At 57.3% G+C, this 55,479-nt stretch carries 54 protein-coding genes and 6 pseudogenes (2 of these 60 running past the window's edge); 32 read left to right on the top strand and 28 right to left on the bottom strand.

Annotation, left to right across the window (positions count from 1 at the left end; translation table 11 throughout):
- Nucleotides 1–223, bottom strand: the 5' portion of a protein-coding gene (locus tag AC3ITA_RS14880) for a nucleotidyltransferase family protein (RefSeq protein WP_489277630.1). The gene continues 344 nt to the left of window position 1, outside the view; only the first 223 of its 567 coding nucleotides appear in the window; it begins with the start codon at nucleotides 221–223; the stop codon falls past the left edge of the window.
- Between the two features lie 229 nt (nucleotides 224–452).
- Between AC3ITA_RS14880 and AC3ITA_RS14885 the strand changes: the two genes are divergently transcribed.
- From AC3ITA_RS14885 to AC3ITA_RS14925, 9 genes and pseudogenes are all read left to right on the top strand, one after another.
- On the top strand, nucleotides 453–1,790 hold the full coding sequence (locus AC3ITA_RS14885; protein WP_095942126.1) for an MFS transporter: 1,338 nt from the start codon (nucleotides 453–455) through the stop codon (nucleotides 1,788–1,790).
- Between the two features lie 334 nt (nucleotides 1,791–2,124).
- Nucleotides 2,125–2,433, top strand: a pseudogene (locus AC3ITA_RS14890) (PAS domain-containing protein); the annotation flags it as partial.
- 282 nt (nucleotides 2,434–2,715) lie between these two features.
- Nucleotides 2,716–3,690, top strand: a pseudogene (locus AC3ITA_RS14895) (methyl-accepting chemotaxis protein); the annotation flags it as partial.
- Between the two features lie 256 nt (nucleotides 3,691–3,946).
- Nucleotides 3,947–4,297: a BON domain-containing protein gene (locus AC3ITA_RS14900; protein WP_095942124.1), complete on the top strand. Its 351-nt coding sequence runs from the start codon at nucleotides 3,947–3,949 to the stop codon at nucleotides 4,295–4,297.
- 259 nt (nucleotides 4,298–4,556) lie between these two features.
- Nucleotides 4,557–5,090, top strand: coding sequence for a P-loop NTPase family protein (locus tag AC3ITA_RS14905; RefSeq protein ID WP_489277632.1), 534 nt, complete (start codon nucleotides 4,557–4,559; stop codon nucleotides 5,088–5,090).
- Between the two features lie 48 nt (nucleotides 5,091–5,138).
- Nucleotides 5,139–5,381, top strand: a pseudogene (locus AC3ITA_RS14910) (DUF6632 domain-containing protein); the annotation flags it as partial.
- A 1-nt stretch (nucleotide 5,382) separates the two neighbouring features.
- Nucleotides 5,383–5,532, top strand: a pseudogene (locus AC3ITA_RS14915) (cysteine hydrolase); the annotation flags it as partial.
- 129 nt (nucleotides 5,533–5,661) lie between these two features.
- Nucleotides 5,662–6,039: a c-type cytochrome gene (locus AC3ITA_RS14920; RefSeq protein ID WP_095942121.1), complete on the top strand. Its 378-nt coding sequence runs from the start codon at nucleotides 5,662–5,664 to the stop codon at nucleotides 6,037–6,039.
- 107 nt (nucleotides 6,040–6,146) lie between these two features.
- Nucleotides 6,147–6,656 (top strand): annotated as a pseudogene (locus tag AC3ITA_RS14925) (NAD-dependent epimerase/dehydratase family protein); the annotation flags it as partial.
- 118 nt (nucleotides 6,657–6,774) lie between these two features.
- Here AC3ITA_RS14925 and AC3ITA_RS14930 read toward each other — a convergent pair.
- A complete protein-coding gene (locus AC3ITA_RS14930; RefSeq protein ID WP_489277634.1) occupies nucleotides 6,775–7,491 on the bottom strand; it encodes a class I SAM-dependent methyltransferase in 717 nt (238 codons plus the stop codon).
- Between the two features lie 223 nt (nucleotides 7,492–7,714).
- Here AC3ITA_RS14930 and AC3ITA_RS14935 point away from each other — a divergent pair, with 223 nt between their 5' ends.
- The 5 genes from AC3ITA_RS14935 to AC3ITA_RS14955 all read left to right on the top strand — a co-directional run bounded on the left by AC3ITA_RS14935 (nucleotide 7,715) and on the right by AC3ITA_RS14955 (nucleotide 11,695).
- Complete coding sequence (locus AC3ITA_RS14935) at nucleotides 7,715–9,151, top strand: IS1182 family transposase (RefSeq protein WP_489277636.1); 1,437 nt, start codon at nucleotides 7,715–7,717, stop codon at nucleotides 9,149–9,151.
- A 534-nt stretch (nucleotides 9,152–9,685) separates the two neighbouring features.
- The gene (locus AC3ITA_RS14940) at nucleotides 9,686–9,964 is read left to right on the top strand and encodes a DUF2790 domain-containing protein (protein WP_095942119.1); all 279 of its coding nucleotides are present in this window, start codon (nucleotides 9,686–9,688) and stop codon (nucleotides 9,962–9,964) included.
- Between the two features lie 276 nt (nucleotides 9,965–10,240).
- Nucleotides 10,241–10,894: a hypothetical protein gene (locus AC3ITA_RS14945; RefSeq protein ID WP_095942118.1), complete on the top strand. Its 654-nt coding sequence runs from the start codon at nucleotides 10,241–10,243 to the stop codon at nucleotides 10,892–10,894.
- Between the two features lie 82 nt (nucleotides 10,895–10,976).
- On the top strand, nucleotides 10,977–11,183 hold the full coding sequence (locus AC3ITA_RS14950) for a co-regulatory protein PtrA N-terminal domain-containing protein (RefSeq protein ID WP_095942117.1): 207 nt from the start codon (nucleotides 10,977–10,979) through the stop codon (nucleotides 11,181–11,183).
- 50 nt (nucleotides 11,184–11,233) lie between these two features.
- The gene (locus AC3ITA_RS14955; protein ID WP_095942228.1) at nucleotides 11,234–11,695 is read left to right on the top strand and encodes a thiol-disulfide oxidoreductase DCC family protein; all 462 of its coding nucleotides are present in this window, start codon (nucleotides 11,234–11,236) and stop codon (nucleotides 11,693–11,695) included.
- 71 nt (nucleotides 11,696–11,766) lie between these two features.
- On the opposite strand, the gene AC3ITA_RS14960 is transcribed toward AC3ITA_RS14955, so the two are convergent.
- On the bottom strand, nucleotides 11,767–13,890 hold the full coding sequence (locus tag AC3ITA_RS14960) for a TonB-dependent receptor (RefSeq protein WP_095942116.1): 2,124 nt from the start codon (nucleotides 13,888–13,890) through the stop codon (nucleotides 11,767–11,769).
- Nucleotides 13,891–14,030: 140 nt separating this feature from the next.
- Complete coding sequence (locus tag AC3ITA_RS14965; protein ID WP_150672523.1) at nucleotides 14,031–14,903, bottom strand: DNA/RNA non-specific endonuclease; 873 nt, start codon at nucleotides 14,901–14,903, stop codon at nucleotides 14,031–14,033.
- 328 nt (nucleotides 14,904–15,231) lie between these two features.
- Here AC3ITA_RS14965 and pdxR point away from each other — a divergent pair.
- The 3 genes and pseudogenes from pdxR to AC3ITA_RS14980 all read left to right on the top strand — a co-directional run bounded on the left by pdxR (nucleotide 15,232) and on the right by AC3ITA_RS14980 (nucleotide 19,241).
- Nucleotides 15,232–16,741, top strand: a pseudogene (pdxR, locus tag AC3ITA_RS14970) (MocR-like pyridoxine biosynthesis transcription factor PdxR).
- A 112-nt stretch (nucleotides 16,742–16,853) separates the two neighbouring features.
- Complete coding sequence (locus tag AC3ITA_RS14975) at nucleotides 16,854–17,924, top strand: sugar phosphate isomerase/epimerase family protein (RefSeq protein ID WP_095942113.1); 1,071 nt, start codon at nucleotides 16,854–16,856, stop codon at nucleotides 17,922–17,924.
- 51 nt (nucleotides 17,925–17,975) lie between these two features.
- The gene (locus tag AC3ITA_RS14980; protein WP_150672526.1) at nucleotides 17,976–19,241 is read left to right on the top strand and encodes an MFS transporter; all 1,266 of its coding nucleotides are present in this window, start codon (nucleotides 17,976–17,978) and stop codon (nucleotides 19,239–19,241) included.
- A gap of 122 nt (nucleotides 19,242–19,363) precedes the next feature.
- Here AC3ITA_RS14980 and AC3ITA_RS14985 read toward each other — a convergent pair whose 3' ends face one another.
- The 8 genes from AC3ITA_RS14985 to AC3ITA_RS15020 form a co-directional block, all read right to left on the bottom strand.
- Entirely contained in the window at nucleotides 19,364–20,731 is a 1,368-nt protein-coding gene (locus tag AC3ITA_RS14985) for a sensor histidine kinase (protein WP_150672527.1), read from the bottom strand.
- Entirely contained in the window at nucleotides 20,728–21,390 is a 663-nt protein-coding gene (locus tag AC3ITA_RS14990) for a response regulator (RefSeq protein ID WP_095942110.1), read from the bottom strand. Before AC3ITA_RS14990 ends, AC3ITA_RS14985 begins: the two co-directional genes overlap by 4 nt.
- A gap of 168 nt (nucleotides 21,391–21,558) precedes the next feature.
- On the bottom strand, nucleotides 21,559–22,203 hold the full coding sequence (locus AC3ITA_RS14995; protein WP_095942109.1) for a tetratricopeptide repeat protein: 645 nt from the start codon (nucleotides 22,201–22,203) through the stop codon (nucleotides 21,559–21,561).
- On the bottom strand, nucleotides 22,200–23,009 hold the full coding sequence (locus tag AC3ITA_RS15000; RefSeq protein ID WP_489277641.1) for an SDR family oxidoreductase: 810 nt from the start codon (nucleotides 23,007–23,009) through the stop codon (nucleotides 22,200–22,202). The genes AC3ITA_RS14995 and AC3ITA_RS15000 overlap by 4 nt, the downstream gene beginning before the upstream one ends.
- Nucleotides 22,996–23,670 carry an iron-containing redox enzyme family protein gene (locus AC3ITA_RS15005; RefSeq protein WP_095942107.1) on the bottom strand — a complete coding sequence of 225 codons (675 nt, stop codon included), beginning with the start codon at nucleotides 23,668–23,670 and terminating at the stop codon, nucleotides 22,996–22,998. The genes AC3ITA_RS15000 and AC3ITA_RS15005 overlap by 14 nt, the downstream gene beginning before the upstream one ends.
- Entirely contained in the window at nucleotides 23,667–25,148 is a 1,482-nt protein-coding gene (locus AC3ITA_RS15010; protein ID WP_489277643.1) for an AMP-binding protein, read from the bottom strand. The genes AC3ITA_RS15005 and AC3ITA_RS15010 overlap by 4 nt, the downstream gene beginning before the upstream one ends.
- Nucleotides 25,138–25,815: a thermostable hemolysin gene (locus tag AC3ITA_RS15015; RefSeq protein ID WP_489277645.1), complete on the bottom strand. Its 678-nt coding sequence runs from the start codon at nucleotides 25,813–25,815 to the stop codon at nucleotides 25,138–25,140. Before AC3ITA_RS15015 ends, AC3ITA_RS15010 begins: the two co-directional genes overlap by 11 nt.
- Before the next feature lie 142 nt (nucleotides 25,816–25,957).
- Entirely contained in the window at nucleotides 25,958–28,084 is a 2,127-nt protein-coding gene (locus AC3ITA_RS15020) for a TonB-dependent siderophore receptor (protein WP_489277647.1), read from the bottom strand.
- A 419-nt stretch (nucleotides 28,085–28,503) separates the two neighbouring features.
- Between AC3ITA_RS15020 and AC3ITA_RS15025 the strand changes: the two genes are divergently transcribed.
- Nucleotides 28,504–31,326, top strand: a complete 2,823-nt coding sequence (locus AC3ITA_RS15025) for a multicopper oxidase domain-containing protein (RefSeq protein WP_489277648.1) — start codon at nucleotides 28,504–28,506, stop codon at nucleotides 31,324–31,326.
- Nucleotides 31,327–31,606: 280 nt separating this feature from the next.
- On the opposite strand, the gene AC3ITA_RS15030 is transcribed toward AC3ITA_RS15025, so the two are convergent.
- Together AC3ITA_RS15030 and AC3ITA_RS15035 are read right to left on the bottom strand one after the other, a co-directional pair.
- Complete coding sequence (locus AC3ITA_RS15030; RefSeq protein ID WP_008023518.1) at nucleotides 31,607–32,506, bottom strand: DMT family transporter; 900 nt, start codon at nucleotides 32,504–32,506, stop codon at nucleotides 31,607–31,609.
- A gap of 169 nt (nucleotides 32,507–32,675) precedes the next feature.
- Nucleotides 32,676–33,755: an SDR family oxidoreductase gene (locus AC3ITA_RS15035; RefSeq protein ID WP_489277650.1), complete on the bottom strand. Its 1,080-nt coding sequence runs from the start codon at nucleotides 33,753–33,755 to the stop codon at nucleotides 32,676–32,678.
- A 74-nt stretch (nucleotides 33,756–33,829) separates the two neighbouring features.
- Here AC3ITA_RS15035 and AC3ITA_RS15040 point away from each other — a divergent pair, with 74 nt between their 5' ends.
- Together AC3ITA_RS15040 and AC3ITA_RS15045 are read left to right on the top strand one after the other, a co-directional pair.
- On the top strand, nucleotides 33,830–34,219 hold the full coding sequence (locus tag AC3ITA_RS15040) for a MerR family transcriptional regulator (protein ID WP_489277651.1): 390 nt from the start codon (nucleotides 33,830–33,832) through the stop codon (nucleotides 34,217–34,219).
- A gap of 280 nt (nucleotides 34,220–34,499) precedes the next feature.
- Entirely contained in the window at nucleotides 34,500–34,988 is a 489-nt protein-coding gene (locus AC3ITA_RS15045) for a hypothetical protein (RefSeq protein WP_150672537.1), read from the top strand.
- A gap of 312 nt (nucleotides 34,989–35,300) precedes the next feature.
- On the opposite strand, the gene AC3ITA_RS15050 is transcribed toward AC3ITA_RS15045, so the two are convergent.
- From AC3ITA_RS15050 to AC3ITA_RS15075, 6 genes are all read right to left on the bottom strand, one after another.
- Nucleotides 35,301–35,780, bottom strand: coding sequence for a hypothetical protein (locus AC3ITA_RS15050; RefSeq protein WP_489277653.1), 480 nt, complete (start codon nucleotides 35,778–35,780; stop codon nucleotides 35,301–35,303).
- Between the two features lie 172 nt (nucleotides 35,781–35,952).
- Entirely contained in the window at nucleotides 35,953–37,458 is a 1,506-nt protein-coding gene (locus tag AC3ITA_RS15055; protein ID WP_489277655.1) for a multiheme c-type cytochrome, read from the bottom strand.
- 405 nt (nucleotides 37,459–37,863) lie between these two features.
- Nucleotides 37,864–38,322 carry a MarR family winged helix-turn-helix transcriptional regulator gene (locus AC3ITA_RS15060; protein WP_414928751.1) on the bottom strand — a complete coding sequence of 153 codons (459 nt, stop codon included), beginning with the start codon at nucleotides 38,320–38,322 and terminating at the stop codon, nucleotides 37,864–37,866.
- A 127-nt stretch (nucleotides 38,323–38,449) separates the two neighbouring features.
- Nucleotides 38,450–38,890, bottom strand: coding sequence for an Ohr family peroxiredoxin (locus tag AC3ITA_RS15065; RefSeq protein WP_414928752.1), 441 nt, complete (start codon nucleotides 38,888–38,890; stop codon nucleotides 38,450–38,452).
- A 284-nt stretch (nucleotides 38,891–39,174) separates the two neighbouring features.
- On the bottom strand, nucleotides 39,175–39,348 hold the full coding sequence (locus AC3ITA_RS15070) for a hypothetical protein (protein WP_414928753.1): 174 nt from the start codon (nucleotides 39,346–39,348) through the stop codon (nucleotides 39,175–39,177).
- Nucleotides 39,349–39,466: 118 nt separating this feature from the next.
- The gene (locus tag AC3ITA_RS15075) at nucleotides 39,467–40,117 is read right to left on the bottom strand and encodes a hypothetical protein (protein WP_095942082.1); all 651 of its coding nucleotides are present in this window, start codon (nucleotides 40,115–40,117) and stop codon (nucleotides 39,467–39,469) included.
- 167 nt (nucleotides 40,118–40,284) lie between these two features.
- Here AC3ITA_RS15075 and AC3ITA_RS15080 point away from each other — a divergent pair, with 167 nt between their 5' ends.
- The gene (locus tag AC3ITA_RS15080) at nucleotides 40,285–40,827 is read left to right on the top strand and encodes a hypothetical protein (RefSeq protein WP_489277657.1); all 543 of its coding nucleotides are present in this window, start codon (nucleotides 40,285–40,287) and stop codon (nucleotides 40,825–40,827) included.
- Here AC3ITA_RS15080 and AC3ITA_RS15085 read toward each other — a convergent pair.
- Complete coding sequence (locus tag AC3ITA_RS15085; RefSeq protein WP_489277659.1) at nucleotides 40,767–41,558, bottom strand: cysteine hydrolase family protein; 792 nt, start codon at nucleotides 41,556–41,558, stop codon at nucleotides 40,767–40,769. The two genes, AC3ITA_RS15080 and AC3ITA_RS15085, sit on opposite strands and share 61 nt — an antisense overlap.
- Before the next feature lie 161 nt (nucleotides 41,559–41,719).
- Here AC3ITA_RS15085 and AC3ITA_RS15090 point away from each other — a divergent pair, with 161 nt between their 5' ends.
- Complete coding sequence (locus AC3ITA_RS15090; RefSeq protein WP_489277661.1) at nucleotides 41,720–42,709, top strand: GlxA family transcriptional regulator; 990 nt, start codon at nucleotides 41,720–41,722, stop codon at nucleotides 42,707–42,709.
- Between the two features lie 30 nt (nucleotides 42,710–42,739).
- Here AC3ITA_RS15090 and AC3ITA_RS15095 read toward each other — a convergent pair whose 3' ends face one another.
- On the bottom strand, nucleotides 42,740–43,435 hold the full coding sequence (locus AC3ITA_RS15095; RefSeq protein ID WP_489277663.1) for a tRNA (adenine(22)-N(1))-methyltransferase: 696 nt from the start codon (nucleotides 43,433–43,435) through the stop codon (nucleotides 42,740–42,742).
- Nucleotides 43,436–43,544: 109 nt separating this feature from the next.
- Entirely contained in the window at nucleotides 43,545–44,501 is a 957-nt protein-coding gene (locus AC3ITA_RS15100; RefSeq protein ID WP_489277664.1) for a threonine dehydratase, read from the bottom strand.
- Between the two features lie 96 nt (nucleotides 44,502–44,597).
- Between AC3ITA_RS15100 and AC3ITA_RS15105 the strand changes: the two genes are divergently transcribed.
- A complete protein-coding gene (locus tag AC3ITA_RS15105; RefSeq protein WP_489280791.1) occupies nucleotides 44,598–45,419 on the top strand; it encodes an AraC family transcriptional regulator in 822 nt (273 codons plus the stop codon).
- A 43-nt stretch (nucleotides 45,420–45,462) separates the two neighbouring features.
- On the opposite strand, the gene AC3ITA_RS15110 is transcribed toward AC3ITA_RS15105, so the two are convergent.
- Nucleotides 45,463–45,798, bottom strand: a complete 336-nt coding sequence (locus AC3ITA_RS15110) for a hypothetical protein (protein ID WP_141249985.1) — start codon at nucleotides 45,796–45,798, stop codon at nucleotides 45,463–45,465.
- 122 nt (nucleotides 45,799–45,920) lie between these two features.
- On the bottom strand, nucleotides 45,921–46,346 hold the full coding sequence (locus AC3ITA_RS15115; protein ID WP_095942076.1) for a DUF2628 domain-containing protein: 426 nt from the start codon (nucleotides 46,344–46,346) through the stop codon (nucleotides 45,921–45,923).
- Between the two features lie 293 nt (nucleotides 46,347–46,639).
- Between AC3ITA_RS15115 and AC3ITA_RS15120 the strand changes: the two genes are divergently transcribed.
- Entirely contained in the window at nucleotides 46,640–47,311 is a 672-nt protein-coding gene (locus tag AC3ITA_RS15120) for an eCIS core domain-containing protein (protein ID WP_371918211.1), read from the top strand.
- A 30-nt stretch (nucleotides 47,312–47,341) separates the two neighbouring features.
- Here the strand turns inward: AC3ITA_RS15120 and AC3ITA_RS15125 are convergent, their stop codons facing one another.
- Nucleotides 47,342–47,734 carry a GFA family protein gene (locus tag AC3ITA_RS15125; RefSeq protein WP_150672555.1) on the bottom strand — a complete coding sequence of 131 codons (393 nt, stop codon included), beginning with the start codon at nucleotides 47,732–47,734 and terminating at the stop codon, nucleotides 47,342–47,344.
- Between the two features lie 34 nt (nucleotides 47,735–47,768).
- The gene (locus AC3ITA_RS15130; protein WP_371918210.1) at nucleotides 47,769–48,569 is read right to left on the bottom strand and encodes a transporter; all 801 of its coding nucleotides are present in this window, start codon (nucleotides 48,567–48,569) and stop codon (nucleotides 47,769–47,771) included.
- A 306-nt stretch (nucleotides 48,570–48,875) separates the two neighbouring features.
- Here AC3ITA_RS15130 and AC3ITA_RS15135 point away from each other — a divergent pair, with 306 nt between their 5' ends.
- A complete protein-coding gene (locus tag AC3ITA_RS15135; RefSeq protein WP_095942073.1) occupies nucleotides 48,876–49,556 on the top strand; it encodes a DUF3313 domain-containing protein in 681 nt (226 codons plus the stop codon).
- A gap of 115 nt (nucleotides 49,557–49,671) precedes the next feature.
- Nucleotides 49,672–50,133: a hypothetical protein gene (locus AC3ITA_RS15140; protein WP_489280793.1), complete on the top strand. Its 462-nt coding sequence runs from the start codon at nucleotides 49,672–49,674 to the stop codon at nucleotides 50,131–50,133.
- A 285-nt stretch (nucleotides 50,134–50,418) separates the two neighbouring features.
- Here the strand turns inward: AC3ITA_RS15140 and AC3ITA_RS15145 are convergent, their stop codons facing one another.
- On the bottom strand, nucleotides 50,419–50,589 hold the full coding sequence (locus AC3ITA_RS15145; RefSeq protein ID WP_414928759.1) for a hypothetical protein: 171 nt from the start codon (nucleotides 50,587–50,589) through the stop codon (nucleotides 50,419–50,421).
- 228 nt (nucleotides 50,590–50,817) lie between these two features.
- On the opposite strand from AC3ITA_RS15145, the gene AC3ITA_RS15150 reads away from it, so the two are divergent.
- The 6 genes from AC3ITA_RS15150 to AC3ITA_RS15175 all read left to right on the top strand — a co-directional run.
- Nucleotides 50,818–51,639 carry a transcriptional regulator gene (locus AC3ITA_RS15150; RefSeq protein WP_095943528.1) on the top strand — a complete coding sequence of 274 codons (822 nt, stop codon included), beginning with the start codon at nucleotides 50,818–50,820 and terminating at the stop codon, nucleotides 51,637–51,639.
- Nucleotides 51,636–52,118, top strand: coding sequence for a hypothetical protein (locus AC3ITA_RS15155; protein WP_095943529.1), 483 nt, complete (start codon nucleotides 51,636–51,638; stop codon nucleotides 52,116–52,118). The genes AC3ITA_RS15150 and AC3ITA_RS15155 overlap by 4 nt, the downstream gene beginning before the upstream one ends.
- 192 nt (nucleotides 52,119–52,310) lie before the next feature.
- Complete coding sequence (locus AC3ITA_RS15160) at nucleotides 52,311–52,601, top strand: hypothetical protein (protein ID WP_489280795.1); 291 nt, start codon at nucleotides 52,311–52,313, stop codon at nucleotides 52,599–52,601.
- 177 nt (nucleotides 52,602–52,778) lie between these two features.
- Nucleotides 52,779–53,111 carry a hypothetical protein gene (locus AC3ITA_RS15165; protein WP_095943530.1) on the top strand — a complete coding sequence of 111 codons (333 nt, stop codon included), beginning with the start codon at nucleotides 52,779–52,781 and terminating at the stop codon, nucleotides 53,109–53,111.
- Between the two features lie 116 nt (nucleotides 53,112–53,227).
- The gene (locus tag AC3ITA_RS15170) at nucleotides 53,228–54,235 is read left to right on the top strand and encodes an AraC family transcriptional regulator (protein ID WP_095943531.1); all 1,008 of its coding nucleotides are present in this window, start codon (nucleotides 53,228–53,230) and stop codon (nucleotides 54,233–54,235) included.
- Between the two features lie 263 nt (nucleotides 54,236–54,498).
- Nucleotides 54,499–55,479, top strand: partial view of an EAL domain-containing protein gene (locus tag AC3ITA_RS15175; protein ID WP_489277667.1) — the 5' portion only. 615 nt of this gene lie beyond the right edge of the window; 981 of the gene's 1,596 nt are visible here — the first part of the coding sequence; the start codon lies at nucleotides 54,499–54,501; its stop codon lies off the right edge, out of view.

A 55,479-nucleotide genomic window follows, 5' to 3' on the forward strand; every position in this document is an offset into this window, starting at 1 on the left:
TCTCGGCTTCCCACGACAGGTCATCATCGAAGTAAAAGACGTCGTAATCCTTCACGCCCCACTCCGGCGGGCGCTGTGCCTGATGATTCCAGACGGCCTGGAACAGGCAACCGGCCGTGAGCATGCACTGGTTCAAACCGAGCTCAGGCAAGCGAGCGGAAATTTCTGCGTTTACCGGATTGGCCATTGCGATCCTGAGCAGGCTTTCGGCAGTCAATGTCATCTTCATCCCTTCTGATTGATCTGATCCCTGCGACCGACAATACCCTCAACGCTTTTCAAATTTACTAAAAAAATTGCCCTTTTCTCTCCCTCGGCCAATCTGGCGCGAATCCTGCCTGACTCAACGGCATGAAGTCGGTACTGACTATGTGGATGACACTTTTGAAGTGAGCCACCTCAGGGCCAGCCCCGATAATCGATAGCTTACTGACGAACTGTCGAGGTCAAGCATGACGAGCGCAACTATGGAACAAGTCAGCCCACAAACGCTGAGAAGAGTGATTGTGGCCGCCGGGATCGGCAATTTCGTCGAGTGGTTCGACTTTGCCGTCTACGGCTTTTTGGCCACGACCATCGCCCAACAATTCTTCCCCAGCGGCGATGCCAGTGCCGCGCTGCTCAAGACCTTTGCGGTGTTCGCCGTGGCCTTTGCGTTTCGGCCCCTTGGCGGGATTTTCTTCGGCATGCTGGGCGACCGGATCGGCCGCAAGCGCACCCTCGCGATGACCATCCTGCTGATGGCCGGTGCCACGACCTTGATCGGTCTGCTGCCCACGTATGCGGCGATCGGGGTCATGGCGCCGATTCTTCTGTCCCTGATCCGTTGCGCCCAGGGCTTTTCCGCCGGGGGGGAATACGCAGGTGCCTGTGCCTACCTGATGGAGCATGCACCGAGTGATAAACGCGCCTGGTATGGCAGCTTCATTCCGGTGTCGACATTTTCCGCCTTCGCCGCGGCCGCCGTGGTGGCCTACGCGCTCGAGGCCTCATTGTCGGCCGAAGCAATGGGGAGCTGGGGTTGGCGCCTGCCGTTCCTGATTGCCGCGCCCCTGGGCCTGGTGGGGCTTTACCTGCGCTGGAAGCTCGATGAGACACCGGCATTCCAGGCGGTGACTCAGGAACACGCTGTCGCACACTCTCCTCTCAAGGAAACTTTGCGCAACCATGGTGCGGCGATCTGTTGCCTGGGCGCTTTTGTGTCACTCACGGCACTCTCGTTTTATATGTTCACCACCTACTTCGCGACCTACCTGCAAGTCGCCGGTGGCCTGAGTCGCGCCACAGCCTTGCTGGTGTCACTGATTGCATTGCTGTTCGCCGCGGCGATCTGCCCGCTGGCCGGGCTGTATTCGGACCGGGTCGGACGTCGGATCACGGTAATGACCGCTTGCGCGCTGTTGATCGTGGTCGTGTATCCATCGTTCCTGATGGCCAGCTCCGGTTCGTTCGCCGCGTCCATCGTCGGCGTCATGCTCCTGGCGATTGGCGCGGTGTTGTGTGGCGTGGTCACCGCGGCCTTGCTCTCGGAAACCTTCCCTACCCGTACTCGGTACACCGCCTCGGCGATTACCTACAACATGGCGTACACCCTGTTCGGCGGCACCGCGCCGCTGGTAGCGACGTGGCTGATCAGCACCACCGGCAGCAACCTGTCGCCGGCGTTCTATCTGATCGCGATTGCATTGCTCGCATTGGCGGGCGGGTTGGCATTACCGGAGACTTCAAGGATTTCCCTGCATGACGTTGCGTCGCAGGAGAAAGCCGAAGGCGTAGGCGCATCCGCCTGAAACACGAACGAGCCGGTCCGGCGAACCTTCGACCTCGGGCCGGCCTCATCATATAGCTCGATACACAGCCACTCGTCTGCTGGACCCGGTGATCATGCGCAGCGCGACTCAAAGCTGGCTACAGTCATGATTCCACTTTGATATCGCCGACTTGTCATGAAATGAAAAGAAATTGTCGTCGAATGAAGGGTCCACCGCCTCCCCCGTCCATAAATTCCTCTTCGGGCCCACGCGTTGAATCCCGCGATTTGATGCCAGGCCCAGTTGGCGCTACAACTGGGCGCCTTTGCGATTTATATGCTCAGCAAAATAATAATTCGAGGGGTCGCAGTGTATGCGTGTGAATTTACCCGTAACCGAGCATGAAAGAGTTTTCTCCACCGAACAGCGATTGATCTCCACGACCGATCTGGATAGCCGAATCACTTACTGCAATGACGCCTTTGTTGCCATCAGCGGTTTCACCTACGACGAACTGGTTGGTCAGACCCACAACCTGGTTCGACACCCCGACATGCCACCCGGGGTATTCGTGCATATGTGGCACACCATCAAGCAAGGCAAACCCTGGATGGGGATTGTTAAAAACCGCTCGAAAAATGGTGACTTCTATTGGGTCAGTGCCTACGTCACGCCCATCTATGAAAACGGACGCATGAGTGGTTACGAGTCGGTCCGCTCGGTGCCCAGCCGCGACCAGGTCCGCCGGGCATCAGCGCTCTATTCAAGGATGCGGGCCGGCAAGCCGATCGTTTCGCTGAACGCACGGATTTTCCGGCCACTGCAACAGAGCTGGCCAATATTGATGGCTGGCGGGGTTTCACTGCTGGGGAGTCAGTGGCTACCTCAAACAGCGGCACAAGGGCTCCTGGTCGCGAGCCTTGGTGTTGCCTGGTACCTGATCGAGTCCCGAAATCGCAGGGCCATCGAGCGCACCCTGGCCGAGCATCCGAAAGCCTTTTCCGATCCGTTGGTCGCACTCACCTATAGCGATAATCACGGCCCCCAGGGGCAACTGGACATGGCCATGGTCAGTGAGGAAGCGCGCCTGCAGACAGCCCTGAGCCGGCTCGTCGATGCCGGGGTCAACGTCAAGGCCAAAGCGGCGCAGTCATCCGAGCTTTCAGGTTCCCAGGCGCAGTCGCTGGATCGCCAGCGCAGTGAAACCGATCAGTCTGCCGCCGCCATTTCACAGATGGCCGCCACCATTCAGGAGGTCACGCAAAACGTCATCAGCACCGCACATGCCGCCTCGGAGGCTGACCAGTTGACCCGTGACGGCAGTGAACTGGCCCGGCAAAGCCTGAGCGCCATGAAAACCATGCACGAGGCAGTCAACGAGATTGGCCAGGCGGTCAATGCATTGGCGAGCGAAACGCAATCGATCGGCAGTGTCGTGGACGTCATCACCTCCATTGCCGAACAGACCAACCTGCTGGCGCTCAATGCCGCCATCGAGGCGGCCCGGGCCGGCGAGCAAGGACGCGGTTTTGCCGTGGTTGCCGACGAGGTGCGTTCCCTTGCACAACGCACCCGCACCTCCACCGAACAGATCCACGGCATCATCGCTTCACTGTATGTCGGTGCCGATCGCGCTGTATCTACGGCCAATCGTGGCGAGCAGATTTCCCGCGAAAGCATGCAAAGTGTCGAGGCGGTGCAGTCGGCGTTGGTCGGCATCAGCCAGGCCGTCACCCGGATAACCGGCATGAGCCAGCAGATGGCCTCGGCGTCTGAAGAACAAAGTCACGTGGCTGAAGACATCAATCAACAGATCACCCGCATTGCCCAACTGTGCGATCACAGTGCCGGGCAGGCCAAGCAAGGTGCCGCCATCAGCCAGGATCTGGAAGTCATGGCCGATTACCTGCACAGCCTGGCCGAACGTTTCAGCCGATAGCCATTGGCGCCTGTTGACCCTATTGCATTCGGGCAACAGGCCCTTTGTAGGTGTTGCGCCTGGCGCAAAGGCGAACGTTCACGGGGACAGCGCTCTGACCGCAGGCAACGGCCGTACTATAATTAATGTCTGTCAATGTTTGCATGGCGAGCGCTCCAAAACCAACCAGGTATCCATAGCGTTCACCTGACAGGCACTGGGCAGCACAGCAAATGGGATGGACAGTACGTCTGATTACGCGAGAGAGGGTTCAGCCATGAAAATTCACTCCTTCCAGCATTACTCTCATGGTCTGGAAATGGCCGTTCACGATGCATGGATTACCGCCAAGGTGAAGTCGGCCCTGGCATTTTCCGATCCGACCCTTAGCCTGCATATCAATGTCAAAACCCATGCGGGCAAAGTGGAGTTAAGCGGTCGCGTCAACACTCATAGACAGTGTGAACAGGCCATTGGTCTGGCCCGTTCGGTTCATGGTGTCGCCGACGTCGATGCCAGCGACCTGCAGACCCATGTGTTCACGCCAGGGAGTTTTCCAGAAGCGCCCAATGCCGAAGAGAGCACTGACCGCCGACCACAATCGTCGACAAGGAAGGACGACAAATGATAATGGCAACTTTGTAGGCGCCGCGCCCCCGGTCGGGAACCGAGGGCGGAGGGAAGCTGAATGCCTGTGTACCCCAGAGTTAATCGCCCATGGTTTCGTGGACATTTGCGACTGGCTGCCTATGGCCGATTCTGTTGAGAAAGTCGACCATGGTTTGCGCAGCAAAACGTATGCGTCCGAGATTGATATCTTTAGCCTTTAACTAATGCCCTCGAAACCTGCACAATTGCCGGCTATTTTCGCGACAGGAAGTCCGACCATGCAACGGATTGTAATTCTGGGCAATGCTGGTAGCGGCAAATCTACCCTCGCCCGCGCCCTCGGTAAGCGCCTTGGCCTGCCCGTAGTGCACTTGGACACACTGTTCTGGGAGCCCGACTGGGTCGAGCCCGACGCCGAGCAGTTCCACGCACGGGTCAGCGAAGCGATCGCACCGACTGCCTGGATTTGCGAAGGCAATTATGCCCGGCGTACCTTCGATCTTCGCCTGCCCCGTGCCGACCTGATCATCTGGCTCGATACACCGCGACTCACCTGTTTCACCCGGGTGATCATGCGCGGCATATTGAATCGCCCTCGGTCCGACCTTGCAGCAGGTTGTAAAGAGAAGCTCGACCGAGCGTTCTTTACCTTTCTGAGCTTCGTATGGAATTTCGATCGAGGCTACCGCCCAGGTATCGAGGCGGTGCGTCTGGCCTTGGGCCTTCAGATTCCTACGGTGCACTTGCGGCATCGCCGGCAGATTGCCGTATTTCTTTATAACTTGCCCCCAATGCCCTCAAACCTGTCTTGAATAGGTGGACAGCGGCACTCGACACCTAAGATTCTATAGAGGCACCGGCTCGCGTGCCTTGCTCTCTACCCTCTTATGTTGTTCTGGCCGTCCGGCTGGGCCTGGCACGTCGGTCACTCGGACTACCCGATGATGATCGTTGGCATCTACGCCACACTTGGCGTGTTCTTGATCCTGGCCGCACGTGATCCATTAGCCAATCTGAGCCTGATCTGGTTCATCGTGTGGCCCAGCGCCATACACGGAGCAATCATGGCCGTCCAGACGGTCACCCAGCCGGGGCAAATGGGGCGATTTGGGCTTCGATGCTGTACTCATCGCCGATGGGCATACCTGCTCTGATACTCCAACGCTTAAAGCAGAGGCCATCACTGCCCACCACAATGCAACTTTGGCGGGGCCATTCTGCCGAGTCGTCCAGGCTAAGGAATGGAGTTTTTAGGACACTCCCCTGATCGACCCAAGCCAAGGGTCGATCAGACCGCTTGGGGGCCGACGCGACGGCTGATATCTTTCCCGCGCACCAGATCGCGTCCGATCGACGCTGAGCCCATCAAGGAAGATAAAAACAATGAAAATACTATTCATCGCTTCGCTAGGAATTTTATCGCTGACTCAAACTTCACTGGCCTTCGCGGATAATGCCAATGGAAAAAATCTCTATCTACAGCGATGCAGCATGTGCCACGGAACAGGTCTCAAGGCAACAGGACCACTGGCCAAAAAAAGCAATCCGCCTACGCCTGATCTGACAACGTCCGCTTTCAAAAAGCGATTGAATGATTATCCGGGCGTGATTGTCTCTTCGATAATACTTCGCCCAAATGGCGACTTGATTCCAAGAACCTTGCGTGAGAATGGAGTAAAGCTATCGCCGCACTCATGGAGCGTTAAGGATCTGCGCGATTTGAATCAATACATGAGTGGTGTGATTTCACAAAAACGATGATCTTCAAAGTGCCTGGTCCTGACGCCAGCGCTTGACTCTGCCCCTTGGGGCAACCCCTACCCTGCCTTGTCCATTTCAGGTTCCGCCGTCAGCGGATAAGGCAATCCATGAATACGTTATCGCTGGTCACCGGTGCCAATGGGCATCTGGGCAACACCCTGATCCGGGCACTGCTCGCCCGGGAGCAACAGGTGCGCGCCGGGGTCCGTGACCCGCAGCGAAGCGCAGCCCTGAACGGGCTCGACTGCCAGGTGGTACGCGCCGAACTGCAGGACCCTGACTCCCTGCGCCAAGCCCTGCAAGGGGTGGACGTGCTGTATCAAGTAGCGGCAGTGTTCAAGCACTGGGCGAGGAACCCGCAGGCCGAGATCGTCGACGTCAACGTACAAGGCACGCGCAATGTACTACGGGCCGCGGCAGAGGCCGGGGTCCGGCGCGTGGTCTATGTGAGCTCCGTGGCAGCGGTGGGACACAACGGCCAGCACCTGGATGAAAGCAGCTGGAACAACGACCAGGACAACCCGTACTACCGCTCGAAAATCCTCTCTGAACGCGCGGCCTGGGAAACCGCCCAGGCCTGTGACCTGCCGATGGTCGCAGTGTTGCCCTCGGCAATCTCGGATTTCTCGTAGCAGCGTGCAAAAAAAAACGTTTTAACCAGTCAATGATCAGGCAGTTTGGGCAGAGCGACTGTTTTCAACAGAATCGGCCAGAAGCAGTCATTCGAAGCCAAGTTCAGACCACTTTGCACGTCAACCAAGCCCCCCAGAAAAGGCTGCTGAAGAAACGGGTAGCGTCTCCAAATCCGGCGTCATGCAAGAGTTTTTGAACCGCCGCCTCGGAATGTGGAGGGTCAGCACCTTGAAGGATTTTCCCAAGCTTGACCTTCACTTCATCCGCGCTGGCTCCATGCTGCCGCCACCGCTGCCCCCAAGCCGCAAGCAGTAACGGCTGGCTGGCATATGCGTATTGATTCCCCGCGACAATCAGCGGCGCACCCGGTTTTAGATGAGCTCGAATGGATCGTAAAATTTGTCGCTTGGTTTCATCTCCATCGAGATGATGGAGTACACCCATCAAGGTCGCTGCGTCGTATGACTCGTCTGCTGCCAGGTCTTCAACTTGCCCAGGATGCATGGTCGTTCTTTCAAGCAGTTTGTTTGCCTCTAATTGCTGCTTCGCAGCCTCCAACATCGGCTCGGATGGATCAACCGCCGTGAAGCGCCAACCCGGCTCAAGCTTGGCCATAGCAACAATTTCCTGCGCCGTACCGCCAGCGCCAACTACAAGTATTTTTGCCGAACTTGTATTGCCCAGGCTTGCCGCCAACATGCACGCAGCCAAGTCTTGGCAGGCGTCATATCCAGCTAGTGCAATACGGCTCTGTCGTCCGTACTCATTGGCTCGTGAGGTATCAAATTTTTCAGCTGAGTTTAGAGGGGATGATTTCAAGGCGGTTCTCCATGTCCTGAAATCAAGCTACGCCAGACACAGCAATAATAAAAATTCATTAATTTTATGTGGCGTATTCCTGCAAGGAATGCATGGAGCAAAAAATTGCTGTTTGCTTGAGCGGATTCAGCTGTTTGTCGACAGTCAACTTTGGGTCCAGGCTGTGTGAAAACGCCTGCGATTGTCTAATCTTCTGATCGTCTAGATCGTGGCGGGGACGATCATGAAGCGTTTCATTGAAGGTGAGGCTCGGACGCAAGTCACGTTGCTGCCGGAGTGCCTGGACGATTACGTTGCCGAAGAAAATCCAGTGCGAGTGGTCGACGTTTTCGTTGATGAACTCGACCTGGGTGCACTTGGTTTTGAGGGCGTCGATCCTGCTGCAACGGGGCGTCCGGCCTACCATCCAGCGATCTTGCTGAAGATCTATATCTACGGCTATCTCAATCGGATTCAGTCCAGCCGCCGGCTGGAGCGTGAGGCCGAGCGCAACGTCGAGTTGATGTGGCTGACGGGTCGACTGGCTCCAGATTTCAAAACCATCGCCGACTTTCGCAAAGACAACGGCAAAGCCATTCGCAGCGTCTGCCGACAATTCGTAGTGCTTTGCCGCAACCTCAATCTCTTCTCCCAGTCGATCATCGCCATCGACGGCAGCAAATTCAAAGCTGTGAACAACCGCGACCGTAACTTCACTCAGGGAAAAGTGAAGGCACGCATGCAGCAGATCGAGCAGAGCATCGATCGATATCTGGCGGCAATGGATTCGGCGGATCGGGCAACGCCCGAAGTGGCCGAGGCCAAAGCAGAACGGCTGAAAGAAAAGATAGAAACGCTGAAAAAGCAGATGCAAAAACTCAAGGACATCGAGGCGCAGCTTCACGAAAGCCCAGACCAGCAGATCTCCCTTACCGATCCAGATGCACGCTCAATGGCCACGAGCGGACGAGGCACCGGAACGGTTGGCTACAACGTACAAACAGCCGTCGACGACAAGCACCATTTGATCATTGCCCATGAGGTGACCAACGTTGGTAATGATCGTGGTCAACTCAGCAATATGGCGAACCAGGCGCGTGAAGAGATCGGCGCTGAGTCGCTGACGGTGGTCGCCGACCGAGGCTATTACAAAGGGCTGGAAATCCTTGCCTGCGAACAGGCGGACATCACCACCTTCGTACCGAAACCCCTGACATCTGGCAGCAAAGCCGAAGGCCGATTTGGTAAGCAGGACTTCATCTACGTTGCTGCATCGGACGAGTATCGATGCCCTGCGGGGCAGTTACTGACCAGGCGGCATTCGTCGATGGAAGACGGCATGTTATTGCATTGTTATTACTTCTCGGGCTGCCAGTCCTGCGCAATGCACAAGCAGTGCACTACGGGCAAGGAACGCCGTGTGAAACGCTGGGAACATGAAGCTGTAGTCGACGCGATGCAGGCTCGGCTAGAACATGATCCGGCGATGATGAGGGTTCGGCGACAGACCGTTGAACATCCGTTTGGAACGCTCAAGTACTGGATGGGAAGTACCCACTTCCTGACCAAGACCCTGCCGAGGGTGAGCACTGAGATGAGTCTTCATGTGCTCGCCTACAACCTCAAGCGAATGATGAGCATCTTCGGCATCGCAGGACTGCTTGAGGCGATCAGGGCGTGAATCCAACCGTTTGCTCGCCCGTTAGTGGCCGTTTGGGCCGCTGACGCGGCACAAACGGCATTACGAACATCTATGTAGCTGACTAAGGTAATTCGCGCTTCCGCCGGCTGATTCCAAAGGCAACCCTCGCGACTCTCAGTTTCCGACGTATTTAGCGCGTTTTCACACAGCCTGGGTCGTTTTCTGCCTCTCGCCAAAGGGCAGTATCCGTCCAATATCCGACATTTCTCCCGTGGCAAGATAGCAGGCGTTCGCATCGCGAGGACTCAGCCGACTGAGTTGAAACACGGATTCACCTTGCGTGAAAATCCATCATGACATGTCATGACCTCCCTCAAAAAATGGACTTTGACCAACAAATACGGGGTTTAAAGGACGAATGGTCGAGAGGCGTCAAGCGCGGGGAATTGCCGGGAGTTTGCAGCCACTACAGGCTTTTCAGGCGGGCGCGTTCGTCGCGGTAAAGTGAACTTCACCTTCTCGACGTGTCACATTAGGTCCCCGTCAAGCGAACTTCAGCAGAGGTACAGCCTAATGAGCATGGCCACAATTGTCAGTGCCGTGATTTCCAGTCTCGCACCAAGCGTCTTCGACCAGAACGGCCTGCAAGAGCCCGGCGCGCATGTTTCGGCCGTCGATTACCACTACGGAATGGACATCGATGTGAAGCAGGTACTGCAGCGCACCGATACATCCGACAAGACCGGCATAGTGCCGGTGACCCTGGTCTACGAAGACAGCGAGGGCGAGGTTCACAAGATTCGTTTCCTCGAATGGGGCGCAAGCCCGGCCAACCCCGCCAGCATTGTCTGATCAACTCGTCGATAGCGTTCCGGGCCTCGTCTGCCCCCCAGAAGCGGAAGTTAAACCTCATATGCACTCAGTGCGGATGATGTTTTTTGTTACCTGAAAATGGACATCATCGAATGACTAAAAGTTCATTCGAGAAACTCACCGTTATCTTGGCGGCGTCATGTCGCAAGATTAATTAATAGTAATTGCTGGATATTAATTGAAATCAGCAGCGGCAAACTCCAATCAAGCCGTGCTGAGAGTCAATTGATTCACCATTACAATCAAGAGGCAACCATGGAACTTAGTATGTTCTCTTCGTCCACCGTGGAATATGTGCGTTTGGGCGTTGTATATTTTCATCTTATCGCCTGCTGTGTGGCAATCGGACTGGTTTTGACCAGTGACATTGCAATGGTCAAGCAACTCCTGAAGGGGGATGCGTCAGGTCACCACGATGACGCGCACATGGAAAGCCTTCAAAAAACCGTATCACTTGCACTTGTAGCGCTTTGGATTACGGGCATTGGCATTGTCGGGATCGATTATGCCGGCAAAGGGATGGAGTATTTCCTCAATCCAAAATTGCAAGCCAAAATCGGCATCGTTGTGCTGTTGACCTTTAACGGTTTCCTGTTGCATAGCGCTGTATTGCCGGCGCTGAAAAAAGCCGGTTCGTTGCTCAAACTTTCCTTCAGCCTGCGCATGCTGGCGCTGTTCTCCGGCGCCCTCTCGGCCGTGTCGTGGTTCTATGCCGCCATGCTCGGTGTGGGTCGTCCGCTGGCCTGGAAGTACTCGCTGGTGGAGTTGCTGGCCGCCTATCCGGTGCTCATCGTCGGTGGATTCGGGGCGATGGTACTGCTCACTGCCTGGGCAAAAAGCAGAGACGCTCAAGCGCGCATGGAACAAGGCACCTGGTCACCAGGAAACGCTGCCCTGGCTGGATGGTGAAGCCAGGTTGAACAAGGACGTTCAGCGTCAGTAAATGAATCACGTTTTAGCTGTTATCAACATCTCATCTGAGGATACCCAAATGAAATCCATGAAAACTCTCTTCGTTATTGCCGCTCTGACCGCTTCTTCTCTGGCCATGGCCACAGGCGGCGGTGACAAGACCTTCGCACGCATGGAAGCGGCCCGGAAAGTCTCGATGGAAACCTACCAGGTCGCGCAGAAACAGAAGACTGAAGGCGCTGTCGCTGAAAGCAAGGCCAAGGCAACCGACCGCGTCAAAGGCTGACCTGTGTAGCGTCCCCTCGGCTAACTGAAATGTGCGGCCTCAAGGCTCAAATGGACGCCTCGCAAATCCTCCCCTCCCCCGCGCCACTGCTCAAGCCAGGAGAGACCGTGGTCTTGTTCGACGGTGTCTGCAAGCTATGCAATGGCTGGGTGAGGTTCTTGATTCGCCATGACCGCCAGCGGCGCTTGCGGTTGGCGACGGTTCAGTCACCCGAGGGGCAGGCTTTGCTTGCGTGGGCAGGTTTGCCCGTGGATCAATTCCACACCATGCTGGTGATCCGCGATCGACGCTACTGGGAGCGTTCGCAAGCTTTTTTCGAAATCATCGCCCTGCTTCCCGCACTCTGGCGCCCTGTGAACCTGTTGCGCATCGTCCCTCGCAAGCTTCGAGATTGGGCATACGACCGCATTGCGCTTAATCGTTATCGGCTCTTCGGGAAATACGACTCCTGCCTGTTGCCGGACCCTGATCATGAACAGCGTTTTTTGAAAGCGCCCCCCCTGAGAAACTGACTATCCCTTCAGGGGCAATCCCCCCAAACAAACGCCCGACAATGCCGGGCGCCTGTACTTCAGGTCTGCACTCAGAAGCGATAGTTGGTGCTCAGCTCCAGCGTCCGTGGAGCACCGGGTGTGATCAGATCCACTGAACCATGCGCCGAAGCGTAATAGTCCTTGTCGAAAACGTTGCGCAGCCGCAGGGCCATGTCCCATTTCGGCTCGTTGTACAGCAGCGCGGCATCCACGGTTGTGTAAGCCGGCATGACCACATTGTTGTCCAGCGCGGTATAGCGATCATCGACATAGTTGGCCCCCATGCCCACACGCCAGGTTTGGGTCAGCGAACGCACCAGCCACAGGTTGGCGCTGTGGCGCGGCGTCAAGGTGGGTACCTGGCCTTCGTTGGCGACACCATTGGTAAAGCTGTTGGACTTGGTGATCTCGGCATCCAGAAAGGCGTAACCGGCATAGACCTGCCATTTGTCACTCAACTGACCGCTGGCGGTCAGCTCAAGGCCATCGGTGCGTTGCTCACCCGCAAGCACCAGCTTGGTCGGGTTCGCCGGATCGCTGGTTTTCATATTGGTGCGTTCCAGGCGGAACAGCGCCGCCGTCAACGCCAGGCGATTATCGAGCAGGTCCCACTTGCCGCCGATCTCGAAGTTGGTGGTCTCCTCTGGTTCAAGGTCCTGGTTCGTCGTACTCAGGGCGAACATCTCGGCGGAGGGTTGATAGGAACGGCTCACCGACACGTAATAGGACTGCACTTGATCAGGCTGGTAGACCAGGCCGACTCGCGGGCTCCAGGTCGTATCGGTGCGGGACAGTTCGCTGTGCGTCAGGTCATCGGCGTACTCCTGGTTGAATACGTCATAACGCACACCCAACAGAGCCTTCCACTGTGGTGCCAGTTCGATCATGTCCTGCACGTAAAAGCCGGCGGTGTCCTGGGTGTTGGTGCCCTTGGCGGTTTGCCGATTGGCCTGGAACGGCACGTCGACCAGGCCATCGCGGTACACCGGCACCCTGGCCACATTGGATTGGTTGAATACGGACTGATCCTTTACCTGGCGCCCCAGTTCCACACCATAGAGCAGGTTATGATTCATCCCGGCGAGCACGGCGCGCTGCTTGAGCTCGGTCTGGTTGAACCAGCCGTCTTCCTTGCGCTGTACGTTGCCGCGGTTCAGTTTCACCAGCAGCTCACCATTGGGCGCAGTGACGAAACGTGTCGGGCTGGAGTCAGCCAGTGTGTTGTTGCGATCCAGGTCGTAGTGGTAGTAGCGGCTGGTATTGCTCAGGGTGAAGTCGTCATTGATGCGGTAATCGACACCCGCCGTGAACGAGAACACTTCGCTGCGGGTGTAGTCATCATCCGGGTCGGCGGCACCGAAGCGCTTGTCGCGGTCCACATCGACCGGACGGTCGCCGAATGCCGGGATGCCGAAGTCGATCAGACGCTTGTCATACAGATAGGTAGCGCCCAGGTTCAGTTCCAGATCATCCGAAAGCTTGAAGTAGGCCGAAGGCGCGATGGCCTTGCGGTCGGTGTAGCCGTCATCCCGGTAGGTGTCACTGTTCTCCAGTGCGCCTGTCACACGAAAGGCCTTATCGCCGTGCTGCTGATCGGCCCAACCGGCATCGAACTGAGTGCGTTTTTCGCCCTCGCTGTCGACACTGACGCCGACCTCCTGCCTGGGTGCGAAGTTGGGTGCCTTGCTGATGCTGTTGATCAGGCCCCCCGAAGAGCCGCGGCCATAGAGCACCGCAGCCGGCCCCTTGATCACTTCCACCCGCTCGACATTGGAAAGATCCCGGAAATACAGCGCATCGTCACGAATGCCGTCGACATACATGTCGCCAATGGCACTGAATCCACGGATGGTGACCTGGTCGCGCTGTCCGTCACCATTGGACAGTCCGATACCAGGGACATTCTTCAGCACGTCCTCCATCGACCGTGCCCCCTGATCCTTGATGACGCTCTGGGGAACCACGTTGACGGTTTGCGGGATATCACGTAGCGGAGCATCGATCTTCAGTGCGCTCCTGCTCTCGGTCGGCATGTAACTCAGCTCGTTGTACTCACTGTTCACAGCGGTTGCCGGTAGGGTTAGAGCAGACTCCGTTTCTGCCTGTAGATCAGGTACAACCAGAACACCCAGCAAAGACAGAGAGGCTGGGTAAATGCGCGATCGAGCCACCATGGACACCTTTGTATGAATTATCGCGCGAATAATAACGATTATCTTTTGTAAGTAAATAAAAATCATTCCTATGCGTAAATAAGAACGATTGTTCCATTTGGTCGAGGGTGCAGGTTTTGGGGGCGCTGCTCATCCAGCCATCAGGTACGCCCGGCCGAACCGGTGACGGGCAGGTTCCCGAGCAGCTTGAGCCCGGTACTCTTCACGAACGTTTCATAGTCCATGGGTTTCTGAATACGGGTTTCTGCGTTAGGCAGCACGTAGGCCCAGGCACGTTTGGACGATGCGTCGTATACCAACTTGAACAGGCGGCTCGGCACCCAGACCTGGTTGTCTCCGATGGTCGAGTAGCCGGGATCAAAGAGCGGGCCGGTGAAGACAAACACATTGCCATCGGCGCGCTTGGCAAACTTGCGCACATCAGACTCGACCTTGCTCCAGATCTTGCGGTTGTTGGTCGGGTCTTGCGGCACCATGTTCGACAGCGCAAAGGATTGGGCCATGGCCTTGGGGCTCGGGGCATCGGCTGCCGGGGATTGATGGCCACGGTCCACGGCCGGATGCTGGCTGCGGTAGTCACTCAACTCGGCGCGCCCTCCCTTGGGAATGCGTGGGTCCGGGTAGAATTGATTGGTGCGCTCCTCCCCTTTGGCATCCTGCAACTGGGCGGCATTCAGGCGCTCGACCACCACCAGCGGGGTCTTGCTGGTTTGCGAGTACAGCACCGCGAAGTTGTCGGAACACAGCGCCAGGGGTTTCATCGATGCAGGCACTGTGGCCGTGTTGATCGGTTTCGCTGCCGGGAACAGATCGGCGCAGCCATCAAACGAGGCCTGTTTCTGTTTGCTTGAATAGAGGTCCAGTGCCGCGTTCCGGCTGATCGAGCCGGAGCGGGACGTTTGCTCATGTTGCGCGGTGGGTGGCTTGAGGATGTCCAGCAGACTGCGGGCTTGTGCCCCGGACGAGAGCAAAACAAGGGCCGACAGCCCAACTGCAATTTTGCGTAGGTACATGGGTTAAATCTTCGAAAGGAATTGAGGGGTAAACGTACGGCGGGCCCGATTCACGGAACCGGGTGGAGGGCGTTACTGACTATGTAGCGGCGTTCATGCTTTCGCTGTCCTTGATCAAGTTATCGATGCGGGCCGGTGGGTACGACGGCCGAGGGTCGAGCGAGGTGTATGGACCATGACAAGATCGGTTAGTGCAATGCCGTACTCAGCAGCCCTATCATTGTGACGCTGTGGTGGATGACTTATCCAGCACCCCTCGATACCCTTTCGCACCCGGGTGCCTGACGGCAATTCAGGCCAAACCACACTTCATCCAGACGAACCAAAAATGAAATCCTCCGCAGGTTTGTTGTTGTCAGGTATCGAGCTGGACCGTGCCAGTTCCATCCCCTTGTACCGCCAACTCTACTTGCAGATTCGCAAACAGATCCTCGGTGGCAGGATTCAGGGAGGCGTGCGCCTGCCGTCCACCCGGACCCTGAGCAAGGAGCTGCAGCTGTCGCGAATCAGCATTCTCAATGCGTTCGATCAACTGATTGCCGAAGGTTTTCTGACGTCGCGGACCGGGGCCGGGACCTATGTCGGCCATGAGTGGGAAAACCGCGGTATCGATGACGATGAGCACAAGCGCCAGCCCCCTCGCCTGTCCGACTTGAGCCAGTCCATGCTGTCGTTGCGCAGCGATCATTTCCGCGGTGTTTCCTATGCCGGCTGGGCGACCGGGAGCCCTACCTCGTTCCTGCCCAGCCACTGCGCCTACGATGCGTTCCCGCAATCGGTCTGGAAGCGCCTGTTGAACCGCCACCTGCACAAACCCACCAAGGCCATGCTCGGCTATGGCGAACTACAGGGATTGCTGGCCCTGCGCGAGGCGATTGCCGAGTACGTCTTCGATGCCCGGGGCATTGATTGCAGTGCCGATCAGGTGGTCATCGTGTCCGGTGCCCAGCAAGCCTTCAACCTGCTGGGCATGCTGTTGCTCAATCCGCAGGACAGCTTCTGGATGGAAGATCCGGGGCACATCGCGGCGCGCATTGCGCTCCAGGCCCAGGGTGGCCGGGTCGTGCCGCTGCGTATCGACGAACAGGGGATCGATGTCCGGCAAGCGCCTGGCCCTGTGTCCTGACGCCCGTCTGGTGTTTACCACCCCCTCTCGTCAGCATCCCCTGGGCGTCACCATGAGTTATGGGCGGCGCCAGGAACTCATCGACTGGGCCGCGCAGAATCAAAGCTGGATCATCGAGGACGACTGCGACAGTGAGTTTCGCTACAACGGCCGCCCCCTGCCGGCACTCTATGCCATGGACCAATGGGCCCGGGTCATCTATGCCGGAACCTTCAGCAAGGTGCTCTTCCCCTCGCTACGACTGGGTTACGTGATACTGCCGAACGCCTTGATCGAGCCCTTCTGCACCCTGCGGGCGGTCATGGATCGCAGCCCGCCCACACTGCTCCAGGCCGTCACGGCGGACTTCATGCGCGAAGGCCACTTTCTCGGCCATATTCGTCGAATGCGCGCCCTGTACCAGGCTCGCCAGCAGGCACTGGTCGAACAGCTGCAGAAACGGCTGGGGACTTTCTTCAGGATCACGCCGGTGGAAGCCGGCATGCACCTGATCGCCTGGTTACCCGCGCATCTCGATGACGACGCCCTTGCCAGGGAACTCGGCCGGCATGACATTCATACCTATCCCCTGAGCGACTACTGCGTCGAACATGTCTTGCCGCCGGCGCTGCTGATCGGCTTTGCCAGCACCCCGGAGGACCAGGCCGAAGCGCGTGTCGAAGCGCTGGCCCAGGCCCTGGACGAAATGGGCTACCTGCAACCGGCCACTTGATCCAAGGCAAGTGGTCTTATGAATTAACTGATAATGGATCTATCGAGAGTTCCTGACTGGCGCGATAAAGGCTGCGCCGGTAGACCCGGTGTCTGAACCAGGAACGACTCGAATGAACAATAAGATCCAGGAACGATTCAACGCCTTGCTCAGCCATAAGGCTGTCGAGGCCGAGGCTCCCCCCCTACTGACCGAGGCACTGGCCCGCCAGTTGCTCGACCGACTGGCGCAACTGCGCCTGTTTGCCCATGCCTACCCCTTGCTGACCAATCTGACCCACGGTCGTGTCACCCCTGGCGACCTGCTGGACTTCGCCTATCGCCATGAACTGCAGGGCTTGAGCCTGCACCTGCTCGACGGCGAGGAAAACAGCCTGAGCCAAATGACCGTCGCGCAGCTTCAGGCGTTCGCGGCCAAGGCCAATGCCCTCGGGCTGGACGTGCATCTGGAAATCAGCAGCACCCTGAAAAAAGATGTCGACCAAGTGATCGCCATCGCCAAGGCGCTGGGTACCCGCAACATCCGTGTCTACTCACGCTACGAAGGGGCGCTGTCCCGGGTCATGGACGTGATCGAGTCAGACCTGCACTACCTCGCGCAACAGGCAGACGAGCACGACCTGTTCTTCGACTTCGAGCAGCATGAAGAACTCAAGAGCGGCGAGATCGCGCAACTGCTGAGCCGGCTGAACCACCCTCGCCTGCACGCCCTGTTCGACTTCGGCAACATGATCAATGCCTGCGAACAGCCCCTGGCGGCACTGCGCGCCCTGGCCCCGCACATACGCCAGACCCACCTCAAGGGTGTGCGCATCGTGCCTGAGCAAAACGGCTTCGGGCATTACGGCGTGCTGCAAGGCAGTAACGAAGACGACCTGCCCAGCGCACGCATGTTGTTCGAACTGCTGATGCTCGGCGAATCAACCCCGCAAGTGATCGCTTTCATTCTCGAGCAGGAAAACCACTACGTGGCCCCGGCGTTCCGCCAGCTCGACGAAGCCGCCGACCCGTTCATTGCGTACCGGGAAATGAGTGAAACAGCGCTGCCGGAAGGCTTCTCGCTGGAACGAATGCTGGCCGATGAACACCGCTGGGCCAACAACCAGGTCGCCTACATACGCGGTCTGCTGGCCGAGTTCCGCACCCTGGCCGAGTTGACCCTGGCCCATTGCGCTAACGACTGAACCTGGCGTGCCGACCAGCACTGCCTACCCAATTACGCCTGGAGAACAATAATGACATCCCAAGACAAGGCCAAATGGCTCAGATTCCTGATTCTCATCCTCGGTGGCGGCACCATCTACAAACTGGCGAATCTCAAAGACGCCTTCTACATCCCCATGCAAGAATTCATGGGGCTGTCCCACACTGAAATCGGCGTGCTGCTGAGCGCCAACGCCATCATCGCCACCGCGTTGTTCGTGGTGGGCGGCATGCTCGCCGACCGGTATGACACGCGCAAGCTGATCCCCCTCGGCCTGATCGGTACCGGCGGCCTCGGGCTCTACCTGGCGACCTTTCCGCCCTTCAGCAATCTGCTGGTGGTGTTCTGCCTGCTGGCCGTGTGTGCCGACTGCCTCTTTTGGCCTTCGCTGCTCAAAGCCATCCGCAACCTGGGCGACGATAAGGAACAGGGTCGCCTGTTCGGCCTGCTCGAAGGCGGACGTGGCGTCATCGATACCCTGGTCGCCTTCTCTGCACTGGGTGTCTTCGTCGCCATGGGCTCCGGTGAAAACGGCCTGAAGTCGGCGATCCTGTTCTACTCGGTCATCGACATTCTTGCCGGTACCCTGACCTGGCTGCTGCTCAAGAGCGGCAAAACCCAGTCGACCGTCAAGCCGAAGAACGGGTTGTCGAACCTGTTCGAAGCCATCAAGGTGCCGGGCATCTGGCTGGTCAGCCTCAACGTGTTCATGGTCTACATCGTGTACTGCGGCCTGACCTATTTCATTCCCTACCTCAAGGAAATGTACGAACTGCCCGTGGCCCTGGTAGGCGCCTACGGCATCATCAACCAGTACTTCCTCAAGATCCTGGGCGGCCCTGCCGGTGGCTTCATCGCCGACAAACAGTTCAAGAGTTCCAGCCGCTATCTGAAGTGGGCATTCCTGGCGTTGTTGCCGCTGATGGGCGTCATCATGCTCATCCCGAAAAGCCCGGATTACATCTACGCCGGCATGGCGGCCACCCTCTCCTTCGCGCTGATTGTCTTTTCCATGCGCGGCGTGTTCTGGGCCCCCATGGGTGAAGTCGGCATTCCCCAGCACATCACCGGTTCAGCCTTCGGGATCGGTTGTCTGATCGGTTATGCGCCTGGCATGTTTGCCTACGTCATCTATGGCGCCATCCTTGACCACTTCCCGGGTCAACAAGGCTACAACTACGTGTTCTCGTTGATGAGCGTATTGGCCATTGTCGGGTTCATGGTGTCCAGCCTGCTGTATCAAGCGGTCCGCAAAAACGCCACGATCACTGGCAAGGTCAGCGCCGCGCAAGCCTGAAAACAGGTGGGTGTATGCGCTGCGGCGGTAACCGAAGCTTCTCGGTGACCGCCGCACTGGCACCGCCATCAAAATGCGAAACCCGCCTCCTCCAGGGCCATCAGGCAATACCAGGTGCAACGTCAGGAACGACGAATTTCCAATGTGGCGCGTAACCCTCCAGGGCTGCGGTTCTCCAGCTTGATCTGCCCACCCAAGTGATCGGCAATGGCTTTGACGATGGTCAGCCCCAACCCTGCACCCTGAGCATTTCCTCGGCTGTAGAAACGCTCGAAAAGCCGATCGCGATCCTGCTCGTTGATGCCCGGCCCTTCATCCTCGACAGACAGTTCGTAGCTATTTTCCTTTTCGACCAGCCTGACAGTGATGACTCCATGCCGGGGGGAGAAATTCGCCGCATTGGTCACCAGATTGTTCAAGGCAATATCGATCGCGGCCGGGTCGACTCGCGCAAGGCTGATGTCGTCGCTGACATCAAAAACCAATTCAAGCCCCTTGCTCAGCAACCAGGGCGTCAACTGAATCAGACTGTCGCGAACGGTGCTGGCCAGATCAATGGACGCAGGCGGTTCAGTCCCTGTTCCAGGCTCTATACGAGCCATCGTCAGCAATTGATTGACCAGTCGACTGGTACGGTCCACGCCGGCAATCAAGAATTCGAGCGATGCGCGACGATCCTCTTCACTCCCCGCCTCCATCAGGTTTTGCGCGTGGATCCTGAGCACCGCCAGTGGTGTACGCATTTCGTGGGCGGCGTCAGCGATAAAGCGTCGCTCGCGCCCCATGACTTCCTGAATTTGCGCGAGCATGCGATTGAGGGCGGCCTGCATGGGCTCGAGTTCAGTGGGCAGTGGTGTCAATTGCAAGGGTTCGAGCGAGCCGGGCTTACGGGCTCGTAGCGTTGCAGCCATATTGACCAGCGGTTTCAATCCCCAGCCGATGGCCAGCCAGATCATGGCGGCCAGCAACAGACTCCCCAGGATATTGGGCCACAGCGTGTGGCGTACGATCCGGTCCACCAGGTCCATTCGCACGTCGTCCCGTTCACCCACCCAGATGCGCAGGTTGTTCTGCTTGTCTTCAAGCAGGAAGGCGCGCCAATGCCGGTCGTTCAGGTCGACTACATCGCTGAAGCCTGGTGTGACCGCCGGTGTGCTGAAGGACGGAGAACTGGCCGTATGCACCAGCACTTCGTTCCTGGCGTTCCACACCTGAAACGCAATCTTCGTTTCATACGGATGCCCCCCGCCCCCGGGCGTCGCCTCGTTCAGGGCCTGGTTGAAAGCCTTGTACAGATCCGCATGGTCCTTGCTCACCATGGGCATACGCATGACGCCTTGCAGCAGGCGAGCATTCTGGGCCAGCTGGGCATCATAGACTTCGGCGATTTCATGGTTGCTGTCGTGCAGATTGAACACACTGATCACGGCCACGCCGGCGAGCATCAGGCCGATGATCAGGGTCAGGGTGCGACGCCGGATCGAGGTCATCGACGCTCCTCCACCAGATAACCGATACCACGGACGGTGCGGATCAGATCGGTGGAGAACTTCTTGCGCAGGTGATGGATGTGCACTTCCAGGGTGTTGCTTTCGGCCTCCTCGTTCCAGCCGTACAGCAACTGCATCAGATGATCGCGAGTCATTACCCGGCCAGGTGGCGAGAGCAGTTCGTGGAGCAACTGGTATTCCTTGGGTGTCAGGGCCACCGGCTCGCCTTTGTAGCTGACTTGCTGTGTACCGGGGTTCAGGCTGATACCGGCGTGCTCGATCAGCGATTGTCCACGCCCGGCGCTACGCCGAAGCAACGCACGTATGCGCGCCTTCAACTCTGCCAGGTCGAAAGGCTTGATCAGGTAGTCGTCGGCGCCGGCATCCAGGCCGGCGATGCGGTCTTCGGTGGCATCGCGTGCGGTCAGGATCAACACCGGCAGATTGGAACCGCTGTCACGCAAGCGCCTCAGCACTTCAAGACCGTCCATGCGTGGCAGGCCAAGGTCGAGCACCGCCAGATCGAAGATTTCACTGAGCAACGCGTGCAAAGCGCTGTTGCCGTCCTGCAACCAGTCGACGGTATAACCTTCACGGCCGAGGGCCTGATGAATGCCCTCGCCGAGCGCCACGTCGTCCTCTATGAGTAATAAGCGCACAGGGTCTCCTGTTAGCCGTAATGCTGTTCAGTTAAGCGAATGTGGTCCTCTGTAGGAGCGAGCTCGCTCGCGATGGTCGTTAACGATAACGCGTATTAACTGGCTAAACGCGGCGCTCATGAGTCCATCGCGAGCAAGCTCGCTCCTGCATTTTCCAGCATTATCCCGTCAACCGAGTTTCTTGTTCACATCCACCAACAGTGTCTCGATCTCCTTGCGGCGCCCGGTGTCGGCGCTCTCGCGGCCAGGTCGAGGCGCAGCCAGCAAGGCTTTTTGCAGCGCTGCCCTGGCTTCGACATAACGCTTCTGACGGTAGAGGTGATCGCCCCAGAAGTACAGGCTGTCGATACCATTGGGGTTCATTTGCAATGCCAGCTTGAGTAACTGTTCGGCTTTGTCCGAATCGCCGAAACCGATGGGCCAACCCGGTACGCGGTCATAGAGTGCCCCCAGACTGGTATAGGCTGAACCTTGCAATGCCTTGGGGTCCAGTGTCAGGGCTTTTTCAAGGTCTGCCTTGGCATCCTTGACCTTGCTCAGCGCCCCAAGCCCTCCCTGGGCGCCCGCCCAGCTACTGGTGACAATGCCAGACCAGATCCAGGCCTCAGCCAGCGTTTGGCGTTCCAGCTTGAAGCTCGAAGCCTGGGCGGCCAGTTTTTCAAAAGCCGCGGTTCGTTGCCCTTCGGGCAACTCGTATTGAATATGCGCCCAGCTTTGCTGGATACCGTTGAGACGCTGCTGGTCGGCAGCATCCAGCGCCCAGACACTCTGGCTCAATGCGCCAAGCAACAGGCAAGCGATGATCGTTTTCATGGTTCGAGATTCTCCTGGTCGGGTTTCTGGCTCAGGCGGCGGATCAGTGGCAATTGTTTGCGCAAACCACGGTCCACCAGATGGGGCAGGAGGCTGTTCAGCCGTACAAAAAAACGCTCGGGCCAGCCCAGGTACAAGTCGCGACGTTCACCGGCAATGGCGTGAATCACTGCGGCCGCCACGGTTTGCGGATCATCGACATTGGTCTTGAGCGCATCGTTCAGTGCCTGGGCCGCCGGGCTGTTCATGCTGGTACGGGTTGCTCGCGGGGCAACGTAAAGCACACTGACCCGGGTGTCTGCCAGTTCCCGGCGCAAGGCTTCGGAGAACCCGCGCAGGGCGAACTTGGTGGCGCAGTAACTGGCGTAACCGGGGTAGCCAATGGAGCCATAGGTCGAACCGACGTTCACCACCATGGCACTGTCGGCTTGCTTGAGCAGTGGCAACATCAGTTTTGTCAGGCACATCGGCGCGCTGATGTTCACCGCGAGCATCGAATTGATCTCGCTGTCGTCCAGCTGTTCGAGCATGGCGAAATGATTGACCCCGGCGGCATTGATCAGCAGGTTGATACCGCCGATGCTCTGGGTCCGCGCCAGCACCTCGCGGCGGTCGGTGAGCAGCGTCAGGTCCGCACGGACCCAGCACAGGTTCCGGGGATAGAGCTCAAGCAGCGGCACCAAGGGTTCCCGATGTCGAGCCACGGCCAGCACCTGGGCACCACGGGCGCACAGTGCGGTGGCGATGGCCAGGCCGATGCCGCCGCTGGCACCGGTCAATACGACGCGAGCTTCAGACAGGCGCATGCAGGTTCTCCCCGTTACGCGGCAAGCCACGAAACATATCGGTGTAGAGCCGGTACACCACTTTGGAGGCATGAATGACGGCGGCCTGGTCGGCCGGGTCTTCAAGGCTGTTCATCAGTCGACGGTAGGTCTGCATATGTTCGATATCCAGCGAGCCGTGAGAGCTGAGGTAGCTGAAGGCGCTTTCCGGCAAGTCCAGGCGCTGGCGAATACTGCCGGCGGCGTGGGTGGCCAAGGCGATGCTCGTGCCTTCGAGCACATTGACCATGCCGAACAATCCCACCGGATTGTCCCTGGCGATCAGGTCGTAGAGGAAGCTGACCATCAACTCGATCGGCAATGACGGGCGCCCGTCGCGTACAGCGTCCCTGTCACCGCCGCAGGCTTGAATGTCATCGAGTACCCATTGTTCGTGGCCGTATTCGTCCTCGATGTATTCACATACCGCTTTGCGCAGCCATTCCAGACGCAATGGCAGGCGCGCACCGCAAGCCATCATCAACGGCACGGTATGGCGCACGTGGTAATAGGCCTGTGCCAGAAACGCCCGGTAACTTTCCAGGCTGACGTCGCCCAGCAGCGCATCACGAATGATCGGCAGGTTGAACAGTTCAATACGTTCTTGCTCAGTGGCTTGTTGCAGCCTGTCAAAAAAACTCATGGTGCGGATTCCTCGGAAAATGCAGATTCGCTCAGTTGCCCCCGGTAGCGCTCGACGATGGCATCACGGCGGGGCCGGCCATTGGCGGTGAGCATGCCGTTGGTGGCAGTGAAGGGTTGGTCGAGCCGGCTCCAGTGATGGACCTGGGCGTATTCGGGCAACGCCTCATTGGCCTGAGCCACGGCGGCGGCCAGTTGTTCGTCAGTGCAGTCCGGGCGATGGGGCCAGAGCAGCGCATGGTTGCGGGGCATGGCCTCGCCATGGACGAAGGCCTGGGCGACAGGCCCGCGCTGGGTCAATTCGGCTTCCACCCATTCGGGGTTTACGTTGCGACCGAAACTGGTGACGAACTGATGTTTCTTGCGTCCCTTGAGGTAGAGAAAACCTTCGGCGTCGAACTCGCCGAGATCGCCGCTGGGCCACCATTGGGCGGTGTGCGGCGCCTCTCCCAGATAGCCCAGCAAGGTTGAACCCTTGATCAGCACTTCGCCGTCGTCCGCCAGGCGAATCTCCACATGGGGCAATGGCCGTCCGACACTGCCGGGACGCCGTGCTTGCGGGCGATTGAGGCACACCACCGACGCGCACTCGGACAGCCCGTAACCTTCATAGACGGGGATGCGCAGCCGTTGAGCGCGATTCAGTAGATCTTCGCTGACCCGGGCACCGCCCACGGCGGCAAAGCGCAGGTGCTGTGGATCGAAGGCCTGCAGCTCGGCAGCATTGACCAGCATCAGCAATAACTGCGGTACCAACACCAGACTCTGGGGCGATCGGCTGGCCAGGCAACCCAACAATGTCGGCACATTCACACCACTGGCGCCCTCAATCCCCAGGGTTTTCTGGCCCGGCAGGCTCAAGATGGCGCCGGCATACAACGCGGCGTAACAACCGATGTTCTCCAGCAAAATGGCCAGCGGGAGCAGCGCCAGGTGATGTTGCGGATCGGTGGGCTGGCTGGCCAGGTGGAGCTCGCGAGCGACCCGCAGAATGCTGTCGCCACTCAAGCACACGCCCTTGGGTGTGCCTGTGGTGCCCGATGTGAAGGTCAACTTGGCGGTGCCTTCAGGCATCCGGTTCGGGCCACTGAAGGTGCGGTGCCAGAACTCGCCGCGCTTCTCATACCCGGTCGCTAGCAGTTCGTCGTCCAGTTGCGGCTCGGCAATGACGAGTTCGGCCTGGCTCTGCTCCAGGCAATGCTTGCGTTGCGCCGGACTGAAAAAAGGCGGCAAGGCCACGCAGGTCAAACCCTCGAACAACGCGGCCAGGTCCCAGAGCATGGCTTCGACGCCATTGTCCAGGGCCAGGCCGACCACCCTGACCTGTTCATCGCGCAGGCGCTGCTGGCGATAAATGACCTCGGCATACAGCGTGGCGTAGTCCAGCTTCAGATGATCGCCCCACAAGGCAATGGCATTGGTTTTTTGCTCGGCATGATGACGCAGGGTCTGTTTGAAACGCTCCATTTCAGGCGACATGGCAAGACCCTTCAATAGAGGTTGGCAAGCCCAGGCGACTGAACAGGCCGATGTTGCGCAAATGGATGAAACCGGAGCGGATATTGCCGAAATGAACCCACGGCTTGCTTTCGTAGTAACTGCCCCAGGCGTGGCGGTTCTCGCCCAGACGCGCCGGGTCGGCAGCACACAGCGTCACGGGCTTCAAGCCAAGGCGATGAAAGCTGTTGACCAGCCCCAGGTTCCCGGTGAAGGCGACCCATTCCAGCCCCCCCATGGCGAGCAGGTAGGTCATCGCGATGATGCTCATCCGTGCGCTGCCGGTGTCGCTGGCAGCCAGGTTGCCTACCTCGACAATGGTTGAGCGACTTACGGTATGGTCGGCCGCGGCACTGATCAGCGGATCGATCGCCTCGTCCAGGTAACCTTCCAGAAACAGCGGCCCGGCGCTCGCCAGACGTACCCCGACCACCGCACAAAGCGCGCCGGACGCATCGCTCATGCCAAACAGCTGCGGCATGAAATGGCGAATATCGGCACCGTGGGCCTTACGAAAACGTTGCTGGATAAAGGCTTCGAATGCGCTCCGTTGCGGGGCGTCCGGCAAGGCCTTGACGAGATACATCTGCTGCGCTTCGGCCAGGCCAAAGTGCAGCGGCAACTGAACGTTCCAGTTGAAATCGGACATTGAAAATCATCTCCCCCGGATCAATTGGGGGAGAAGTATCAAAGGCATTTCTTAACGAAGTCTGAAGCTGACAAAACAATAGTCGCCGCAGGCACCCGTACAAGGAATGTCGAACGACGCTGGAGTGCTACATTCCGCCGGGCTACAACGTGTAGGAAACACCAACCTGCACGGTTCTCGGCGCCCCTGGATAGGCGTACACGTTGCCGAATGCGCCCTCTTCATAATCTTCGTCCGTCAGGTTTTTCACATCCAGGTTGAGTCTGATCCTGTCGTTCACCTTGTAGTAGCTCAGCAGGTCGACCACGGTGTAGCTGCCCATCGAAAACGCCGTGTTGGCCGTTTGCCCTGCACGCTCATCGACGTACTTGAGCCCGGTGCCAAGCCCCAGTCCCTTGAGCGCGCCATCCTGGAATTCGTAGACATTGAGCAGGCTGAAGCTGTGCTGCGGGATGTTCATCAGCCGGGTCCCGGACTGAATGACATTGTCCTTGGTCACTTCGGCATCGACATAGGCGTAACCGCCGATCACCCGCCATTGCGGGGTCAGGTTGCCGGCAATATTCAGGTCCAAACCACGGCTGCGCACCTCGCCTGCCGCCACGCTGAAGGTCGAGTCCACAGGATCGGTGGTGAGTACGTTACGCTTTTCGATCTGGTAGATCGCCGCGTCGACACTCAACTGACTGTCCAGCGCTTCCCACTTGATACCCAGCTCATAGGACTTGCCCTTTTCCGGTTCGAACCCACCGCCCTGGCGACTGGCGCCGGTATTGGGCTTGAACGAGCGCGCCGTGTCGGCATAGATCGCCACGGTGTCGGTGAGGTCATAGGTCACCCTGACACGCGGGGTGACCGCATTGTCGCTGGCCTCCCAGCTTCTGCCGCCGGGCACAAATGTTTGGTAGTCATGCTCGAAGCGCTCGAAACGGGCCCCGGCCAGGACTCGCAAACGCTCGGTCAAGGCGACCTGATCCTGGACGAATGCCGCGTAGGTCTTGAGGTTTTCCTTGTCGTTGGTCGGGGTGCGGGTCAAGGCTGGACGCGGCTGGCCGTATACCGGGTTGAAGATATCGATCGGGTAGGCACTCACCGCGCCGCTGGAACGCTGGATGATCGACTGGTAGTCGTAATCCTCGTACTCGACGCCGGTCAGCAGGGTGTGATCGAAACCGCCCGCGGTGAAATGGCCGGTGAGGTTGAGCTGGGTGTCTTTGTCCGTCCACTCCAGCTTGCGGTAATTGAAGTTGCGGCCCAGGGTGCGTCCGTCCGCGGCCACACCGTTGGCTTCGACCGCATTACCCTCGAGGGTCCCGTCGAGCCATTGGAATCCGCCGCCCAACGTCCAGTTATCGCTCAGCAGATGCTCGAACCGCAGTTGCGCCATGTTGTTGTCGTTGTGCAATTTGCCAGCGTCTTTTTCGCCGAAGAAGGTATCGCGCGAGGCCGTGCCGATCTGGTTTGGAAAGCGCGTCAGGCCGCGATCGAGCGGGTGATTGTTGCGCATGAAGTCGCCTTCGAAAATCACCTTGGTGTCATCGGTGGCCTGCCAGGACAGCACCGGTGTCACGCCGTAACGTTCTGTTTGGACATGATCGCGGAAGGTATCTCCGCCCTCGCCCACCACATTCAGGCGATAGGCCAGGCGCCCCTCTTCGTCCAACGGGCCGGAGGCATCCAGCGTGCCGCGCTTCATGCCCTGGTCATCGAGTTGGCTGCCCAGGGTCACCGTGGGCACGGCCAGGGGTTGTTTGGAAATGACGTTGAAGGTACCGCCCGGATCGCCTCGGCCATAGAGCATGGTCGCCGGCCCTCGCAGCACTTCCAGTCGCTCGATGGTGTTGGCATCGGGCATGTTCGGATAGCCACGGTTGATCGGAAACCCGTTGCGATAGAACTCCCCGGTGGTAAAGCCGCGCACGGTAAAGGTCGTCAGGCCCTGGCCGCCGAAATTGTTGGCCCGCCCCACCCCGCCGGCGTAATCGAGGGCGTCCTGCAACCTTGTGGCACTGATGTCCTCCACAACATCCCGGGTCACCACACTGATGGACTGTGGCGTTTCGTGGATCGACGTGTCGGTGCGCGTGGCGCTGGCCGAACGCGTCGCGCGATAGCCGTCCACGGGTCCCATGGCGGTTTCAAAGTCTGCTGTGCCAACGATGTCGGTCGCTTGCAGCTCCAGACTGGATTTATCGGGAGTTGCTTGCTCCGCCCAAGAGGCAGCGGAGAATGCCTGAAGCACGCAAATAGACACCAGAGTACGACGCATCTAGGAAACCTTGTGAAAATAGCCAAATGGGACGGCATACATGCCAACAAATTGCGGCGCATGGTATACCACGTCATCACGGTTTGATACGTATTCTCATTTGTATTTTCTGAAGGTGACCTGCGTCATTTCAAATCGCCGCAGCCTCAAGCCCCGCCGCCCCCGCACACTTGCACCCGGTATTGGGGGATATACCCCGTCATTGGGGCATTCATCCTGGCTGACCCTGCGCAGCGTAAAGCCAGCGGATAATGGGGGCGTGGCGTAGAGCCACTAGTCGCTTCCTGTCAATTTTGGTGGGAAATTTGCATCGTTTTCATCCCGGCTCGGAGTCAAATGTTTTACCAGCCGGGACTGGAAGCAGTGGCTCGTAACCCAGGTACTGCCACGCTCCGAGGAACACGTCAGAGGTGTTTGCGATGAAACTAGATGCCGGAAGGCTCAAACCTAGTCCATTGTCCAAAACCAGGCTGGCGCTGAGTATCTCTGCTGCCGTGATCGTGTTTGGGCTGGGTTTGTCCCAGACCCGGGCAGCCCCCCTCGACAACACCGATCCACCGCCGCCCACCGACCCATCGGCGTTCACCAACCCGCCCGCCGACACCGATGCCGCATTGCGGGACTTGCTCAAGCCGCCTCTCGCAAACGTCGGGGCCTTCGACCTGCCTAATGGTGTGGTCGGTAACCGCCGGACCCCCTTGGTCGACAATGTGCTGCCACCCGATCTGCAGCCCAGCTTCAATATCCCCACCAACGGGAACGCCAGCCCGGTGTTCGGGGTTCAACCGTTCACCCAGAAGCTTGAACTGTTCGAGGAGTTCGGCTCGAACAAACTGGATGCGACCGACCCGCCATCACCCGTTCCGTTTCCGGTTCCGACGCTGGGACCCGCACCGGCGCAAGACCCGTTGAACGTGGCGCGAAGCGGCCCGTCGCCGGCGGAGCTGGATGCCTTTCTCAGGCAGCCGGCCTTGACGCCTTTCCCGACAGAGTTCTCCAATGTGTTGGACCGCAACCCCTGGAAGGCGCAGATCGAGCTTTTCCTCAATCGCCGGGTCGATTCGCCCGCAGAAGGCCGGCCACCGGGAAAAGGCTGGTCGCACCAGCGTTTCAATGAGTTTTTCCCGCGCGACGCCTTCAAGACTGTGCAAGCCGGCGCGCACGTCAACAGCGGCCTGCGTGATCGCATGCAACGGCATAACTACGCCGTGGGGGAATTTGCGCCAGGCGGGCTCTACCACAACACCAACGGCAACCCGAACAACGAGGGCACCACCAAGGGTATTCAAGTGCAGTTTCACGCCAACTTCCCTGTCCAGGACCATAATGCGTTGTGGACCTTCGACGGCACCTTTCCGCCCAAACTGCTTTTGGTACGCTATGGCCAGGCGATGCTGATGCGTCATTACGATGCCTTGCCCATTGACCCGTCCGCCAACCGGGGCTTTGGCCTGCACACCCTCACCACCCATGAACACAACGGCCACACGCCCGCGGAAAGCGACGGTTTTACCAACGCGTTCTTCTTCCCGGGCCAGTACTACGACTATCGCTGGCCGATCCAGTTGGCCGGTTACGACACCATCAACACCACCGCCGAGGACCCACGGGCAGCATTCCCGTGCGACCCCGGTGAAACCCTGTTCGTCAACGATGCAACGCCAGGCCTCAAGACGTGTAACAACGGCACCATCAAGATCCGTGGCGACTGGCGCGAAACCATGAGCAGCCACTGGTTCCACGACCACATGCTCGATTTCACCGCGCAGAATGTCTACAAGGGCAATGCGACGATGATGAACTACTACAGCGCCGTGGACCGTGGCAACGAGGCGGTTGACGACGGGGTCAATCTGCGCTTACCCAGCGGCTCTGGGCTGGGCTGGGGTAACCGCGACTATGACGTCAACCTGATGATCACCGACAAGGCCTGGGACCAGGCCGGTCAGTTGTGGTTCAACCCCTTCAACACCGACGGTTTTCTCGGTGACCAGGTGCTGACCAACTGGGAGTACAAGCCCTTCCTGGACGTACGCGCCCGCCGCTACCGTTTCCGCATTCTCAACGGATCGGTTTCTCGCTACTTCAAGCTGGCGGTGGTGCGTCAGGTCAATGGCAATGGTGGCGAGTTTCCAGGCCTGAACGGCTCCGGAGTTTCCTATGACCGGGTGCCGTTCCACATGATTGCCAACGACGGCAATATCATGGAGCACGCGGTGCCGTTCGATGGCAGCCTGGACCTCGATGGCGACGGTGACACACAGAACCATAACGCCATCCTGCCGATACAGGGCATTTCCGAACGCTATGACATCGTCATCGACTTCGCGAAAAATGGCATCAGCCCGGGCGACAGGATTTTCTTCGTCAACATCGAAGAACATCAAAATGGCAAGCGTCCTGAACGCGACATTCCATTGGCCGATGTCCTCTCCGGGAACTACCTGCCCGTTGTCAGGCAAACCAGCCAGGGGCCACAGTGGGTCAACGGTGATCCGGGCGTGGGCCTGTTCCTGCAACTGAACGTCCAGCCTTACACCGGCCAGGATGTCAGCATGAACCCGGTCGACTTCGAGCCCGCCAAGCCCGGCAAGCCCGAGGGCAAGGTCATGATCCCCCTGCCCTTGCACCGTGATGACCCCGCCGATATCGCCCGGCTTGCCCAGGCGCGGCACCGCACCTTTATCTTTGGCCGCTCCAACGGCACGGATTTTACACCCTGGACGATCAAGACCGATGGCGGCCAAGGCTTCAACATGGACCCGCGGCGGATTTCAGCCGCGCCGCAATTGGCCACTGGCCCGACACCGGCGGGGTTCAAGGGCGAAGGCACGCTGGAAGTCTGGAAGATCCAGAACGGCGGCAATGGCTGGAGTCACCCGGTGCATGTGCATTTCGAGGAAGGGATCATTCTCACTCGAGGTGGCAAACCACCAAGCGAATGGGAAAAAGGCGCGCGCAAGGATATCTACAATATAGGCCGCCATCCCGAGAGTCTCGACAATGTGGAAATAGCCTTACACATCCGTGAGTTTGCCGGTACCTACATGGAACACTGCCACAACACTCAGCATGAGGACACGGCGATGCTGCTGCGCTGGGACTCCGAGCACCCGGGCCAGATCCAATTGATGCCCACACCCTTGCCCAGCTGGGACGGCGTGAAATTCGTGAACTCGGTTGCGCTACCGACATTCCGTACGGGAGATGGTGTCGGGCCACAGGTCGGGGGTCAACGATAACCAGGAAGATAGCAGCGGCAGTGGAGACAGTGGAGACAGCGGAGACAGCGGAGACAGCGGAGACAAAGGCTAGCGTCGTCTGTCGAACGGCTGGTCATGTCGTCAGCAAACGCAAAGAACCGGCTGCATGATCGTTTCAATCCCATAGCCGACTGTCATCACGGTCGGTTATGGGGCGGTAGCTGCCCCTCGTCAGAGGCAGAAACCGGTCAGTAGCGGTCAGTCGCTCAAAACACTTAAAAACCACTGATTGCTAAAGTAATCAGGATCCGAAAATAGCTCACTCGGTCGAAGGGACGGATGCTTTGCTGCCCAAGCGGATCAGTTCATTGGAGAAACACAGGCCGACGATGATCAGTGCCGCTCCCGCGTACAGGCTTTCGCGCGGTACTTCATTGAGCGCCACAAACGCCAGCAGCGCGGCGAACAGTGGCTCGGTCAGCTCCAGCGCCTGCACTTGGGATGGCTTGAGATACTCGATGGCCTTGGTGGTGCAGAAAAAGCCCAGGATTGTCGGCAGCGTGGCCAGCGCCAGCAGCGCGGCGATCGCCAGCGGCGATAGCTCGCCCATCGCGAAACCATCGGCCGCAGCCGGCATCAGCAGGTACAGGCTGCCAAAGAACAACAATTGTCGGGTGAAGTGCAGCCCCCCCGACACCCCCATACGCTTCATGGCAACCGAAAAGGCCCCATAGCCGCAGCCGGCCATGGAGGCGAGCGCAGCACCTTGCAGGGTAAAGCCCTGCTGCAGGTCGCCGCCGAAGATCACCGAGATCCCGGCGATAGCCAGTGCGGCGCCCACGGTAGCGTTCGCTGTGATGGCATCCTTGAGGAAAATGCGCCCCAGAATGATCGAGGAAATTGAGGCACTGGCCATCAGCACCACCACCACACCTGCTGCAGCGTAGTGTCGATAGGCGGACGTTTCGAAATGGAACAGCACAAAGATGCCAAGGAATGCGCAGATAGCCGCCTGAGTCCACTTGGTCGACGCCGCCGGGCGCTTGAGGAAAAACAGTAAGATCGAGAGAAGCACGCAACCCAGTACGGTCTTGATGACGGCGACACTGCTAGCGGTGAAACCATTACTCATGAGTACTTTGCTGAGTACACCGATCGTTGCGTTCAATGCCGCAGCGGAGAGTGCAAATATGACGCCTTTGCTGAAAGTAGATTGCATGGATGACGATCCCTGTCGCTGATTTGTCGTTCGATGGAATGCCGCCCCACATCGACGGCGCAAAGTTTGAGGATACGAAGATCCCACCAACCCCGGTATTTATTCTGGCATAAGCGCTGGATCGCCCAGTAGTCCGCTATTCGCTTTCTTGTCGCCGCCAAGGGAGAAGTCAGCGGGCCTCGCCCTTGGCTATGCAATATGAGTTGACGAACGCTGCAGTGTGCTGCAAAGACTGGCGTATATCCGGTTTGGCTATTCCATGCCTGTTGGCAAATTGCTCGACCGCTGCTGTATCAAAACGAGTGGTCTGGATAAAGTCCAAGGCTTCGGGTTTTGTATTCAAAAACCACGCGACGGGAGGAATACTCAGTAGTAATTTCAGCAATCGGAGTGAAATGTGATGCTTGGGAGATTTTAAGCCCAAAGGTTGTGCCACCTGTATCAGGAGTTCTCGCAAGTTGGGAGTCTGGTCATCAAGCGCCAGCAGTTCCTGGCCCGCCATGGCAGGATCAAAAGCACAAACTGCCACCAGCTCAACCAGATAATCCACGGTGACCAATGGCAGCCAGTGCTCGGCGGTACCGGGCACCGCAGTCAGCTTTCCCTGTACAAGGTTGCGTATCAGCTCCACCAGTGGCTGACCATCAAGGATATGCCCCGTGCGGCTGTGGCCGCAAACCGTCGCGGGGTGGACAACGGTAATCTCCCCGCCCTTGGCGGACATGACCTCCAGGGTCGCAAAATGCGCCTCCAGCTTGCTCCCCTCGTAACCACCGACATGCCGGTAGACGGCAGGCCAATTCGTCAGCTCCGGATAACGAGGATCAATCCCGATGCGTTGCAGATGTTCATGATTTTTCAGCATGTACCCGCCGATCATCACCAAACGGCTTTTTTGCTCAGCCGCCAACAGCGCCACGCGCTTTGCCCCTTCTACATTCACCGCCCGAGAATGCTCCACTGAAAGCCCCCATGCGAAGTGGGCGCCCAGGTGGAATATGACTCTGGCGCGCCTTAGCACTTCTCGGTCAGCAAGACTCAGCCCCAGGTTGTCCCGTTCCAGATCGCCAGCTACGGCAAATACCCGGGTTGCGCATCCTCCCAAATTATCGACTTGCTCCCGCAGCGCAGCCAGTCGCTCCGGGCGACGCATCAACACCCGAATGGTGTGACCTTTTGCACTCAGGTTCGCCACCAAATGTTGACCGACGAAGCCGGTACCCCCCGTGACAAAGCACTCCACGCTCATTTCCCTGTTCCTTGTTTAAGGTGAGAAATCAAGCGTAAACTATCGACCCAACTCTACAGTCAAGCGGTGTTTTCATGAAAATCGGCGAACTCGAGGCCCGAAGCGGCGCCAGCCGCCATACGTTGCGTTACTACGAGCAAATCGGCCTGATCTCACCGCTGCGGCAAAATAACAACTATCGCGTTTACACAGTGCAAACTCTGCAGGATCTGGACTTTATCCAGCGCGCGCAAAGCATGGGATTTTCCCTGGGGGAAATAGGCGAGATTCTGGGTGCGCAGCGGAACAAGCTGATCGATTGTGCTGACGGCGCTAAGCTAATTGAAAAGAAGATGGCAGAAATCAAACAGAAAATCGCCAACCTCCAAAGCATTTATCAGTATCTGGATGAAGAGCGTACAAACCTCGAAGCCAGTGCTGCCAAGCAACTTGAGCTTCAGCGGCTGAACAACTCTTCCAACTGAACTGTCAGCATCCGGGAAACGGAAGCTGCAGCCTGCTTCCAGTTTCAAGCCAATCGCAGGTCCTAGCCGAGCCGATCCCGTTAATATGGGCAAACTGGTCACCTATACAGACATCGAGCCCTGACGCTCTATTTTCGACGTCGATGCCGCTGACCGTATCGTGCCTTACCAAGGTAACTGCCATACGGCCAGATAGCCTGGATATCAGGGTGGTGGAAAACCGCCATGAGGAGACATTGGTTCGGTACGCAACAGCAGTGTGATCGATAGGGCTAAAATCATGACTTTCATCAGATTTGTATGTGCTCGCCCCCTGACCTTCCTGGTCTTGTTGTTCGGGCTTGGATTGGGATGTGTGCCATTCTCTCAGACTTCGGCGTACGAAAACTGCCCTCCCGAGATGAATAGCCGAGCAGGGGCTTTGTTAGTTGATGTACGCGGAGATTGGTCTTCTCTTTTTAAGCATCAGAGCGTCTTCGCTTCTTGTGATGATGGTGAGCTTGGCGAGGGCTACTCTGAAGCCGTGGCGAACCTCTTCGCCCAAAAATGGGATCAGTTTAGTACATTTGTCGCACTTGCAAAAACACACCCCGACTTTAAAAGTTGGGCAATACGACATATCGACGCGACTGTCTCAGATGATGATCTGAATAGGATTATATTAAATTCCAATACATGCATTAATAATACAGCCATGGAAAAACTTTGCAGGGTTATTCGGCAGCGTGCTGCAAATGCCTTGATGGAATCCGAACGGATGCGACGATAACATTTGCGGGATAGTTTCTATGTCAAAGACACTCCATTAAATTATGTTGACCCACTTGGTCGCTATCTGCCAATTTTGAGTCCAGTGCTACCCCTCACAACAGGCGACAATTGGCCAAAAAGAGATGTTCTTGAAAACCGTCGACTGTAATAGATCCATGAGTCTCAAAATCAGAACAACTAACTTCCTGGCTATTCATTTTCTCTCCCCACAGAAAAAACTCTTGAAAAGTTAGCCAAGCACCAATAAAACAGCGCAAACCCATACCCCAAAAGCATAGAGGCCGCGATGCCGGCCGCCCTGTTTTACAATCTATTTCGGGACGTATTTGGACAGGGTCGCCTTAAGTGCCTCGGTAACAAGAGCAATCAGAATTGGCTCGGAGCTCGACTGCATATCTCTACCAATTTCGGATTGCTGTTCTATCACTTTTACCGCGTATTTTGATGCACGGCCTTCAGATACGAGTGATGACAACTCTTCTTGAGAGAATGACTTCTCATAGGCTGCTGCAAGGTTCTCATCCCACTCAGGCTGATACTGCGGCAGCAATGCTTTGATTTCACTAGACACGGCACGGTTTGCATCTGCACTTCCCAGCTTCGTGGCGATCATCACGTAGGTATTCGTTCTTTTCGCTGCCAAAAGTGCAAGGATAGAGAGGTTTCTGCCTATCTGTGCCTGGGCAACGAATGTGCGAGCATCCTTATGAGAGGGTGTTTCAGCAGACACTGTATTTGAAAGCGCGACGAGCACTGTGAGCATGATAGTGGCAGCAGAAATCCTTTTCATTTTCCAGCTCCACAGGGGGGAAATAAGTGTTTCATCAGCGTAGTTTCATCCCGAAGGTTGTGCCACTTAATGACCACTGCTGTGGCAGGCGGATTGAACACGGCGAGACTGTGAATACCCTGGTTGAGGAAACTTGAATCACGCCGGATTTTTAGGCATTACGACGACATGTTCATTCCCTGTAGTAAGCGCTGGCGTCGTCGAGTTTCAACTTCGAGGGTACCGCCTGCTTCGCCGTCTCGGATCCGGTCGACAGGGGTACGCTCTGCGTGACGTTGGCCATCCGGGTGATTTCCACCTGCACTTTATCCTTGCCGAGCAGGTAGTCGGCGAGTTTCTGGGAAAACGGCCAGTAGTTCAGATCGGCTGTCAGGGTCAGCGGTCCGACGGCGTCGGCCGGCACCAGGAAGGAAAACTCTCCGATATCGTAGCCCTTGGGCAGAATGCGGTTGTCCGAGAGAATCTGCGTGGCATTCCAGACCTCGACGTCCAACGGATTGCCGTCCTTGTCGCCGATGTGCACCTTGAAGTTTCGCGTGTTGACCTCGGTCTTGCCATCCTTGATCGACCCCAGACGATAGATCTGACGACCATTGGCATCCTGCACCCGGAAATCGATCCACATTTCCCGGCCCTCGGGAAAGCCGGTCGGCAGTTTGTGCCCGGCGCCGACGTTCGTCACTTTGACGGCTACCGAGGTGTATTGCCCAGGCGTCATGGCTGCCGGCACTTGCTCGAACTTGATGTCCCCGGCACGCGCAAGCATGTCGCGTGCGCGTTGCGCGCCCTCCTCCTGACCGAGATGCTTGAGCATCATCGCGTTGGCACCGCTGAACCAATGCGAGGCAACCTCTTCGCGATCTGGCCCCATGATCGCGGCCTTGCCCGCAAAACCCGGCATGTGGCAACTTTGGCAAGTCACATTGTTGAGGCTGTAGCTGCTCTCCTGCCATTCGTCATAGGTGCGCTCCACCGCCACGCTGCTGAAGGGGTGCGTGACGTTGTGGCAGGTGCCGCAAAAGTCCGAGCGGGTGTGCAGAGCGGAATACACAGTGTCGTGATAAGGCGAAACCGCATCCTTGCGCGGGCCGAACTTGGTCGGTTTACCGTTCGCTCGCGGACTCAGGACATAGGCGCCATTATCGAGGCCCGTGCGGGCACTGATGTTGTGGCAGGTCTCGCAATCGACCCCGGGCATCGGATGATTCCTGGCACTGTCTTCAATCGAGGAGCGGTTGACTTGCGAAGTGATCTGCCCGGTTGTGAGACCGATCGGGGTATGACAGCCGGTGCAGAAGTTATCGACCTTACCCTCGGTGGCCGTACTCGCACGCTTGAGCAAGGCCCGATAGATGGGTTCATCCCAGGCCTGGGACATCATCGATGAACGCCACTGTTTGTAGATCTCCGTATGGCAAGCGCCACAGACCTGGGCATTGTCGAAGTCCTTCACATTCAAGACCAGATTGTCGGTGGTATTGGCCCGATGGGGAAAGAACGGCATCCCGCCAATCACATGCATGAGCCTGGAGCGTGCCGGCTCCAACCACTTCTCATTGCTTTGATTGTCATTGCCCTGAGGCTCGTCCGCCGCCACCAGTGTTACCGCGAGCAGGCAGGTTAGAAAGCACAACCGGTGCAGCACAACCTGCGCACACGTCTGTCTGGAGTGGCTCATGAGCATTTCCCCTGGATGGTTGCCTGCGGTACTTTTATTGAGTAACCCAAGTCTCGAGTCGCCAGAGCTACTTCGTGATGCAAACCGATGGTTACAGGCAATCACTCAATGGCGTACTGACAGTCCCACAGCATCCCGACCCTGCACCTTGCATGAACGGGGCAAGCTCACTCAGCAATTACTCTGCCAGCGTTGTATAAAATGTGCGCGGAGACCTGAAAGACCCGCAGACATAGGCCAACGACTGAAGTAACTGGCTAATGAAGATGTGAATAACGCGGAGCAATAGAACCCATTAGTGGGGGGGCTCACTCCGAAATCGGGGGGGGGTCAGACGGGAGGGCCAGGGCTTCTCTGCGGGGTACCCCTCGGAAAACCCGGCCCAATCACTTTACTCGATACGACTTACTCTCTGTCCTTGGTCGACCGAATGAGACTGCCCCGTAACTTCACGATCGCCTTCTGCATCTGCACGAAGTCGTCGGGATCAAGTCCGGTTTGCGGGAAGCCATCTTCGGTTAGGCCTTCGCGCAGTTTTCGGCCCTCTTTGGTAAGACTGATCCGCACCTGGCGTTCGTCTTCCGGGTCGCGCTGGCGCAGCAGATAACCCATCGCTTCCAGTTTCTTCAGGATCGGCGTGAGGGTATTGGATTCGAGAAACAGCTTTTCGCCGAGGCTGCCAACGGTCTGGTTGTCTTCCTCCCACAGCGCAACCAGGGTGATGTATTGCGTATAGGTCAGGCCGAGCCGTTCGAGCATCGGCTTGTAGGCCTTGCCGAAGGCCAGGTTAGTTGAATAGACCGCAAAACACAGGAACTCGGAGAGTTTGAGATCCAGGGCGGATGTCTTGGCGGTGTTTTTCATGGACGTTCTCTTGGGTCAATCTGGCGAGGCTGAAACTATACGTCGTACGCGATGATATCGGAAGTGCGTATAAACACCGACGGCCGGCCCACCGGGAAAATCCCCGCTGAGCCGGCCATGCAGTGGGTTATGCCGTCAGTACGTTGATATCGACATCAATATTGCCGCGTGTGGCCTTGGAGTAAGGGCAGATTGCATCGGCGGTGTGGGCCAACTCGGTCGCCACCCCTTGGTCCAGCCCCGGCACGCGCAAGGTCAGTCGAGCCTGCAGGAAGTAAGCCGCGCCGGTCTGGCCCAGATCCACTTCAATGTCGACGGCCATATCCGCCGGCAACACGATATTGCGCTCCTGGGCCACCAGCCCCACTGCCGCTGTGTAGCAGGCAGACCAGGCCCCGGCGAACAGTTGCTCGGCTTTCGGGTGCGGCTGCGTGGCGGCAAAGACATGGGCCGGCTGGGTGGAACCAGGAGACGACAGTTCGATATCGAGGTTGCCGTTGTGACCGCCGACACCGCTGTGAGTGGTGTGGGTTTTGCCGGTTGCCAGTACTTTTTCGATTTTGCTCATGGGGACTTCCTCAGAATTTAATATTTCGTGCGATTACATCGCATGCGATATTTGTGCCGTCTAAAAAGACAACGTTCATCAATTGGCGTGTGCAATGATCCAGTTGTTGCCGTTTTGGCCAAGGGAAGCGTGAGCGGTCGAGATAAACATTGTGCGGCGGCTTCCGGTGTTCATGGTTGAGTCTCCAAACGGCCTGGGTTGTCGTTGACTAATATCGCTTTCGATTAGATCGCATGCGATGCGTTGAATATTCAACCAACGCCCCAATGATGTCAAAGCCTATTTTATGCCTTGGCGATGAGCGGTAGACGCGCAATCAACCCGGCAAAAAAACACGGCCATTCGAGCCTGCTCGCGATGAGGCCATCGGCTTCAACATCACCGTTGGCTGATACGCCGCCATCGCGAGCAAGCTCGCTCCCACAGATCTTGCGCCTTAACTGACTGGCATTAGCCATTCGAGCCGGTTTTCCTTGACTGGCTGATACCCACACACAAAAAACCCCTCACAAGGAGGGGTTTGATGTTTGAACGGTTCAGACAGTTTCAACCGTCCTTTCCCGAACTCTCGTCAGCTCAGCGCAGCGCAGGAATTCCTGCAAACATCCAGGTAGATTCCTGGACCGGCGTTGCTTCGTTGCGCTTACGCGCCCACTGAGTCAGCGCCACCATCATCGCAAAGCCGAGCACGATCAACACCGGATAGGCCATCAGCAACTCGGTGAGCGAATACTTCCAGGCCAGCGGTCGACCGACGCCCAGCATGGCGGCATACAGCCAGGACACGCCCGACAGTGCGCCAGAGAACAGGGCAAACATCCGTACATTGACCTGAAGATCAAGCAACGAACCGGCCTTCAACATTGCAGGCAATACATAGCGGTGCAATAACATGCCGTTGAACGTCAGCAACAATACAATAATAACTTTGGCTTGAAGTTTTGGATTGGCAAAATAGGTCATGCCTTTTTCAAGGTAATCAATGCCTATTACCGCAGCTCCGGTGACCCACAAGAATATCAACGCATTGGCAACAGACTTCTGCAGACTGGCCATATGGTCATTATCGTGTCCCGACGAAACACGACCTTTCAATAAATCCTTGACCATGGCGGCATCGCTCGCAAACACCAGGCCGATAGCTACGCAGCAAGCCAACAGATGAACGTACACAACGCCTAAACGCAACAGCTCCATGGATTCTTTCTGGCCGATAAGGCCGATCATTGTATTAATATCCAAGTTTACATCTCCACTTATAGCAGCAGTGCAAAATGACCATGCCCCAGGCATGCGAATTATTTATTCGCATCTGCAAGGTCAAGTTGGCAAAGATTGAAGCAACTAAATAATTTGGTATTACAAGAGAGAGCGACTCGCCCAGCGAGTCAGTGATGACGGCATACTATCACTCCAGGTCTCAGGTAAAAAAAATCCCCATGTGCATTCCATTCAATGCAGATGAGGTATACGTCCATTTTTCTAGTGAGTGCAGCGCGTCCCCAAGGATCCGCCTGCTGGAAATCAGAGCCCAGCATATCCCGATCGTTCAATTTTTGAACAAAAACATCGACAAACGGTACTGTTTCCAGCACCTGGGGATCCCTGCCTCTTTGGCTGAAACCCGCGGCGTTAAGCGGCTGAATCGTTTCTTGTCATATGCCGAAAAAAATACCGCTATTTCGCTGAACTTTCGTCGCCAGACCCGACCAACGGCGAAAATTGCTTCCCGCGAAGGCCTGTGCAAGTTCTCGAAAATGGGCCAACTGGACTCTTTCGACCAGGCTGTCGGCGAGTTCTCCATCGCCGATGCCAATCAAAATGCGAAAGATCATGCCGCGCTGATAGCTGCTGAAAAATCAGGGAGGATCAATGATCAGCGCCCTTCCAGCTTTTTCACGACCTCCTCGGTGGTCATCAGGCCGTTGGCGATGTAGCGGAAATTGACCAGCGCGCTCCCGTATCCGTCGCCGTCAGGCAGCTTCGGGCCAGCGACCGCATCACGTACGACTACCACCTCGAAACCACGCTCCAGAAACTCGCGAAGGTGCGATTCGACGCAGAGATTGGACGCCATGCCGGCCAGGATGATTTTGTCGACCCGCTGTTTGCGCAACTGCAGCATCAGGTCGTTGCTTTGCGGGCCATACAGCTTGTGCGGTGAGGCGACGAGAGTCTTGCCGTCTTCGATGAAGGGCTTGAACTCCTTCATGAAGTCGGCACCCGAATTGCGGAATCCATCCAGCGTCAGGGCACCCTTGCGGTCGAACATGCCCAGCTTGTGCTGAACGGTCTCCGCCGGCGCTTCAAACTCCCACTGATGATCGTGGGGATAGTAGTAATGCGGCGAGATGGCGACGGTCGCTCCGGCCTGCTTGAACGCCGTGAACAGCCGGGTCAGATTCGGCACCAGGTTCTGCTCGGTAACGCTCTGGCCGAAGATTGACCAGCCCGCACCCTCCGGGCTCATGAAGTCGATCTGTGGGTCAATCACGACCAGTGCGGTTCGACTGGAATCCCATTGAAAGGTGGAAGCCGGGAGCGCGGGTTTGGCTGGATCGGCGTAGGGGTTCTCGGCGGCGAAACCGATGCCGGGCGCCATCAGGATCGCCCCCAGCAAGGTGGCGCAGGAGATGAGTCTGGCTGGTTGAATTCGCTTGAAGGTCATTTTGCATGTCCGCAATGTGGGGGTGATGCATTTACGGTACGGCGAGAAGACGGCACGAAATGGACATTTATCCCTGGATTTCGGCCGACATGCCCGGCCCCGTGACCTTCCCGACAGCAAGCGCGTACCATGGCCTCATTCAGACTGTGGATGTTCCGTGCATGCAACGTCACATATGCTTCCTGGTCTACCCGGGCTTCGTATTGCTCGATCTGAGTGGCCCGCTCGAAGCCTTCTCCAACGCCAATCGTGCACGCCCTCCCGGCTATCGGTTCACTGTCGCTTCCCTTGAAGGCGGATTGATCAGCGCTTCGAGCGGACTGCAAGTCGCGACCGACGCCTTGCAGGTGGTCGAACACCTCGACACGCTGATCATCGTCGGCGCCCCCACCGCGCCGATCGAAGACAGGATGCTGCCGATGGCAGCAGCGATACGGCAGATGTCCCCGCGTGCTCGCCGTACAGCCAGCGTCTGCACTGGCGCCTTCCTGCTGGCGGAGAGCGGCCTGCTCGACGGTCGTGTCGCGACCACGCACTGGAACTACGCGCCGCAATTGCAGGCACGCTATCCGTCACTGCGCGTGGATGGAGATCGAATCTGGACCGAAGACGGGAATGTCTGGACATCCGCCGGCATGTCGGCGGGCATCGACATGGCTCTGGCGATGATCGAGCAGGACCTGGGCAAGGACGTGTCACGCTCCGTCGCACGCATGCTGGTTGTCTACTATCGGCGACCCGGTGGTCAGTATCAGTTTTCTTCGTTGCTGGATTTCGACCCTGGCTCGGACCGGATCCGCACGGTGTTGAGCTATGTGCGCGATCATCTGCGTGACGATCTGTCAGTCGAACGCCTGGCAGACGTCGCACATATGAGTGTGCGCCAGTTTGGCCGCGTGTTCGCGGCATCGGTCGGGGTGACGCCGGCAAAAGCTATCGAGCGCCTGCGTATCGAGTCGGCGCGGCCACTGGTCGAGGACGGGCAGCAGACATTCGAGGAGATCGCCAGGTGCTTCGGATTCGGTGATGCCGATCACATGCTCCGCAGCTTCGTGCGAGTCGTGGGGCGCACGCCACAGGAACTGCGTCGCAGCGCCCGTCAGGCTAAAGGCAATGGGGCCGGGAAAAAGGTCGATCCATCACCCGCGTAAGCGCAGACACGTACAACTCCCGGGCCTGGCTCAAGCCAGCAATTGGGTGATCCACCGAGCCTGCCGCGCGATGTCCTGCACCGTCTCTTCGGGTACGGCCTGCTGCGCCCGGGCAAAGTGGCTCAGGGTCTTCTGTTTCTGGCGCAACTTGCGCTGCCACTTGACCAGGAACGCCGGACTGCGGGCCTGCATCAGCAACGGGCCGAAGTACAGCTCTTGGGCGGTGTAGATCACCGGTCCGGCACGCTCGGCGACGATGATTTCGTAGTCGAAACGATTTTCCCGCAGCACGTCCTCGCAGAGGATGCGGTAGCCGTTGTCCATCAGCCATTGGCGCAATGGCTGCTCGCCGCCGTTGGGTTGCAGGATCAAGCGCTCCTGACCGCTCAGGTGAGCCTTACCGCTGTCGAGGATATCGCGGATGGTTTCGCCGCCCATGCCGCAGAGGCTGACCGCCGTAATCCCGTCTCCCGGCTCGATTGCCGCCAGGCCGTTGGCCAGGCGCACGCTGACCTGCGAGTCCAGGCCGTTCTCGCGCACGGTGCGGTTGGCCGCGTGGAACGGCGTCAACGCGACCTCGCCGGCCACCGCGGCCACGATGGCGCCACGGCGCATCAACGCCACCGGCAGGTAGCCGTGATCCGAGCCGATATCGGCCAGCCGCGCACCGGCTGGCACATGTGCCGCCACGCGCTCCAGGCGCATGGACAATGTCTGTTCGTTCAACTGCGGCCCCTTTCACCACGAACGTCCGGTGCCTTTGGCCGGATCGGGGCGTGATTCTGTCGAGCAATGCCGCGCATTTCAAATTTATGTGACCGGGGTCATGCCCCCTTCACGCAATCACTCGTGCATACACCGATCTGTCGACGTTGCCACCGGACAGAATCACCCCCACCCTTTTTCCCGACATGGCTTCACGCTCCGAGATGAGCGCTGCCAGCGCCGACGCACCGGCCCCTTCGGCAAGGTTATGGGTATCGGTGTAATACACACGCATGGCTTCGGCGATCTGGTCATCGCTGACCGATACGATCCGCGCCGCACCTGCCGCGTAGACGGCAAAGGCTTCGGGAATCGGCTTGCGCACGGCAAGGCCGTCGGCAAAGGTGTTGGCCGAGGCGGTTTCGCGAATTGCGCCAGCATCGAACGACAACTGTGCGGCCGCCGCCTCCGTGGAAACCACGCCAACCACCTCTGTTCGCAGACCCAGCGCATCGCGAGCGGCGATCACCCCGCAAATCCCCGATCCACAGCCAATCGGTACATAAACGGTGTCCAGGTCCGGCGCGGCGTTGAACAGCTCCAGCGCATAAGTGGCAACGCCTTTGACCAGTTCGGTGTGAAACGGCGGAACCAGGAACAGATCATGGGCCTGCGCCAGGCGTGCAGCCTCTTCACGGGCATCATCGAAATCCCGGCCATACTCGACCACTTCAGCGCCAAAGCTGCGCATGGCGTTGTTCTTTTCTACCGAGTTACCTTGCGGCACGACGATCAACGCCTGCAAACCCTGTGTGCGAGCCGCCAGTGCCAGGCTCTGGCCATGGTTGCCGCGAGTAGCGCTGACAATGCCCTTCGCGCCTGGGTGCTCGCGTTTGAGCCAATGCATGAACGTGATACCGCCACGTACTTTGAAGGCACCGGTAGGCGTGTGATTTTCGTGCTTGACCCACACCGTGCAACCCAACCGCTGAGCCAGCAAGGGCCAAGGGTACTGGGCGGTGGCGGGCATGACCTGGTAAACGTGGCGAGCGGCCTGTTCGATATCTTCGCGAGTCAGTGTGTGCATGAGTGGTCCCCCTGAGGTTTTGCCCAGTCTGAACAACGATGCCGTATTGCGGCTTTCAAAAAACCGACCTGACTTTTGTCCCCGCTCTTCACTACTATGGTGCTCATGAGTGCTCGAAATCCCCTGTCGCCAAAGCCCCTGTCCGAACCGGTCCGTCGTATCGAGGCCGGCCCCTGGGCGATCGAATTGCTCCCCGGCTGCGCTTACGCGACCCGATATGTCGCGACCCAGGCGGGAATCGGCTTTGCCTTCGACAGCCAGCGCGGCCTGCACGCCATCGGCAGCGACCGCATACGCCCCTTCGAGGCCGTGCCCAACGGCCTGGCGTTCGTTCCCGTCGGGTGTGACGTGTTGTCCGAATCACCCCAGGGCGGTGAGTACCTGCGGGTGATGCGCACCGATGGTGTTGCATTGGACGGGGATCGTGCCTTCAACAATCGCATCGACCAGCAGGCCACTGCCCTCGCGTGGCGAATGCGCGCCGCGCTGTTGCAGCCCTCCGTGGAGGATGATTGGGAAGTCTGGGCACTGGCATTGTCCGAGCGGGCGACGGGTAGCGAAGCGGTGTCGACAGCCCCCCATGGCTCGATAACCGGCAGCCGCATGCGCTTGCTCGATGAGTTCATTGATGCAGGCCTCGAAGGCCCGTTGAGCGTACCGGCGATGGCGGGCCTGCTGGGATTGTCCGAAGGGTATTTCATGCGGGCCTTCAAGAGCGCCACCGGCAAAAGCCCGCACAGTTACCTGATCGACCGACGCCTGGCCAAGGCCCGCGCGCTGATGCGCGATTCGACCGCCACTCTGACGGAGATCGCCTACACCTGCGGTTTCAACTCCCAGGCGCACATGGCGACCACCTTCAAGCAACGCCTTGGTGTGAGTCCGGTGCAGTTGCGTCAGTCTTTTGGGTTCAGTTAGCGCCTGGTCATCAACCGTTTTTTTGCTGTTTCATGGGACAGCCTTACCTGGAATCCCTGGCCCGCTTGCGCGCGGCCTTAGCAAACAGCCAGTAGAGGACGAGGAGCAAGGGTATTGGCAGGACCAACAGCAGCAATGCGCGAGTAACGTTCGACAGGTCATTGCTACCGAAATTATTGTCGAGTTCGGCCAATGGAATCATGATCATCACAACCGCTCCCAGGTTGCACATGCAGATGGCCATGACCCGGTAAAAGATTCGCCATGGCCTGGAGGGATGGTCGATGTTCTTGGTAGATGGCGGGATAACGCCGGGGCTGGGCATCACGATACAAGTACCAATGCCCCCGACAATGGACTGAAAGAAAAAGACGAACATTGTCAGTGTCATGAGGGGCCAATCAAGTAGGTGAAAGCGCGCATAAGGAAAACGCACTCGATCCCGACTCAGCTACAGGGCCATGTTTTGTCATGACCCTGTAGTTGTGTTTGCAGAATTGTTTACCAGCGCATGCCTTTAAACGGGTTCCATCCCTGTTCGCCCTTTTGTTCCTTGAGGTAGTAGGCGTAGTTGGTCGAAAGGGCATAAAGCAGATTGAAAGCGAAGCCCACGGCAAAGTTGACCTGCTTGGTGAAGCCAAAGTCGACCAGTGCGAATACAGCGTCCAGAGCGAAGGAAATTGCAACCATGATCGCAATCAGCGTCAGGTTCTTTTTCCAAAGTCCCAGCACAAACAGGTAAATCGGCCCGAAGAAGAACGCAATGATGTTTGCGTTGATGCTCATCTTCTGTTTCAGGGGAAGTTGCTGCAGTGCCGGTTTGTAACCCGGTGCATTGGGCGCACCGTGAGCATCGAAGAACGCAAAACGCGCCTGCCATTTTGCGCTGTACTTGCTGCTGCCTTGCACTTGATCTGTAGAGTTCATTCGATAAGTCCTTTAGTCCCTGAATGGTGTGTTGCTTCCAGATATCCCTGGTGTTGCTCCATGCCTGGCCTGGCAGGCATGTCGAGTGGCCACCAGGACAGCCTATGGAAGCGATTTTCGAACTAAAGTTCCCACGCCAAAGCGATTTTTTTAAACACCCGTTACTGGTTGCGGCGCAAACGTGCTGCTTTCGGCCTGGCACGGCCTTTCAGGCAAGGTTGAAAATACTGTGCAACCCAGGGAATCGAACGGTGCCGCGGCGGTCCAACACGCGGCAGGGCAATGGGCGCGAGATGCCCAACGTATCGCCTGCCGACCGCCATTGCCCATGGGAGAACCCATTGTCAGCTGTATTTTTGCGTCAAGTTTTCCGGTTCGCGATCGTGCTCTTTTGCGCAGGCACCTCGTCCTCGGTACTCGCCTGCCCGGCAGGGCAGTCCCAGGTCTGCATGGTCGCTTGTTTTTGTGCTCCAGGTTCCGAAGAGGAAGCTGGATCGATCTTCGACGACATGAACCAGATGGCGGCCTCCGGATTGCAGAGCTGGATCGTGCAATCGCGCAACTCCGCGGCAACGGGCGATATCCGGCCAATCCCGCTGAATATCCGGGCCCAGCTCGAACCCTTCTATGACATTCAAGTGCTCGATTCGGCGCGCTACAAGGTCGGCGATGATGTGGAGCTGAACGCCGCACACACCATGCTGCAGAATCCCGATGTACGTGCGGTCACCCTGATAGACATTATCGTCTTTCGAAATCCCGACGATGCACTTAACGATGTCGCGTTGTGGGCGCATGAGTTGAAGCACGTGCAGCAGTACCAACAATGGGGCGATCGCGAGTTTGCCACTCGTTATACCCGTGATTACGAAGCCGTCGAGGCGCCTGCCTACGAGATTCAAGCACAGGTCTCCAGAGCGCTGCGGGCCAGCCAGGCTCGGGCAGAATCGACTCGACTTCCTTGAGTTCAAAGGGGCATGTCTTATATGTGCCCGTTAGTCTTCAAAACGCCCCGCGCTCTCTCGATCGCGTTCATAGCGTCGGGTGAGCGCGAACGCCGGCAACCAGGCCTCACGGCGCACCGTCCAGCTCTCGTAGGTTGGTGTCAACTGATCAGGGGCATCCAGGGATCCGAGGTTTACCTCGACTTCGTCTGCGCTGCGTGAAAACACCGACGAACCGCACTGCGGACAGAAATGCCGCCCGGCGTAGTCACGGGTTTCACCTTCGATCGTCACTGCATCCTGATGAAATATCGCGGACGCGTGGAACAGCGCCCCATGATGCTTGCGGCAGTCGAGGCAGTGACAAACGCCAACCCGGAACGGGCGCCCCGACGCGACAAGGCGCACCTTGCCGCACAAACAACCGCCGGTGAATCGGTCCATGCGATGTCTCCTCCAGGCCGTGCGAAACGGCGTATCAGCGTGGAAACAGGAGCGTCACGGCGGCGCGAAAGCCCCAGCCTTGCGGCCCGTCTTCCGGACTGTCAAGCCAGTAGCGCGGGCCGGCTTGCACCGTCAACGGTTGACCGCCGATCTTCAACAATTGAGTCACCGTCAGGTTGACCGGTACCGCCCACTCGCGCGATTGCCAATTGTAGGTCGACTCGGTGTTTACCCCGTAGGTCGTGTATGTATGAGTGGTGTACGAGAGGAAGGGTTGCAGGAAGGTCTGGTTGACCTTTTCCTTGTCGTCCGGCGGGCTGTCGTCCAGGCCCCAGATATGGTTGGCCAGAATGCCTCGGGTCCAGCCATTGGATTGCTTCAACGCCACCGCCGTCGGGCCGAGGCCCCATTGCTCGCTGCCGAGCAATTCATCACTGCCGGTCGGTATCAGCAACGCCGGGCCGCCACCGAGTATCCAGCCACTTTCCGTGGGCTTGGTCGGTGAGAAGAAAAAACTCTGGGTGATATCCCCGGTGCCGGATTTGTCCGCCGCGCCATTGGGGGCCAGGCCGTGCTGGTCGATAATCGGAAGAATGGTTCGGGAGATGAGGTTCCAGTCTTCGTTCAAGGCAAACGGCAGTACAGGCTGGATATTGGTGACACTGTGCATGCCCTCCCCGGTCGGTCCCATCTTCTGGTCCCAGTTGTACTGCACCGGCAGGCTGTACATCGCCGCGACCGGGTTGAGGGCTTTCTTCGCCAACTCTGCCGAATCGTCGGCCTGAACCATCGGGATGAAGCCCAACGCAACGACGAGTGTCGACGCGGTACCCATCCATTGTTCTTTCAAATCCATCTCACTCACCTTTAGACGCCAAAACCGGCGCTGCAAAGGGTTAGCGTAGGCAACTGTGATCGAAGTGCAATTTCCCCCGCCCCGTGTTTAACAGTTTTTGAGAGTTATTGATTCGGATTATCCCGCTGCTACAGGCAGCATTCGGCCCGCATTGACCGGCGTGCAAGCACCTGCTTTGCGTAACCGTGCGGCGAGTACCCGTGCCTGAATACAAGGCGCGCGGACCAATGCCCGGGGCCAGGTCGGAACCCGAATGACAACTTTCATCACTTGAGAACCAAAAACATGGGCATGTCGAATAAATGGATTGCGGGTATTGCTTTGAGCTGTGTATTTCAGGTCGGCTGTGTCTCGAAAGTCGCGCAGCAAGAGCAATACTCGGGCTTCCTGGGCAATTACCAGGGCCTGGAGGAGCAAACTACGCCGAGTGAGCAGAAAGTATTGCGCTGGGTATCGCCAGGGTTCGATCCACGCGCGTATTCCACTGTGGTGTTCCGGCAGATGGAACTGTATCCATCCCCGCAGCCGACCGCGCGCGTCAGCCTGAAGACCCTGCAAGACCTGCAACTGATGGCCAGCAACAGCGTCAAAACCGCCTTTGCCCGCCGCTATGCGATCGTCCCTTATCCGCAGCTGGCGCCAACCGATTCGCGGTCGCTGATCCTGCAGGCGGCGATCACTCACGTCAGCGCCAACAATGAAGGCATGCACTGGTACGAGGCTGTTCCAATCGGCGCCATTGTCGGGGCGACACAAGCAGCCACCGGGCATCGGGACCAGACCGCCGAGATGTACATCGAAGCCAACCTGATCGACGCCAAAACCGGTATGCCGGTCGCGAAGATCGTGCGCAAGGTATTCGGCGAGACCATCAAGAATGCCGAACAGCCGATTGTTGCCAATGACTTCAAGGTTGCACTCAAAGGCATGACGGACGACATGCAGGCCCTCCTCCTCAAGCGTTGACGTTCAGGCAAACCCCATCGCTAGCAGACCGGCATGGGGTTTCAATCTGATACCCCGCCGCGTTTTCCCTCTGACAAACCGTTAGCCGTACCAACGCCTGACGCGAGACTCAATGATGAAAATTCTGGCCCATACCCTGGCGATCCTGATGCTGTCCCTGAGCACCAGCGCCCTGGCTGCGACCGTGGTTCCCCTCAAAGGTCAAACCTCCCAGACCATCCAGCAGGACACCAGTGCCTGCCAATCCCAGGCCAACGCGCAACATCCGGTGCAAAGCACCGTACCCTCCGGTGGTCGGGTCAAGGGCGCCGCTACCGCTGCGGTAGCCGGTGCGACCGCGGCAGAAGTTCGCGGCCGCCAACATGAAAACCTCTATGACCAGATCGACGACGATACCAGGCAAGACTATCGCCAGAACCGCGCACACAGTGCCGCGGTTGCCGGCGCCGTCGTGGGGGGCTCCAGGCAACGCCAGGAGCGCCGGCAGAATATGAAAGAGAGCGAACAAAGCATCACCGCCAACAATTCCGTCTACAGCAGCTGCCTGCAACAACGTGGCTACGATGTCTTGCCTTGATCGCCGACGACAATGGCGTGAAGTGTTTGTGCCCCTGCCGTCATACTCGCGTCCTGGCTTCCGGCCACCTGCGCCCGCTTAAAAAAAAGCCCCGGGCCCTTCATGAAAGGACTCGGGGCAAAGCCGTAGAACGAGAGGTGAGGATCGTTTACGCCGCGACAAACAAACCATCGACGCGATGTGCGTCAACGCTCCTCGAGATCCATTTAAATCGGTAACGCCCCTGCTTCAAAGCTAATAAGAATCAAAAATAATCTTTAGCAAGCCAGGTGCACAAAAATACAATCATTGATTTGTATCCTGATAGTTCAGGCTGAAACTGAAGCCTGTCGGAACAACGAGGTTAGTTGATTCAGGCGTGGCTGCGCGCAAACCCACCTGCCCCGGCTTGCAGTTTTCGGATAGCGCAGCTAATCCATTCCAAGCATTATTCATGGTGTCAAAATCGAAAACCATGGGTCATCCGGTAATGCTTTTTCTTTGTTTGATTGAACTGATACCTCTGACAGGCCGGGCTGCTTGCCGAACCGCACGCCTCTGAAACGAGCCCGTCCGGCTTTGTAAATGCAACACACCGTGCACCCTCCGCCTGGCCCTCATCTTCGTTCACTTCCCAGACCAGAATGTACCGAGCCAAATCCGGCCCCTATACTCAGGCCAGCACCGCCTGAACGGAAGATTTCTATGAGCTACACCTTCAAGTTGAAAAATGGCGCCATGGCGGTATTCGACCCCGACAACGCCATGCTTTCCATTACAACACCCCATGGAGATGTACAGAATTCCACGCTAGGTAGAGCTGAGTCGCGTCTGTTGGACCTGCTGCTCATGGAGCCAGGTGTCACTAAAAGCCGCGATGAAATCATCGACTACACCTGGAATGACCGCGTGGTTGCCTCCGGCAGTTTGAATCAAACGGTTTTCTCACTACGCAATATTCTCAATGACAGTCGAGATCACGAGATATTGATGACTGTTCCTCGACGAGGATATTGCTTCAACCGGCAATGCGTAGTCGATGCCGAGGCAGACGTACCGGCACCCCGAGAGGAAACAGCGCAGCCACCCGCGCCCATCACTGAGCAACTACCGCCACCGGGTGGCGGTGAACGACTGGTACCTTCAGGTAAAACCAGTAGATCCACCCGCATTACAAAGGCCCAGCTGATCGCTTATGTCGTTACGCTGGCAGTCGTTGCCTTTACTATTTTTCAATTCGACTTCGACGCGCCAAAAATTGAAATTTCCAGTATCGACAAGAATGGACTGGTCATACACGCCGTGGGCAGCGATCTTGCCGAGGCCCAAGCGCTGATGGATCTTTCGGTCAAACAAACTGAACAGCTACCGCCAAACCTGAAGGGCCAGGTCTGGATCAACCTCTATAAAGCCAATTATTCCGTTTCGTGTATCCGCCAGGATCAAAGCACTGCAAATCTGCAATTGAACAGCAGCGAAAGAGACCTCGCCTTGATGATTCGTCAATGTCTGGAAGTCACCTTATGAAGTTCGGAATTCCACAAGCCCTTCACTGGCCTCTTATAGTCTTGATCAATGCACTGTGCGTTTTTTCTTTTGTCTATTCACCTTCGCACTACATGGAAAATACCAGTTACCAGACGAAATCCCGACAATGGCTGGAGGATCTCAACCAACTCAACACGGAAGAGTACCTCACTATCGGGCATGGTCGACTCACGGGGACCACACTGGAAAGCCTGAATGGAAAAATCCGCAACGCGACCATCTCGGCAAATATAATCGGAGAAAACAATACACACGTCGAGATCAAGGTCAGCAATATCAAACTCAGCCAGGACAATGAACTTTTTGCCATTGAAAAGACCCCCGACCTGTTCTTCAGGCGTCAATATGTCTTGCAAGAAGGCGCCATTCTAAACTATGAGTTGATTCCGACCCAGGATAAAAACGCCGTGTGTTTTTACATCCATGAACTTGGCCGCCTGCGCTGCATGAACCATTGATCGGTCTCCCGCAGCGACTCGACACCCGCCTGGCACAGATTCAAATCAAATAACTCTCAAACAAAAATAACACTTATTGATTTGAATCAAACGTCTCTCCTGTCAAAAATCCCTCGCCGATCATCCTTGGAATCGAGCCAGCTTGATTCTCGCCCGGGACAATGCCCTATACAGGAGAATCAAGTGAAAACCATGCATTTCCTGCGACCCCGCAAATCGACGACTTTCGGATTCATGGCGGTCTTTTTTTTGTCTGCCATGCCACTCTACTCGTTGGCGCACGACGAGCGTTCCGTCGAAAGCACGACCATTGAATATTATGAAATTGAAACAAGCCCGGATGACAGCCAGAAACTGTCGCATCTGAAGATTCAAAGTGAGAATGAGTATCATACGGACGAGCAGGACAATGATTCTGCTCTCCCTGCCCCACCACAAAGTGATGCCGGCATGAGCTACGCCAACTGGCTCATACTACTTTGAGGCGCGTTGGATTCGCAGGGGCAAGCGCTGACTGGCCACTTCCGGCGACCTGAAAAATATGAGTTATTGACTTTGGCAGGTGCCATCGAAGTGAGATTATTTGCAGCCCAAGTCGTGGCAGAGATGCAGCTGACATTCTGCACTGCCTGAATAAACTGTTAATAAGGAATCGCCTCGATGCTACTGAAAAACTTCGTCACCGTGTCGTTTGGTTTATTGCTTTCCCTCAAGGCCATGGCCGACGACAAGGGCGTCTACAGTGCCAAATTGACGAGTATCGAAACCAACAAGAAGGCCCCAAGTACCGTGAAAACTGGCTATCAGGTAAAAACCGGTTATCGTATTGACGACTTTTACTCCTTTACAGCAGCAGCCATTGACCCGATGAAACCCCAATCGCAGATTTTCAGTTCGAAAATCGATCCGCGCAACGTTCAACACATGGACGACTCACCGTTGAACAGCAAGTACGCATTTTCGGCAGAGCTGGAACTGATCCGGGGACTCTGACTCCCCGTTCGAAGTGGGTCGATCTCACCGACAGCAAGGACGCCCAATCGCGTATCTACTCCATGTCTGCCTGTCAGGCTTGACCCTAATCATTTAACAGATGAGCCTTCAATTTCATGAGTATCGCACCGCCCGACGAGATCTTTCATTTGTCTTCTGCCTTGCCGAGCCAACTGAATAGAACAATAGGCAAATGGGAAATGAGCCTTATTCCGACCGAGCATGAAGCGCGCATTCGGCAACACAAACTCTTTCACAGTCCGCAACTGCAGTGCAGTCGCCTTGAGTTCGACTCTTCCGTGACGCTGGTCAGTTCTGTCCCTGCCGGATGCGTGACATTCGCCATCTCCCAGGCCCCGATTGGGCGCCCCGTCGTAAATAATCACAAACTACGGCCTGACGAAGTCATCGTACTGCACAGCGATGAATCGGTGCATTACACCTGCGAACCGAATGAAACACTGTTCACCATCACCACGACACTGGAAAACTATAACCGGTGCCGCCAACACCACCCTGTCATGGATATCCTTGCAAACCGGACACAACACAGCTTCCAGGCTGAAAACTTTCAATTCATACAATCGGCCATTCAAGCCATCAGCGCTTGCTGTGACGACATCAATGACGCGGCTTCAGCACAACGCAGCGAAGCAGAGGGTTCGGCGATTGAAAGTGCAGTACTCGCTTCTCTGTTGCAGTCGTTGACGCCCGCAGGCGGTGTCAGCCGCAAAGTCCCGACAAGAAGAAAAGTGGCGATAGAAGCCATACAGTACATCCATGAAAACACAAAAAAAACCCTCACTATAAAGTCGCTCGTAAGGCAGCTTGAAACCACCACTCGCACCTTGCACTTTGGCTTTATTGAAACCTTCGGGATATCGCCAATCGCTTATATCAGAAACTTGAGGCTCGCCAGTGCCCGTCGCGACCTGATCAATAAAACGTGGCCCACCGTCACAGAAACCGCGATGTTCTGGAACTTTCACCATCTGGGCCGGTTTTCCAAGGCGTATCAGATCGCTTACGGAGAGACGCCGTCGGAAACGGCCAGGCGCAACTCAGCCAGGCCCAGGAACACACCCGTTTACAATCAGGCCGCCGGCGATAGAAATCATCGTTAACAGGTATTTATCAAAACCCTGTAAATGATGATTAATGATTTTCCTTGATTAACCACGGGTATCCAAAATTGCTTATTTGCCTACTCAAGGAGATAAGCATGCAACATCGAATAAACACGCTGCCACTCAAGCAGAAAATCGCACTGTGCATAGCCGTCTATGCAAGCGGCATCTTATTGGCCTGGGTAATTGACTGGTACTGAAGTCGTTTAATCCACGACGACAGGATGCACAGTGAAATAATGATAGCTCGGGGTTTGTCGATGGTTGCCGCATATAAAGCGTTACTTGGAAGGCACGCAGTCACTGTCTGTCTGATTGCTGCAGCGGGTTGGGCCGCTTGGCTCTGCGCTGGAGGATTGGCGGAGCCATTCATTGCACGGAAGTTGAATAACGTTTATGCCGATCTGCGTGCTGCTCAAGTGGAGCCCAATGCGCAGATCGACAAAGTACTGGAAACCCTCGGCGATCTTGATCGCTCGGGTCAAGAGTGCTCCGCCGAGCAATACTCGCAACTGGCTAACCTGGTCAAGAACCTGCGATTCGTTGACCAAGCGGCAATTCAGTTGCCCAATGGCAAGATCTGCTCCTCCTACGGACAGGAACTCTCGTCGATACTACCCGGTAACGACAAACGCAAATTCTCCGTTGGCAAGCGAACCTACTGGGTCGATTCCGGCCATACGGTTTCTGCGGACACCGACTTTATCGTTGTGTCGGAACAGTCAACCTACGTCTGGGCAAACAAGAAGATCCTGCTCGACAACTTGAAGTTTCCCGAGGACCTGCAACTGGACCTCATCGGCCCCGGCGGCGCGGTACCCATTGCTTCCACGGGCCCCACGCCGCTGACGATGCGCAAGCCCTTCCACCTGGAGGAACTGGTTATCTCGGCAGACAAGGTCCTGATCGCCTTTGCAGGCAACCGAAATGAACTGATCTCTGTCGTTTCTCTTCCGTTGAGCTACCTGACAAGTCTCAAATTCAAATTATTCATTGGCCTTGCGTGCGTGTTCGCAGCGCTGCTCTTGCTCGCAAGGTGTATTCAACGACATTACACCTCTACCGCCGTACGGCTGCGCAATGCCCTTAAAGCCAACGCGCTGGGGGTTCACTATCAGCCTATCGTCAACTTGACGACGGGCTATCTGGTGGGCGCCGAATCACTTTCCCGATGGAACGACAACGGCACTCAAGTGCCTGCGGATGTTTTCATTGCGGTGGCCGAGAAGTCCGACTTGATC

The organism is Pseudomonas sp. GL_090 (assembly GCF_057837765.1).

What these genes read in the sequence shown, in the direction of transcription:
- AC3ITA_RS14885 (WP_095942126.1), top strand. Translation starts at nt 453, where the DNA reads ATGACGAGCGCAACTATGGAACAAGTCAGCCCACAAACGCTGAGAAGA.
- AC3ITA_RS14900 (WP_095942124.1), top strand. Translation starts at nt 3,947, where the DNA reads ATGAAAATTCACTCCTTCCAGCATTACTCTCATGGTCTGGAAATGGCC.
- AC3ITA_RS14905 (WP_489277632.1), top strand. Translation starts at nt 4,557, where the DNA reads ATGCAACGGATTGTAATTCTGGGCAATGCTGGTAGCGGCAAATCTACC.
- AC3ITA_RS14920 (WP_095942121.1), top strand. Translation starts at nt 5,662, where the DNA reads ATGAAAATACTATTCATCGCTTCGCTAGGAATTTTATCGCTGACTCAA.
- AC3ITA_RS14935 (WP_489277636.1), top strand. Translation starts at nt 7,715, where the DNA reads ATGAAGCGTTTCATTGAAGGTGAGGCTCGGACGCAAGTCACGTTGCTG.
- AC3ITA_RS14940 (WP_095942119.1), top strand. Translation starts at nt 9,686, where the DNA reads ATGAGCATGGCCACAATTGTCAGTGCCGTGATTTCCAGTCTCGCACCA.
- AC3ITA_RS14945 (WP_095942118.1), top strand. Translation starts at nt 10,241, where the DNA reads ATGGAACTTAGTATGTTCTCTTCGTCCACCGTGGAATATGTGCGTTTG.
- AC3ITA_RS14950 (WP_095942117.1), top strand. Translation starts at nt 10,977, where the DNA reads ATGAAATCCATGAAAACTCTCTTCGTTATTGCCGCTCTGACCGCTTCT.
- AC3ITA_RS14955 (WP_095942228.1), top strand. Translation starts at nt 11,234, where the DNA reads ATGGACGCCTCGCAAATCCTCCCCTCCCCCGCGCCACTGCTCAAGCCA.
- AC3ITA_RS14960 (WP_095942116.1), bottom strand. Translation starts at nt 13,890, where the DNA reads ATGGTGGCTCGATCGCGCATTTACCCAGCCTCTCTGTCTTTGCTGGGT.
- AC3ITA_RS14965 (WP_150672523.1), bottom strand. Translation starts at nt 14,903, where the DNA reads ATGTACCTACGCAAAATTGCAGTTGGGCTGTCGGCCCTTGTTTTGCTC.
- AC3ITA_RS14975 (WP_095942113.1), top strand. Translation starts at nt 16,854, where the DNA reads ATGAACAATAAGATCCAGGAACGATTCAACGCCTTGCTCAGCCATAAG.
- AC3ITA_RS14980 (WP_150672526.1), top strand. Translation starts at nt 17,976, where the DNA reads ATGACATCCCAAGACAAGGCCAAATGGCTCAGATTCCTGATTCTCATC.
- AC3ITA_RS14985 (WP_150672527.1), bottom strand. Translation starts at nt 20,731, where the DNA reads ATGACCTCGATCCGGCGTCGCACCCTGACCCTGATCATCGGCCTGATG.
- AC3ITA_RS14995 (WP_095942109.1), bottom strand. Translation starts at nt 22,203, where the DNA reads ATGAAAACGATCATCGCTTGCCTGTTGCTTGGCGCATTGAGCCAGAGT.
- AC3ITA_RS15000 (WP_489277641.1), bottom strand. Translation starts at nt 23,009, where the DNA reads ATGCGCCTGTCTGAAGCTCGCGTCGTATTGACCGGTGCCAGCGGCGGC.
- AC3ITA_RS15005 (WP_095942107.1), bottom strand. Translation starts at nt 23,670, where the DNA reads ATGAGTTTTTTTGACAGGCTGCAACAAGCCACTGAGCAAGAACGTATT.
- AC3ITA_RS15010 (WP_489277643.1), bottom strand. Translation starts at nt 25,148, where the DNA reads ATGTCGCCTGAAATGGAGCGTTTCAAACAGACCCTGCGTCATCATGCC.
- AC3ITA_RS15015 (WP_489277645.1), bottom strand. Translation starts at nt 25,815, where the DNA reads ATGTCCGATTTCAACTGGAACGTTCAGTTGCCGCTGCACTTTGGCCTG.
- AC3ITA_RS15020 (WP_489277647.1), bottom strand. Translation starts at nt 28,084, where the DNA reads ATGCGTCGTACTCTGGTGTCTATTTGCGTGCTTCAGGCATTCTCCGCT.
- AC3ITA_RS15025 (WP_489277648.1), top strand. Translation starts at nt 28,504, where the DNA reads ATGAAACTAGATGCCGGAAGGCTCAAACCTAGTCCATTGTCCAAAACC.
- AC3ITA_RS15030 (WP_008023518.1), bottom strand. Translation starts at nt 32,506, where the DNA reads ATGCAATCTACTTTCAGCAAAGGCGTCATATTTGCACTCTCCGCTGCG.
- AC3ITA_RS15035 (WP_489277650.1), bottom strand. Translation starts at nt 33,755, where the DNA reads ATGAGCGTGGAGTGCTTTGTCACGGGGGGTACCGGCTTCGTCGGTCAA.
- AC3ITA_RS15040 (WP_489277651.1), top strand. Translation starts at nt 33,830, where the DNA reads ATGAAAATCGGCGAACTCGAGGCCCGAAGCGGCGCCAGCCGCCATACG.
- AC3ITA_RS15045 (WP_150672537.1), top strand. Translation starts at nt 34,500, where the DNA reads ATGACTTTCATCAGATTTGTATGTGCTCGCCCCCTGACCTTCCTGGTC.
- AC3ITA_RS15050 (WP_489277653.1), bottom strand. Translation starts at nt 35,780, where the DNA reads ATGAAAAGGATTTCTGCTGCCACTATCATGCTCACAGTGCTCGTCGCG.
- AC3ITA_RS15055 (WP_489277655.1), bottom strand. Translation starts at nt 37,458, where the DNA reads ATGAGCCACTCCAGACAGACGTGTGCGCAGGTTGTGCTGCACCGGTTG.
- AC3ITA_RS15060 (WP_414928751.1), bottom strand. Translation starts at nt 38,322, where the DNA reads ATGAAAAACACCGCCAAGACATCCGCCCTGGATCTCAAACTCTCCGAG.
- AC3ITA_RS15065 (WP_414928752.1), bottom strand. Translation starts at nt 38,890, where the DNA reads ATGAGCAAAATCGAAAAAGTACTGGCAACCGGCAAAACCCACACCACT.
- AC3ITA_RS15070 (WP_414928753.1), bottom strand. Translation starts at nt 39,348, where the DNA reads ATGGCTAATGCCAGTCAGTTAAGGCGCAAGATCTGTGGGAGCGAGCTT.
- AC3ITA_RS15075 (WP_095942082.1), bottom strand. Translation starts at nt 40,117, where the DNA reads ATGATCGGCCTTATCGGCCAGAAAGAATCCATGGAGCTGTTGCGTTTA.
- AC3ITA_RS15080 (WP_489277657.1), top strand. Translation starts at nt 40,285, where the DNA reads ATGACGGCATACTATCACTCCAGGTCTCAGGTAAAAAAAATCCCCATG.
- AC3ITA_RS15085 (WP_489277659.1), bottom strand. Translation starts at nt 41,558, where the DNA reads ATGACCTTCAAGCGAATTCAACCAGCCAGACTCATCTCCTGCGCCACC.
- AC3ITA_RS15090 (WP_489277661.1), top strand. Translation starts at nt 41,720, where the DNA reads ATGCAACGTCACATATGCTTCCTGGTCTACCCGGGCTTCGTATTGCTC.
- AC3ITA_RS15100 (WP_489277664.1), bottom strand. Translation starts at nt 44,501, where the DNA reads ATGCACACACTGACTCGCGAAGATATCGAACAGGCCGCTCGCCACGTT.
- AC3ITA_RS15105 (WP_489280791.1), top strand. Translation starts at nt 44,598, where the DNA reads ATGGTGCTCATGAGTGCTCGAAATCCCCTGTCGCCAAAGCCCCTGTCC.
- AC3ITA_RS15110 (WP_141249985.1), bottom strand. Translation starts at nt 45,798, where the DNA reads ATGTTCGTCTTTTTCTTTCAGTCCATTGTCGGGGGCATTGGTACTTGT.
- AC3ITA_RS15115 (WP_095942076.1), bottom strand. Translation starts at nt 46,346, where the DNA reads ATGAACTCTACAGATCAAGTGCAAGGCAGCAGCAAGTACAGCGCAAAA.
- AC3ITA_RS15120 (WP_371918211.1), top strand. Translation starts at nt 46,640, where the DNA reads ATGCCCAACGTATCGCCTGCCGACCGCCATTGCCCATGGGAGAACCCA.
- AC3ITA_RS15125 (WP_150672555.1), bottom strand. Translation starts at nt 47,734, where the DNA reads ATGGACCGATTCACCGGCGGTTGTTTGTGCGGCAAGGTGCGCCTTGTC.
- AC3ITA_RS15130 (WP_371918210.1), bottom strand. Translation starts at nt 48,569, where the DNA reads ATGGGTACCGCGTCGACACTCGTCGTTGCGTTGGGCTTCATCCCGATG.
- AC3ITA_RS15135 (WP_095942073.1), top strand. Translation starts at nt 48,876, where the DNA reads ATGGGCATGTCGAATAAATGGATTGCGGGTATTGCTTTGAGCTGTGTA.
- AC3ITA_RS15140 (WP_489280793.1), top strand. Translation starts at nt 49,672, where the DNA reads ATGAAAATTCTGGCCCATACCCTGGCGATCCTGATGCTGTCCCTGAGC.
- AC3ITA_RS15145 (WP_414928759.1), bottom strand. Translation starts at nt 50,589, where the DNA reads ATGGTTTTCGATTTTGACACCATGAATAATGCTTGGAATGGATTAGCT.
- AC3ITA_RS15150 (WP_095943528.1), top strand. Translation starts at nt 50,818, where the DNA reads ATGAGCTACACCTTCAAGTTGAAAAATGGCGCCATGGCGGTATTCGAC.
- AC3ITA_RS15155 (WP_095943529.1), top strand. Translation starts at nt 51,636, where the DNA reads ATGAAGTTCGGAATTCCACAAGCCCTTCACTGGCCTCTTATAGTCTTG.
- AC3ITA_RS15160 (WP_489280795.1), top strand. Translation starts at nt 52,311, where the DNA reads ATGCATTTCCTGCGACCCCGCAAATCGACGACTTTCGGATTCATGGCG.
- AC3ITA_RS15165 (WP_095943530.1), top strand. Translation starts at nt 52,779, where the DNA reads ATGCTACTGAAAAACTTCGTCACCGTGTCGTTTGGTTTATTGCTTTCC.
- AC3ITA_RS15170 (WP_095943531.1), top strand. Translation starts at nt 53,228, where the DNA reads ATGAGTATCGCACCGCCCGACGAGATCTTTCATTTGTCTTCTGCCTTG.